The organism is Enterococcus sp. 125944 (genome assembly GCF_051909435.1).
Taxonomy (GTDB): Bacteria; Bacillota; Bacilli; order Lactobacillales; family Enterococcaceae; genus Enterococcus_D; species Enterococcus_D gallinarum.
The window spans coordinates 1-57671 of the sequence record NZ_JBQASY010000012.1; the positions used below are offsets into that span (position 1 = coordinate 1).

Below are 57671 nucleotides of genomic sequence, written 5' to 3' on the forward strand. Positions count from 1 at the left end.
ATGCCACGATCATATAAGATTTCTTGAACTTCACGATAGCTAAGGTTATAACGAAGATAGTAGCCCACGGCTACAATAATCACATCCTGCTGAAATTGCTTTCCTTTAAAAGGATTCATCGTCATTCCTCCTGCTATCTTTTTCTATTATTCTACCTTATTTGATAGTAGATTTAAAACTTTGCAACAGAACCCTTACAATGGATAAAACAACAAGGTAAATCATGTTGATGGGTTACTTTGTTGTTTCTAAGAAAAGGAATAAATCAATAAAAAAGGCTCTATTTCCAGTAAAATATCTTGGAAATAGAGTCTTTTTATTGCTGCTTATTTTTGTTTGACTTATAATAAGTGGTTTTCTTGATTTGAGAAATTGTTTCCATTAGATCGATTATGACGCATAAAACGGTAAGAACAAGAAAGATGGGTAGCAACCAAAAGTCTCTAAAAGATCCTTTAGAGACTTTTCTATTTGGAGAAGATGGAAAAGAATTTTATTGGTTAGGATTATCCAAAGCCAACTATTTTTAATGAATAGCTCTTTTTATAATAAGTCTTTAAAAAACTTTTCGGATGATTGGGCAGAACAAAAAAAGATTTGGTGAAAAAATGCAGGATTCCTATACTGGAAGAAAAAAGAAATACAGTAAAGGAATTTGCCTATGTTTAACGAATTAGATTTCGAACGAGAATACCAGGAAAAAGCGATGGAACGGTTTCTAGAAAAGCTCCATGCGATTGAACGAAAAGTAGGGATGGAAGTTCAAGCACAAGGGTGGAAATATGTGAAAACAGCTCAACGGACAGTGATTTTCACCTTTGGTGAAATTACTTTTTCTCGAAAATGTTATCGACGGAATCATGAGTATCGATATCCAGTAGATGAAGTATTAGGGTTACCCAAATATACTCGTTTTTCGATGGAATTATTGTTGCAAGTGGCAGAACTAGCGACAAAAATGCCTTATCGTGAAGTCGTCAGAACGTTTCACCTTTTGAAAGGTATTTATATCACAAAGGATACGGTTAGCAAGGCTGTACAGCTTGCAGGACAGTATTATCAAGAACGAGAAGTCTATCGTTATTATGAGGAGAACCAAATGAATCAACGTCAAAAAGTGCCGGTCTTATACATTGAAGGGGATGGGATTCGGATTAAAACGAATCGTCAAGGGGAACAGACTGCTGAGTTGGCTCATTTTGTAATCCATCGAGGTTGTGAGGAAGAATATCGTAATCGAAAACAATTAATAGATAAACATGAGATTGTATCAATGAGTAATAAAAAAGCACGGGAAGAAGTTGTGGATTATATCTATAATCACTATGAATTAGGGGAGGAAACGGTGGTGATTACAAATTCTGATATGGGAAAGGGGTATACTCCGTATGTTTTCAAAGAACTTGTTGCTGGATTTTCTGGCAAGCATCTTCATTTTTGGGATCGCTATCATTTGAATGAACGAATTAAGGACTTTTTTAAGGGCTATCCTCCGACACTGCAAGAACGTTTCTTTCAGGCAATCGCTACACATAATAAGCAAGAAGCTCGTTTGGTGTTAGAGACGATTGAATCAATCGTCGAGACGGAGGAAGAAATGGTTCGATTTGAACAATTTAGCAAGAAATTTTTGCGTGATTTTGTGTATACCCAATCACCTAAAACCCATGGTTTTTCTAGTGATGGAATTGGGATTATGGAGTCGCAGCAATCAAAGATTGCCAATCGTATGAAGAAAAAAGGGATGTATTGGTCTGCATTAGGGGGTGAGACAATGGGAAGGATGATTGTAGATGTGAAGGAAGATCAGTTAAGAGAACTCTTTTTTGGTAAGTGGCGGGAAGAGTACGCCCAATTTGAATTACTAGATCGCCCAAGAGTACAATTAAAAAAGGGAAGAGAAGAAAAAGATTTAACTCATATTCGGGTGGATCAAATCCGAAAAATAATGAAATAAAAAGAATTTAGAAATTATATGCAAAAAAATCAAACAAAACTATTGCAATTTTCTAAAAAAGAGGTACACTCGTAATAACAATAGGTTATAAAACTATTTAATTTTATTTTTTGTGCAATAAAATGAAAACGAATTTCTTCAAAATCCTCTAAAAAACTTCTAAAATTCTTATCAGATAAGCACTCAACTAAAATTCAGACACATACAAGTAAGCGTGAAATCTTGCTGAAATTTTCATTCTGTGCTATACTTATTTAATGCCGAAAGATGAAGCACAGAATGATTACTGTAAATAAACATTGACGTTTTGAGATAAAATGATGGCTGAGACAGAAAGATTTGTTTTAGCCTTTTATAATGCCTTCGTGAAGCGGTTTTTCGGTAACAAGAGAAAGATAAGAGATGGGACTGCTCTTGTGTTTCTGAAGAAAGTACGCTTCGATTAAAGAAAACAGGCATCATGATGATGACCAAATTAGGAGGATCCATTTGAAATTTAAAGATCTAGAATTATCAAACGAATTATTGACTTCTGTTGAGCGTGCCGGCTTTGAAGAAGCAACACCAATCCAAGAAGCAACAATTCCCCTTGCGTTGCAAGGAAGAGATGTCATCGGTCAAGCACAGACCGGTACCGGAAAAACAGCAGCATTCGGCTTGCCAATGTTGGAAAAAATCGACCCAGCAAATCACCAACTACAAGGATTAGTGATTGCACCTACTCGGGAATTAGCGATCCAAACCCAAGAAGAACTATATCGTTTAGGAAAAGACAAAAAAATCCGGGTTCAAGCGGTTTACGGTGGTGCGGATATTGGTCGTCAAATCCGTCAACTAAAAGATCGTCCCCATATCGTTGTCGGTACACCAGGACGTATGTTAGACCATATCAACCGCCACACATTGAAACTTGGTACAGTGGAAACACTTGTTTTGGATGAAGCAGACGAAATGTTGAACATGGGCTTCTTGGAAGATATCGAGAAGATCATCAGCCAAGTACCTGAAGAACGTCAAACCTTACTATTTTCAGCAACAATGCCTCCTGCAATCAAGAGCATTGGCGTAAAATTCATGAAAAACCCTGAACATGTTCAAATCAAGGCGAAAGAAATGACGGCTGATTTGATCGATCAATATTATGTTCGTTCAAAAGACTATGAAAAATTCGATATTATGACTCGTTTGTTGGATGTACAAACACCTGAGTTGACGATCGTTTTTGGTCGGACAAAACGTCGTGTCGATGAATTGGCACGAGGACTAGAAGCTCGAGGCTACAAAGCGGAAGGGATCCATGGAGACTTGTCTCAACAAAAACGAATGAGCGTATTACGATCATTCAAGAGCGGTCATTTAGATATTTTGGTTGCTACAGACGTTGCAGCTCGAGGATTAGATATTTCTGGTGTGACTCACGTCTACAACTATGATATTCCTCAAGATCCAGAGAGTTATGTTCACCGTATCGGACGGACGGGCCGTGCAGGTAAAGGCGGAATCTCCGTAACTTTCGTTACACCAAACGAAATGAGTTATTTGCATGTTATTGAAAATCTAACTAAAAAACGGATGTCACCAATGCGTCCACCAACCGAAAAAGAAGCTTTTAAGGGGCAATTAGGTGCAGCAATTGAACAAGTAGAAGTGAAAATGGATGAAAACGGGTTGGATAAATACCTCCAAGCTGCAGATGATTTATTGGAACGCTACTCAGCACAAGACTTGGCTGCTTTGCTTCTTAAAACAATCGCGAAAGATCCATCTGATCTTGTCCCTGTGAAGATCACACCAGAAAGACCATTACCGCAAGGAAAGAAATCTTTCAATAAAAATGGTCGTCGCAGCAACAACAACAACAACCGCAACCGTAAAGACAACGGCGGCAACCGCAGCGGCAAAGCTCGAGGAAATTACAGCAAAGACGGCGCTCGCAAAAATAACCGTCGCAGCAATGACAAAAAACGCGGCTTCGTTATCCGCAACAATCAAGACTAGTCCTTAGAGGTCGCTTTCAGCACCTTTTTCGACACAAAATTATCTGAACTTTTTTCGATCAACCTGCCAATGTGTGCCACTGACCAAGAGGCCACTTGGCGTGATCGATCATTGTTCGGATATTTTTTTTGCCCTTTTTGAGAAAAGACGGTATAGTCAAGGAAAACTGGAGAACGAGCCTCTCAAAAATTTCTTAACCATCCATTAAACCCTTTAGTTTTGAGTGGTAATTCCCTTTTTTTTTGGTAGAATGAAACTAAAATAAATGCAGCTGATGTATTTAATAGATAGATATAAAATCGTAATGAACAGTCATGGAATAAAGGTTCTTGCTGAACAGAAAAGGATAGAAAATGATCAAAGGTATCGGGATCGATGCAGTAGAATTAGCCCGCATCAAAGAATTGATTGAAAACAAACCGCAATTTATTCAGCGTATTTTAACTGAGAAGGAATCTGAACTGTTTTTCAAGCTGCCAAAAAAAAGGCAGATTGAATTTCTTGGGGGACGGTATGCTTGTAAAGAAGCTTTTTCGAAAGCTTGGGGAACAGGAATTGGGAAATTGTCTTTTCAAGATATCGAAGTTCTGACCAACGAGGCTGGAGCGCCCGTTGTTACAAAGGCACCTCACCCTCTACATCAGACGTTTGTCAGTATCACTCATACCAATGAGACTGCCTTTGCGCAAATCTTGTTGGAGAATGAATAATGCCAGAGATAGCGATTCGTTAAGGGAATCACTAGAGAAAGAAGGAAAGTGGAATGGTCGTTTCAATCCATAGACCAACGAAAGCCATTATAAATTTAGAGGCAATCAAAGAAAATGTTGAAAATGAAGTGGCGCGTTTGCCAAAGGCAACGGATTTATTTGCTGTGGTCAAAGCAAATGGCTACGGACATGGGGCTATTGAGACAGCAACAGCAGCTCTAGAAGGGGGCGCTTCCGGTTTTTGTGTTGCGACAGTCGATGAAGGTATCGAGTTGCGGGAAGCTGGATTCAGTGAACCAATATTGGTGTTGGGGATCGTTTCTGTGGCAGATATCGGTTTACTGAGCTACTACAATCTTTCATTTCCAGTAAGCACGAACGAGTGGTTGCAAGAAGCGGCTGCTTTCTTGCAAAAAAATCCTGTCACCAATCCGCTGAAGGTCCATTTGAAAGTTGATACAGGAATGGGGCGAATTGGCTTTATTTCTAATGAAGAGTTACTCTCGGCTGTCAAATGGCTCCAAGAGCAGTCTTTGTTCACATGGGAAGGGATTTTCACCCATTTTGCGACAGCCGATCAAGCAGATGATACGTATTGGCAAGAACAAAATCAACGGTTTCAAACCGCATTGGCATGTCTGCCTGAATTGCCAAGGTATGTCCATGCCGGCAATAGTGCTACTGCTTTGTGGCATGCAGAAGCCGTAGGGAACATGGTTCGCTATGGCATTGCGATGTATGGATTGAATCCTTCAGGAACGACATTGCCAGAAACATATCCATTGAAACCAGCCTTGTCTCTTGTTTCTGAATTGGTCCAAGTGAAATTACTTGAAAAAGGAGCCGGAATTGGCTATGGTGAAACATATATCACGCCGCAAGCAGAATGGATCGGTACGGTACCGATTGGTTATGCGGACGGCTGGTTGCGAAAAATGCAAGGATTTTCTTTATTGGTAGCTGGTGAGTATTGTGAAATCGTTGGTCGTGTATGTATGGATCAGCTGATGATCCGTTTACCCCGGTCATTTCCTGCGGGAACAAAAGTCACATTGATCGGCGAAGATAACGGACAGTGCATCACTATGCAAAAAGTAGCGGAACAATTAGAGACGATTCATTATGAAGTGGCATGCACGCTTTCTGCAAGGGTGCCGCGAGAATATAAAAGTTAGGGTGGTCCTATGGTAAAAAGGGGAGACATTTATTTTGCCGATCTGTCACCGGTCGTTGGATCGGAGCAAGGAGGGATTCGGCCAGTATTAGTGATTCAAAATGATTTAGGCAATCATTTTAGTCCAACGGTGATCATTGCCGCGATCACGGCTAAAATGGCTAAGCCAAAACTGCCGACCCATATTGGGATCTCAGCGACTTGTACAGGGATCGGTAAAGATTCAGTGATCTTGATGGAGCAGATTCGGACAATCGACAAAAGTCGACTAAAGGAGAAGGTTTGTCATCTAGATGAATCAATCATGTGTGAAGTCGATGCGGCATTAATGATCAGTGTGGGAGTCGAGACGGCTTATTCCACGTCGTCGATTCATTCATGATGCTAGGATATTTGTTATTAGCGGCAACACTGATACTATTTTTATTTTATACTTATCAACACTTGCGGCGCTTTTTACGGGAAACTAAAAAGAAACAAGAAGACGTTGAAAAAGGGTATTATTTATTGAGCCATACATATGAAGATCAGGAAAAAGCAAGTTACTATGGTGTCTTTCAGCAAGGAGAAAAGACATTGACATTGGAGATGCCATTGCAGCTTTACCTGCACACAAGCCCACCGCAACGTGGCGAATTAGTCGCGAAAGATGGCAAAGTCATTGAATTCAATACGTGAATACAAAAAAACTTTCCATCACTATATGTGATACGTGAGGAAAGTTTTTTGCATTAGCAGGGAAAATTTTAGCAGAAACGATAAATTAGGAAAAAGAGCCCAGTGTCTAGAACAAGATCGTTCAGTCTTTTATCTTTTTTTATATTCTGAGATCAGAGTGTTGCATTCGTAGTTCTGCTTTCAACAAGCCTCGGAGATGAGTTGCTTTATACGCAAAATTCAGTTATAGTATGTAGCGACTATTTTGAAAAGAGGAAGCAATGTGAAACCTTCAATTTATGGATTAACCAAAGAGTCCTTATCTTTGTGGATGACTGAGCAAGAAGAAAAGAAATTCCGCACGAATCAAGTGTGGGAATGGTTATATGAGAAACGAGTAGCGACATTTGAAGAAATGACCAATTTGCCTAAATCATTGGTAACTAAGTTAAATGAATCGTTTGTGATCAATCCTTTGAAACAAATCGTCTTACAAGAAGCCAGCGACGGCACAGTCAAATATTTGTTCCAGTTACCCGATAATCATATGATTGAGACCGTCTTAATGCGTCAGGAATATGGTATGTCAGTCTGTGTGACGACACAAGTCGGCTGTAATATCGGCTGTACATTTTGTGCGAGCGGTCTGCTAAAAAAACAACGAGACCTAACTGCTGGAGAAATTGTCGCTCAGATCATGCTGGTGCAACATTATTTCGATGAATTGAATGCTGGAGAACGTGTCTCCCATGTGGTGGTGATGGGAATCGGCGAGCCTTTTGACAATTACGAGAATGTCATGCAGTTTCTGCAGATTATCAATGATCCGAAAGGGCTAGCGATTGGTGCGCGCCATATCACTGTTTCAACCAGTGGTTTAGCTCATAAAATCAAAGAGTTTGCTGAAAATGGCTTACAAGTGAACCTTGCGATTTCACTCCATGCTCCAAATAATGAAGTACGAACTTCGATGATGCGGATCAACCGCAGTTTCCCGATTGAAAAACTAATGGAAGCTATTGACTACTATTTGGAAAAAACCAATCGGCGAATCACGTTTGAATACATCATGCTGGATCATGTCAATGATCGACCAGAGCATGCGCGGCAATTGGTCGAATTGCTCAAGAATAAACGCAAGCTTTCTTATGTGAACTTGATTCCTTACAACCCTGTCAGTGAACATGATCAGTATGCTCGCAGTAAGAAAGAAGATGTTTTAGCATTTTATGACATCTTGAAGAAAAATGGTATCAATTGTGTGATTCGTAAAGAACATGGGACGGATATCGATGCAGCTTGCGGTCAGTTGCGCAGCAAACAGATGAAAAAGCAAGTCACTGCCTAGAAACAAATCAAGTCTGACCATGAAGGCGGGAAAGTCGCTCATTGAACAGACTTTTATCAAAAAACGGTACAGAAGACCGTTTTTTCAAAATCAGAAAAGTAGGTGAACGGCACTCTTTGTTGACAGACCGCTGAAAAAGGCCAGATCTAAGACAAAGACGGGTGCGGTTCCTGCTTTTGCTGATTTTTTTATTTCAGAAAAGAACTGTTTTGGATAACAACAAAGGAAAGCGATTTCTCTGGATTTTTTCAAAATTCCGATACTCATGGCTTGAAAAATCGTCTATACTATAAGAATTGATAGAAATAAAAATAACACACATGATGAAAGGATGATTCCATGGAATGGATCAAATTGATTGGTATTTTGGTAATTCTTGTCGGCTTTTTGCTGAAACTCGACACGATCGCCGTTGTTCTGATCGCAGGATTAGCAACCGCATTAGTTTCGGGGATAGATTTTACTGATTTCTTATCAATGTTAGGAAAGGCATTTGTAGACAATCGTCTCGTGACCTTATTCCTACTCACACTACCAATGGTAGGAATCTCAGAACGCTTTGGATTGAAACAACAGGCCGTTGTTTTGATTGAAAAAATCAAAGGATTGACCCCAGGCAAGTTTTTAAGTTTGTATTTGTTTATTCGAGAACTAGCAGGTTTCTTCTCGATTCGGATCCAAGGACACACGCAATTTATTCGTCCAATCGTAAACCCAATGGCGCAAGCCGCAGCGGAGAACAAGTATGGCGAACTAGAAGAAGCAGATCAGGAAAAAATCAAAGCTCGGGCGGCAGCTAATGAGAACTACGGGAACTTTTTTGCCCAAAATACGTTTGTGGCGGCTTCGGGTGTTTTATTGATCACTGGAACGTTAAAATCATTGGGTTATGACGTAGCCGCCAGTGCAATTGCACAGGCTTCAATCCCTATCGCGCTGATCGTTTTAGTCATTGCTACCCTTTCAAATCTGGCTTTCGATCGCAAATTGTCTAAAAAATATGGCGAAAAGGAGGAAAAGTAAATGGAAGCAATCATCAATAATATTTTAGAATTCTTTTATATTTTGATCGGTCTCTTGTCAATCATGACTGCTGTTCGAGTTTTCAAAGATGCGACCCATCCAACACGACTGGGTACAGCAACATTTTGGCTTTTACTTGGTATCGTTTTTGCTTTCGGAAACTTTATTCCTTACATCATTGATGGGATCATCATTATTTGTATGGGCGTATTGACGTTCTTCAAGCAAGTTCGAATTGGTAAAATCGTGGATGTCGATGAACAAAAAGCAGAACAAGCCGCCGAAAAAATCGGCAGTAAGATTTTTATCCCTTGTATCTCGCTAGCAGTCATCGCAGTTGCGATTTCCTACACACCTTTAGGCGGACAAGTTGGGATCGGGATCGCTTCTGTTTTGGCGTTGATTTTAGCAATGGTATTGACCTCTGCTAAACCAAAAACAGTGCTGGATGATTCCGATCGTATGTTCCAACAAGTCGGTACTGCTGGTATCTTGCCACAATTACTAGCGGCTCTAGGCGTGATTTTTAATGCGGCTGGTGTTGGAGAAGTGATCTCCCATGGTATTTCAGGTGTAGTACCCGAAGGCAATCGTTTGATTGGTGTGATTGCCTATTGTTTAGGCATGGTTTTATTTACAATGATCATGGGAAATGGCTTTGCGGCATTTACTGTCATTACTGCCGGAATCGGTGTCCCATTCGTAATCGCTCAAGGGGGAGATCCCGTTGTAGCAGGAGCACTGGCGATGACTGCCGGTTTTTGCGGAACATTGTTGACACCGATGGCAGCCAATTTCAATGCATTACCCGTCGCATTACTCGAGATGAAAAATTCGAATGCAGTAATCAAAACCCAAGCACCGATTGCCGTGCTGCTAATTGTGATCCATATCGGATTGATGTACTTTTGGGCATTTTAGTGGTAAAAAGGAATAGAAAGGATGATCAATATGAAATGTTTAGTCACAGGATTTGATCCATTTGGCGGAGAAGCAATCAACCCAGCGTTGGAAGCTGTTAAATTATTACCAGAAGAAATCAACGGAGCAAAGATAGTTAAATTAGAGATTCCTACTGTTTTCGGCAAATCAGCTGAAGTTGTACAAGCTAAAATTGAAGAGATCCAACCTGATGTTGTTTTGAATATTGGACAAGCAGGCGGACGTTTTGCTATTTCACCTGAGCGAGTGGCGATCAATGTCGATGATGCACGTATTCCAGACAACGAAGGCAATCAACCAGTAGATGAAGCCATCCAGCCTCAAGGTCAACCTGCTTATTTCAGTCAGTTGCCGATCAAAGCAATGGTAGCTGCGATGAAAGAAGCCGGGATTCCTGCTGTTGTTTCAAATACTGCCGGTACATTTGTCTGCAACCACATCATGTATCAAGTACAATACATGATCGATACAAAATACCCAACGCTTAAAGGGGGCTTCATTCATGTCCCATTCATTCCGGAGCAAGTTGTTGACAAGCCTGGTCAACCGGCTATGAGCTTACAAGATATTGCGAAAGGATTGGAAGCGGCAATCGGTGCGATTGTCGATTATCAAGGAAAAGAAGACATCAAAGCAATCGGGGGCGCCATTCATTAAGCGGCACGAACAGATTGTCAATTAAAACGAATTGATTTAACGATAGATAGATCAGACAACTAGGAATATAACTTGTAAGAGGATAGGTTGCTTGCGAGAATAGGCCGATGTTGTCTGATCTTATTTATTTCAAGTAACGAGCAAGTATGAAGCGCGGAAAGTCATTTATTCGTCTTTTTATCGATTTATTGATAGAATTCATCTAGTGGAACACGCGAAATGCGAAGGGGGCAAATCATGATCATTACTGAATTTGATAGAGAGAATTATATTTTACGTGATCAGCTGATCGACTTAGCCGTTCTAATTTATCCGTCTACCTATCAAAAAGAGCAGCGGACAGCAGAAGAATTACTGCAGCCGAACAAAGTTGTCATTGCAGCTATTGAAGGAGAGCAATTGGTCGGCTTTGTGAGTGCCTTCCAAAAAAGCGACACTATCTGGCAGCAAGAGATCAGCTTAGTTGATCCCCGTCATCCAGATGAACAAATAGGTGAGCGTTTGACTGCCTTTTTGCGAGACGAAGTTGTTGCTGCTGGCGGAGAATCGCTAGTTTCTTAAGTCTTCTAGTTGAACATTGCTTGTCAAAACGGACACAGACAGTTATAGTGGCTAAGATGTTTCTTAAAACTAGTCAAGAGTTGGAACATAAGTTAAAACAAATGATATCCGAATGATCAAAAATGAAGGTCGCAAGAATCATCAAGATTAGCGACAAGACACGGCTGTAAAGTGAGTGTCTTTCATTGATTGTTCGGATATATGCTTGTTTTTTGTAACTTATGACACAACTCTTTTTGTTTTTTTTAATAGAAAAAATGGTCTTTAAAATAAAAATGAGAAGAAGATGAAAGTAGCATATTTATTAGTTTTCTAGGAATATTTAGTAGAAATTCTTCAAAGTTATTGTCTTTTATCGTGTTTTTTAATGCTAAAAATTGCAAAAAAAGATTGCTTTTTTAATAATTATTAATTAAAATCTAATCTAACTTCAGAAAAGAGCGATTATTCTGAAAATTAAATCAATTAAGGAGTAGTTCAGGATGAAAAATAAATGGACATATGGATTGGTTGCTGTGTGCGGCTTAGTTTTAGCAGGCTGTACCACAGGTGGTTCAAATAATTCAAGCAGCGGATCAGCTGCCAGCAGCGAAAGCAATGCGGAACAGGTATTCAATGTTGTGGTTCAACAAGAAATGCCAAGTGCCGATTTGTCCCTTGCGACAGATACAATCAGTTTCAGTGCGCTAAATAATGTATATGAGGGGTTGTACCGCTTAGACGCTGACAGCAAACCGCAGCCAGCTGGAGCAGCAGAAGAAGCAGAAGTCAGTGAAGATGGATTGACTTATAAGATCAAATTGCGTGATGACGCAAAATGGTCAAATGGCGAACCTGTAACAGCAGCTGATTATGTCTATGGTTGGCAACGAACAGTCAAGCCTGAGACGGCTTCAGAGTATGCCTACTTGTACGCACCAGTAAAAAATGCGGAAGCTATCACAGCCGGAGAGAAAGATCCGTCTGAATTAGGAATCAAAGCAGTTGGCGATCATGAGTTAGAGATCACATTAGAAAAGGCCACTCCTTACTTTGACTACTTGCTGGCATTCCCATCTTTCTTCCCACAAAGTCAAGCGGTTGTTGAAGAACACGGGGATCAATATGCGGCAACGAGCGACAATGCCGTTTATAATGGACCTTTTGTTCTTACCGGATTTGATGGACCAGGAACCGATACCGAATGGGCATACGAAAAGAATGATCAGTATTGGGATAAAGATACAGTGAAATTAGAAACCATCAATGTGAGTGTTGTTAAAGAATCAGCGACTGCATTGAACTTGTTCCAAGATGGTCAAGCTGATGATGTCATTCTTACAGGGGAACTTGCACAGCAAATGGCCAATGATGAAGCGTTTGTCTCTCAACCAGAAGCAACGACCTATTATTTTGAAGTCAATCAACGCGATGAAAAATCACCATTCCGCAATGAAAATTTACGTAAAGCAATTTCGTATGCCATTGATCGTGACGCTTTAGTGACATCGATTTTAGGGGACGGCTCAATTGCTTCGACAGGTCTAGTACCAGAAGGCATGACCTTTAGCCCATCCGACAATACTGATTTTACTAAATCAGCAGGCAGTGTTTTAGAATATGATGAGGCCAAAGCCAAAGAGCATTGGGAAAAAGCTAAAGAAGAATTGGGAATCGATTCTCTTGAATTTGATATCTTAGCCTCTGATACAGATTCTACGAAGAAAATCATTGAATATGTACAAGATACATTGCAAAAAACATTGGATGGTTTGACAGTAACGTTAAGCCCCGTACCATTCTCTGTTCGTTTGGATCGTTCCAACGCTGGAGACTTTGATATGTTGATGGGTGGTTGGGGAGCTGACTATGCAGATGCTAGCAGTTTTACAGACTTATTCACGACTGGCAACTCATATAACCGTGGTCAATGGAGCAATGAAGAGTATGATGCCTTGATTAAATCGGCAAGTACGACTAACGTCAATGACCCAGAAAAGCGTTGGGAAGATTTAGTCAATGCGGAAAAACTAATCATGAGTGAACAAGGAGTAATCCCAGTTTACCAAAAAGCAGAAGCTCATTTACGTGCACCAAATGTAAAAGGTGTCGTTGCTCATGCAGCAGGCGCACAATACGATTACAAGTGGACATCGATTGAATAACCACTTGAATGCCTAGCGGCTGGGACAGTAACTGGATACAAGATGACGATTATCGATGAATAGCTGGAATAACAGGCATAACAAAAATGGAGAAGCTGCTGCTTCTCCAAAATGCCAAGTGCTTCACTATTTGTCACGTATGGAAATCTTCTCTTGAATACAGTCTCAGCCGGCTTTTTTTTCTAAAGCAGAAAGGCAGTCGACAAAAGACACGAAACGATAGGTTACTAAATTAAAGAGTATTGATTAATAAAAAGAGCAAAGAAAGTAGCAGTAAAAAAATTCCTGGCCATAGCCAAAAGCCGTAGCTTTGTTTACCAACATCGGAGAGTTTAAGGTAATCGGTTTTATTCTTGGAAAAAGCTTTTTTCATTGAATATTGGAAATGATCAAAAAAGCCAGAGGCAAAGACCCAAAGAAAACCGCCGATGATCAAGAAGAATAAAGCCCAAAGAAATAGTGCATCCGAGATAGTTGACAGGGTCAATTCCTTTTTGAAAAACAACCAGCTAATGGAAATAAGGGTACATATGAGGGCGATCAGCCCACTACTTTTTTTTATCCGCATAAGTTGACTCCTTTTTAATGATTCGTACTACTTAATTTACATAATTATTGATAAGAAGTCAAAATACCTAGGGGGAAGACGCGTGAACGGTTTTTTGAAATATTTATTGAAACGGATATTCTATATGGTATTGACCTTATGGTTGATTGCCACGATCACATTTTTCTTAATGCAATTTTTACCAGGAACACCTTATACCAATGCAGAAAAACTGAGTCCCGAACAGATTGCCTTATTGAATGAACAAGCAGGTTTAGATAAACCGATGATTACTCAATATGGGCTGTATTTGACGAATTTAGTTAAAGGCGACTTTGGGATTTCATTCCAATTCAAAAATCAACCGGTAGCGAATCTATTATCTGGTCGGATTGGTCCTTCTTTACAATTGGGGCTGCAGGCAATTATTTTTGGGACTTTTTTCGGTATCATTTTAGGGACGATCTCCGCTATGAAACAAAATACATGGATTGATACGACGTCAACGCTAGTAGCGATCTTGGGACGTTCGATTCCGAACTTTGTCTTTGCCGTTTTGCTGCAATACATTTTTGCCATCAAATTAGGTGTCTTGCCAATTGCCAAATGGGAAACTTTTGCAAGCACGATTTTGCCAACGATCGCATTAGCCATGTCGCCATTGGCAGACTCTGCCCGCTTTATTCGAACCGAGATGGTCGAGGTGCTCCACAGTGATTACGTTGAGTTGGCTCGTGCCAAAGGGCTGAGCCGCTGGGAGATCGCCTTCAAGCATGGTTTGCGGAACAGTTTGATCCCGCTGCTTACCTTGTTAGGACCTTTAGCCGTTGGATTGATGACGGGTTCATTGGTTGTTGAGAATATTTTTGCGATTCCGGGGATTGGCGAACAATTCGTAAAATCAATCATGACAAATGATTATCCAACAATCATGGCAGTCACGATTTTGTACTCTGCCATGTTAGTATTTGTGATTTTAGTGGTAGATATTTTGTATGGTATCGTTGATCCGCGTATCCGTGTGTCAGAAGGGAGCCGTGGCTAATGGAAGAGAAAACAATCAATCAAGTAGCTGCCATTGATGCAGCCAAATTTCAGCCGTTACAAAAAAATACCAAAGAAGAACGAGAAGCAATTGCTGCGCCATCGCTGACCTTTTTCCAAGATTCATGGCGCCGTTTGAAGAAAAACAAAGCAGCTGTATTTTCGATCGTACTATTGCTGATCATTATTGCAATCTCGATTATTACGATCTTTGTTTCTCCCCATGACCCTACTGCGCAAAACGTGAAGTTCACGAATCTGCCTCCCAAAATTCCCGGACTCAATCTCCCAGGATTAAATGGGTATGCAATGGTTGGTGGTGAATTGGTTGATAAATATGCTGCTGCCAATGTTCCAGAAGGCACTTACTATCTACTAGGAACCGACGGACTAGGACGGGATCTGTTGAGCCGTTTATTTGTCGGAACGAGAATCTCGCTATTGATTGCCTTTATTGCCGCTTTGCTAGATATCATCTTTGGCGTGACCTATGGATTGATTTCCGGTTTATTAGGGGGACGAGTGGATAATATCATGCAACGTTTCTTAGAGATCCTTTCTGGGATTCCGAATCTAGTGGTGATGATTTTGATGCTGGTCGTCTTCAAACCAGGAATCTTTTCGATCGTAGCTGCGATGGCTATCACCAACTGGATTCCAATGGCTCGGATCGTTCGCGCGCAAACAATGAAATTAAAAGATCAAGAGTTTGTGCTAGCTGCTACGACATTAGGTGAGAGCCGTATGAAGATTGCGATGAAGCATATCTTGCCGAATATTTCGAGTGTGATTATTGTCCAAATGATGTTCAGTATCCCATCAGCGATTTTCTTCGAGGCTTTTCTAAGCTTTATCGGTTTGGGCTTAAAGCCGCCTTCAGCATCGCTAGGGATGTTACTGAGCGACGGGTACAAGACCTTTTTATTCTTGCCTTACCAAATGTGGGTGCCGGCGGTTACGTTGTCGGTCATTATGATCGGATTCAACTTACTTGCTGACGGACTCCGTGATGCCTTTGATCCGAAAATGAAAGAGTGATTGCTATGGAAAAAGTGTTAGAAGTGAAAAATTTAGAGATCTCCTTTGATACCTTTGCAGGGAAAGTCCAAGCGATCCGCGATGTCAGTTTCGAACTATACAAAGGCGAAACACTAGCGATCGTTGGCGAATCCGGTAGTGGGAAATCAGTAACTACCCGCAGTATCATGGGATTATTAGCTAGTAACGCCAATATAGATAATGGAGAGATCCTATTCAATGGAACGGATATTCTCAAGAAATCTGAGAAAGAACTACAAAAGATTCGCGGAAAAGAAATTGCGATGATCTTCCAAGATCCCATGACTTCTCTGGACCCGACGATGCCCATCGGCAAACAAGTGGCCGAATCTTTGATGAAACATAACAAACTTAGTAAAAAAGAAGGACTCCGACAAGCCTTGGATCTTTTGAATCTGGTAGGGATTCCGAATGCTGAGAAGCGTTTGAAAAATTATCCGCATCAATTTTCAGGGGGACAACGGCAACGGATCGTCATTGCCATCGCATTAATCTGTTATCCACAGATCCTGATTGCTGATGAGCCGACTACGGCACTGGATGTAACGATTCAAGCCCAAATCCTTGAGTTGTTGAAAGATATCCAACAAAAAATCAATTCATCGATCATTTTTATTACCCATGATTTAGGAGTAGTAGCAAACGTGGCAGATCGGGTAGCCGTCATGTATGGCGGCAAAATCGTAGAGGTGGGAACAGCAGAAGAAATATTCTATAATCCACAGCATCCTTACACTTGGGGGCTGTTAGGTTCCATGCCTACCTTGGAGGGGACGGGGGATCGTCTTTATGCGATTCCTGGCTCACCACCAGATTTGTTGGATCCGCCGACTGGGGATGCTTTTTATCCTAGAAATGAGTTTGCTTTGCAGATCGATGCCGAACAGCAACCACCATTCTTTGATGTTTCACCGACCCATAAAGCAGCTACGTGGCTTTTAGCTCCGCAAGCTCCTAAGGTTACCCCTCCGGATGAAATCTTGATTCGTTGGAAAAAATTCCAAGAAAAAACTAGACAGGCATCTGTATAAAGGAGGAGAACCCATTGGAGAAAGTGTTGCTTGAAGTAAAGAACTTAAAACAATATTTTAATGTCGGCCGCAAAGACGAAGTCAAGGCTGTAGATGATATCTCCTTTCAGATCTATGAAGGAGAAACCTTTGGACTAGTAGGAGAATCCGGTAGTGGGAAGTCAACGACTGGTCGAACGGTCATTCGACTGAATCATCCCACGGCAGGAGAAATCTTGTTTGATGGACAAGATGTCATGAAAATCAAAGGCAAAAAAGATTTAGCTGATTTCCGTCGAGAAGTACAAATGGTTTTCCAAGATCCGTATGCATCATTGAATCCTCGAATGAAAGTTCGCGATATCATTGCTGAAGGGATCGATATCAACGGATTGGCAAAAAACGAAAAGGAACGCAACCAGCGCGTAGATGATTTGTTGAAAACTGTTGGTTTAAACCCAAGTCATGGAACTCGCTATCCCCACGAATTTTCCGGAGGACAGCGGCAACGGATTGGGATTGCCCGAGCACTAGCGGTAGATCCCAAGTTCATCATCTGTGATGAACCGATTTCGGCTCTGGATGTTTCGATTCAGGCCCAAATCGTCAATTTGCTGCAAGATTTACAGCAAGAACATAAGCTGACTTATCTATTCATTGCCCATGACCTATCAATGGTCAAACATATCAGCGATCGCATCGGTGTGATGCATAATGGTAAACTTTTGGAAGTAGGTTCTAGTGATGAAATCTATCATTATGGGGTCCATCCGTACACAGAGAGTCTCTTGTCGGCGATTCCACTGCCAGACCCAGATCATGAACGAGAACGGAAGCGCATCAAATACGTCAGCGAACCAACAGATGACAAGCCTCGTGCCATGGAAGAAATCGCAGAGGGGCATTTTATTTATGCTACGAAGGAAGAAGCGGCACAGTATCAGAAAAAATTGGCACAAAAAAAGGGGTAGACCTGTTTAGGAGGAGATGAAACTGAGTGTTTTAAAAGCATACAAATTTCGGATCTATCCTACAGAGGAACAAAAGCAGTTCTTTATCCAAACGTTTGGTTGCGTACGCTTCACCTATAATCAATTGCTAAAAGCAAAGATGGAAGAACTTACTACAAATGCAGAAAAAGAAAAACTAACACCTGCAAAATTAAAAAAAGAGTATCCTTTTTTAAAAGAGACCGACAGTTTGGCACTGGCCAACGCCCAGCGCAATTTGGAACGGGCTTTTCGCAACTATTTTCAAAAGCGAGCAGGCTTTCCTAAACTGAAGACGAAAAAGAATATTTGGCAATCGTATACGACAAACAATCAACAACATACGATCTACTTGGTCGATGATCAGTTGAAATTGCCTAAATTGAAATCATTCGTTGCAGTCAAGCGTCATCGGCCAATCAATGGTCAGATTAAATCGGCGACGATTTCTGCAAGAAACAATACTGAATTTTATATTTCGATTCTTTGCATCGAAGAAATTCAGCCCTTGCCGAAGAACCAACGAAAGATTGCCTTGGTTTATCATCCAGAAGTGTTGGTAGAGGCCAATGCACAGTTACCCTTTATCAGTACCAATGCCATCAAATCTCAACAAAGGCTGGCCCGTGCAGAACGAAAACTAAATGTGAAAGCAAAAGCTGTCAAACGAAAAAAAATGGTGCTTAGTCATGCTCGTAATTATCAAAAACAAAAAGGAAAAGTTTCTCAGCTATATCGAGCGCATCGTGATCAAAAAAAAGAATACATCGATCAAGTAACCTTTCATCTGGTCAAACAATACGATACGATTTTTTTGGAACGGCTGATCGATGAGACTTGTAGATCTACAGGGAATTTTTCAGTCAGCGACTGGCATCAGTTTATTCGTAAAATCACGTACAAAGCAGAGTGGTACGGCAAAGAAGTCCGATTTATTTCTTTGTCGGCCAAAGAGTGTCAAAAAATGACGCAAATGTTGCGTGTAATCGAAAGTGAAACGAACTGGGAGGAGCGCCAGGGATCGCCTAGGGGATAGAAAAAATCTTTGGATTTTTGTTTCTAGGAATTCTGCTCACTAATTATGATTAACCAGCGAAGAGGCTGTGACGTCAGGCAAAACAAAAAATACCCAAACGATACACAAACCCACAGACGCTGGCTTTATGCTCAGCTGAAAGTGATTCGTCTATCGTTTCGGTTCTTGTTTGCTTGTGTTGCAGCCTCTTTGCACGGCCTACATTTTGTCGCCAAGCACATCAGCATTCAATTCATAGATTTTCGAAGGTCGTCCAATACCGACGGGCTTTTCACCGATTTCCGTGAAATATTGAAGCATGGCTTTTTTGAAATTTGAATGGTCAATCAATTTAAAATCGATCCCCAAAAATTTAGCGAAGACTTTACGTGCTTCAGTGATCGTGAAGCTTTCGCCGAGAACCAGCAGTACTTGTGGTTCGTGTTCCATTTTGTTTGCCACTCGTTCAAATGCTTTCAAAATAATCGCGCTATGGTCAAAAGCCAATGTATCCTTACCGACAGATTGTCCCGAGACTAGGTCCAAGATAATCTCAACATCGCCACTAGATAAAAAGATTTGGTTCGCCTTTCTCTCTAATGAAAACCAGCGGACTTGATTGGCATCATCCCCAGCGCTCAAAGGTTCTTCGCCGATAAAAGCGAGATAACTGACCGTAATGACCCAGCCCCGCGGGTCTCGCCCTGGTGTGCTGAAGGTATGGAGTTGTTCGATGTTTTGCTTTGAGATGGTTACGCCGATCTCTTCTTGCGTCTCGCGAATGACACTTTGACCAGTTGACTCATTCGGATTGACGAAACCACCCGGTAAAGCCCAAGAATTTCGAAAGGGATGCCCTTTTCGCTGAATCAGTGCAATCTTCAGTTCTTCTTCTTCTTTGTTGTAACACATCAAGACCATATCGACTGTCACAGAAGGCTTCTCATATTTTGGCTGGTCCTGACTGCGATACCAAGTTAAAAATTCTGCTTCAGAAGCTTCTTTTTCATAATACTCTTTTTCTGCTGTTTTTGAGGTGAATTCTTTCATTCCTGTCTCCTACTCCTGATATGATGAAATAATAATGATGATGGATTAGTTAAAAAAATAGGGAAAAATCAAATTGATAAAAAAGAGTGCTAAATAGAAGAATGCCGCTTTTTGTGTGTGCTTCATGGCTAAATATCCCCACACAGCGATCCATAGCAGGAACCCATAACGAAGCAATGATGTGATGACCACAAAGAAGCTAGCTAGATTTTGCCCATTGAAATAGCCGTAAAAATACAAATAAAAACTAGAAAAAATCAAATGGATGATCGTTAAAACAGCTAAGATCATGAAGCGCTGTTGTTGTTTTTTCAAGCGAAAAACCCTCTCTTTCAAACGTTCATTCCTATTATAGCAAAAAAACAGCTCATAAACCAAAAGGAGCTGATAGTAAAATTATCTCATCAATTTGGGCAAAAGAAAAAAGGAAAAACTCACAGAAAATTATGGTATACTACCTTAGTATACACTTTACAGGTGAAAAGGAGGACATACGCCCATGGCTGAAAAAGAAACATTTTATATTACGACGCCAATCTATTATCCAAGCGGCAAATTGCATATCGGAAATTCTTATACAACGATAGCTTGCGACGCAGTAGCACGTTATAAACGTCTAATGGGCTTTGATGTGTTTTATTTGACTGGTGTTGATGAACACGGGCAAAAAATCGAAAAAAAAGCGGAAGAACTAGGTGTTGATCCACAAGAATATGTAGATAAAATGGCTGCCGATGTCAAAAAATTGTGGAAAACATTGGACATCAGCTACGATAAATTTATCCGGACAACGGACGACTATCACAAAAAGGCAGTCCAAAAAATCTTTCAACAATTATTGGACCAAGGAGATATTTATCTTGGCGAGTATGAAGGCTGGTACTCTGTCTCTGATGAAGAATACTTCACAGAAACGCAATTGGCAGAAGTTTATCGTGATGAAGAAGGACATGTGATCGGTGGGAAAGCACCAAGCGGCCACGAAGTAGAATTAGTAAAAGAGTCTTCGTACTTCTTCCGCATGAGCAAGTATGCAGATCGTCTGGTGCAATATTATGATGAGCACCCAGAATTTATCCAACCTGAATCCCGTAAGAATGAAATGATCAATAATTTCATCAAGCCAGGTTTAGAAGATTTAGCTGTCTCCAGAACAACTTTCAAGTGGGGGATTCCAGTAACGGCGAGTCCTGAACATGTGGTCTATGTTTGGATCGATGCTTTATCAAACTATATTACAGCACTAGGCTATGGTTCCGATGACGATTCATTGTTCCAAAAATACTGGCCGGCAGATGTTCATATGGTTGGGAAAGAAATCGTTCGTTTCCATACGATCTATTGGCCAATCATGCTGATGGCATTAGATTTGCCATTGCCTAAAAAAATCTTCGGTCATGGTTGGCTGATGATGAAAGACGGCAAAATGTCGAAATCTAAAGGCAATGTCGTTTATCCAGAGATGCTTGTTGAGCGCTATAGCTTGGATGCTTTGCGCTACTACTTGCTGCGGGCAGTGCCTTTTGGCAGTGACGGCGTTTTTACACCAGAAGACTTTGTTTCTCGGGTAAACTATGATCTAGCCAATGACCTGGGTAATCTATTAAACCGCACTATCGCTATGATCAATAAGTATTGTGAAGGAATCGTTCCTAAATATGCCTCAAAAGTAACTCCTTACGATAGTGAGTTGTCGACAACCGCAGCCAACGTCGTAGGTCGCTACCATGAAGCAATGGACAAGATGGAATTCAGTACTGCATTGTCGGAAGTATGGACGTTGATCTCTCGTGCCAACAAATACATCGATGAAACACAACCGTGGGTATTGGCCAAAGATCCTGAGAAAAAAGCAGAATTAGACAGTGTGATGGTCCATCTTGCAGAAAGCTTGCGAATCGTAGCAATCTTGCTGCAACCGATCATGACCGAAACACCGGCAAATATTTTCCATCAGTTAGGCTTAACTTCAGAAGCCATGGACTTGAAAGACTTGCGGTTCGGTGAATTTCCTAGTGATACCAAAGTAGTGGCTAAAGGAACGCCAATCTTCCCTCGTTTGGAATTAGAGACGGAAGTCGCTTACATCCAGAAGAAAATGGCGGAAGGAACGCAAAGCACTGCTGAAACAGTCAAATGGAACCCAGAAGAAACGGTTCTTGCTTCTGAAAAAACAGAGATCAAATACGATGATTTCGACAAGATCGAATTGAAAGTAGCTGAAGTGATCGACTGTCAAAAAGTCAAAGGAGCAGATAAACTGCTTCAATTTCGCTTAGCTGCGGGTGATGATCAAGATCGACAAATCTTGTCAGGAATCGCTGAGTTTTATCCAGAGCCGCAAGATTTGATTGGTAAGAAAGTCGTAATCGTAGCGAATCTGAAACCACGTAAGATGCGGGGGCAAATCAGTCAAGGGATGATCCTTTCCGCGGAAGATACCGAAGGACGATTAAAAATTGTTGAAGCTCCAAAGGGAATGCCTAACGGATCAATCATTGCCTAAGCGAGACAGTATTTAATCATTTCTGTTCTTTTTTCAGAAAATGAAATTGCAACTGAATGAAACATTTTGTATAATGGTCTTTATTGAGATGATCATGAGGGAGTAACTGGCAGCTTATCGTTGCGGCAACATCACCATCCTGAAAGAAATTTCTGGTGTTGCCTTAAATAGTGAGACTCGTGTATGTGTTTTAGTGCATACATGAGTCTATTTTTTTTCATTTCATGTACAATAAAGAAGGAAGAAGAATAAAGGAGGAAAAACATGTCTGAAGAGAATAAAAAAGAGCAACTCTCGCAAGCTTTTTATGCACAAGAAGCTGAGGCTGTTCTGAAAGAGCTGCAAACCGATGCCAACGGTTTGACAAATGACGAAGCCAAAAGTCGTCTGTCACAATATGGCGCCAATGAATTAGAAGAAGGTAAGAAAAAATCGATGGCTCAAAAATTCTTTGAACAATTCAAAGATTTGATGATCATCGTCTTGTTAGCCGCTGCGATCATTTCTGCTGTCGTGTCACATGAAATCGTCGATTCAATCATTATTTTAGCCGTTGTTATTATCAATGCGATCATGGGCGTGGTTCAAGAAGCGAAGGCCGAACAAGCCATCGAAGCGTTGCGGGAAATGTCGACGCCCAATGCCAATGTGTTACGAAATGGGCATACGGTGACGATCAAAAGCGATGAACTGGTTCCCGGAGATATCGTTCTTTTAGAAGCCGGCGATGTGGTACCAGCTGATTTACGCTTATTAGAAGCTAGTTCTCTGAAAATCGAAGAAGCGGCATTAACTGGTGAATCGGTACCCGTAGAAAAAGAATTGACTGTGATCGATGCAACAGATGTTGGGATCGGTGATCGTGTCAATATGGCTTACTCCAACAGTAATGTGACTTATGGACGGGGAAAAGGGGTCGTTGTCAATACAGGGATGGCGACAGAAGTCGGTAAGATCGCTGGTATGTTAGCAAGAGCCGAAGAAACGGAAACGCCGTTGAAACGTAACTTGAATGAACTTGGTAAATTCTTGACGATCGCCATCATCGTGATCGCCGTAATTATGTTCTTTGTTGGTACGATCTTCAATAATACTTCTTGGGTCGACATGTTGCTGACATCAATCTCTCTTGCGGTTGCTGCGATTCCAGAAGGATTGCCAGCGATCGTAACGATCATCTTAGCACTAGGCACGCAAGTCATGGCCAAACGAAACGCTGTTATTCGTAAATTACCGGCAGTAGAAACATTGGGTGCGACAGACATCATCGCATCAGATAAAACAGGTACATTGACACTAAACCAAATGACAGTTGAAAAACTTTATGTCAATGACAAGCAACATGCTGCTTCTGAAGACATTCCATTGGATACAATGGCTCTGAAAGTCATGAACTTCGCGAATGATACTAAGTTCGGTGAGGAAGGCAACTTGATTGGTGATCCTACTGAAACAGCACTTGTTCAATTCGGGATGGATCAAGGCTTCAACGTGAAAGATCAAGTGAGTGCAGAACCTCGTGTAGCGGATCTGCCATTTGATTCGGATCGTAAATTGATGAGTACGATCCATGAACAAGAAGATGGTCGTTACTTAGTTGCAGTGAAAGGCGCGCCAGATGTCTTATTGGGACGTGCGTCAAAAGTCTTGTTGAACGGACAAGAAGTACCAATGACTGAAGAAGAAAAACAAAAAATCTTGTTCAACAATACAGATATGGCCAAACAAGCGCTTCGTGTCTTGGGAATGGCATACAAGTATGTAGATGCAGTACCAGAAAACTTGGAATCAGAAATCGTAGAAAATGATCTAGTCTTTGCTGGTCTTGTAGGGATGATCGACCCTGAACGGGCTGAAGCAGCCGATGCTGTGCGAGTAGCTAAAGAAGCTGGTATTCGTCCAATCATGATCACAGGAGACCACCGAGACACAGCAGAAGCAATCGCTGGACGTCTAGGAATCATCAAGCCTGGTGATGACGCAGCTGTATTGACGGGTGCTGAATTGAACAAAATGAGTGATGAAGAGTTTGCACAAAAAGTGACTCATTACTCGGTTTATGCACGGGTTTCACCTGAACATAAAGTTCGGATCGTGAAAGCATGGCAACATGAAGGCAAAGTCGTCGCTATGACAGGTGATGGTGTCAATGATGCGCCAGCACTGAAACAAGCTGATATCGGTGTTGGTATGGGAATCACTGGGACTGAAGTATCTAAGGGTGCTTCGGATATGGTTCTGGCTGATGACAACTTCGCAACGATCGTTGTTGCTGTTGAAGAAGGACGCAAAGTTTTCTCAAACATCCAAAAAGCAATCCAATATTTGTTAGCGGCTAACTTAGGTGAAGTTTTGACATTGTTCTTAGCTACCTTATGGGGCTGGGATACACTGTTGCCGATCCATCTGTTGTGGATCAACCTTGTAACAGATACTTTCCCTGCAATCGCATTGGGAATGGAGCCAGCTGAAAAAGATTTGATGAAGCATGCCCCTCGTGGCCGGAATTCGAACTTCTTCTCTGGTGGAGTCATGAGCAGTATCATCTATCAAGGGATCTTGGAAGCTGCAACGGTATTGTTCGTCTATTGGTCAGCAATTCAATGGCCGGTACACGATACCTATGATGCAATCCATGCGGATGCATTGACAATGGCGTTTGCTACACTAGGATTGATGCAACTGTTCCATGCCTTTAACGTTAAGTCTGTTTACCAATCATTATTCAAAGTGGGACCTTTCCGTAACAAAACCTTTAACTGGGCAATCTTGCTTTCCTTTGCATTGATGATGGTCATCATTGTTGTTCCTGGATTAAATGACATCTTCCGAGTGGCTCATTTAGATCTCTATCAATGGGGAATCGTTCTAGGTGCATCCTTCGCGATCATCCCGATCGTTGAGATCGTTAAAGCTGTCCAACGTGCAATGGGCAAAAAATAAGCAGTCTCTAAATTTATTCCGCAGGCAGAGTATTCTGACTGCGGTTTTTGTTCACACCAATCGTCGTAAATGAATAATAGGGGCGAATGAACAATCTGCTTTTGCCGACCTTTTCATTTTTGGCAATAAACGGTAAAATAAAAGATAGCTAAGAAGAAAGTAGGGGAATGAATCGTGCGACCGAATTTAGGTTTTTATGTACAAACAATCAATGATCTAGTGAAAGAGACAGAGAAAATCGGGGAAACCATGAATCCGAATTATGAAGAGATTCGTCAGGCTCTCGATAAAAAAAAGGAATCTGAACTATCACCAGAGCGTCTGGAAACAATCGAAGCGTCCTTTAAAAAAGGAACGGACAAATATCGTTTGATGCTGGAACAGATCTCTAAATTACGCCCGCCTGCAACGGTCATGGGGATTCACAAAAAATTTGAACGAGCATATACGAAGTATGTTGCTGGCTGTGAAGAAATGATTCTAAGTATTGCTGATGGGGTCGATCGGGAAGCTTTCGATGCGTCAGAGAAAAAACAAGACGAAGCCACTGATGAAATCTCTTTTGCAATTCAGCGGATGACAGCTCTCTTGTTAAAAAAATGATAAAGTTCGTTTCTTAAACGAGAGTTATTTAATTTAAATGTTATGTTATTCTTATGTAAAATGATGATGGTGGATGTATAATGAATTAACAACCAACAACCTTTTTATTTTTCATTTTACTCCTTTTGCCATCAGGACTAACCAACTTGATGGTTTTTTTATTTTTATAAATGTTTTTTTACTCAAAATAATAAAATGACTGCAAAAGACATTGTGAATAAATTTACCTAACAGTTTGTTAGTATCGTTTCACTGCTAATCTAAAAACAAGTATCGCCAATTGCGGTTTTTCGCGGTAGATGCTATACTGAAAACAACTTATAAACGAAATGAGGGATCCTCCATTGAAAAACTAACCAATTTGTTGGAAGCTGCATAGAATCATGTTCTCTAGGGAGCAGTGTGCAGATTTTCAGGATTGGTGTGTTTTTCTGGAGGGTCTTTTTGTGTACTTTTCTGGAACCTGACCTGAAAATAGGCGCGGTTTTTGTCTAGAGATAGACAGGAGGTACAAAAATGTCAAATATAAAAATAGAACAATTAAGTTTTGGCTTCGATACTCAGAATCATCTGCTGTTCGATCAAGCTGATTTGGTGATCGATACCCAGTGGAAATTAGGTTTGATCGGTCGAAATGGTCGGGGGAAAACTACTTTACTCAAATTACTGCAAGACCAATTGCCTTATAGCGGGACTATCACCCATCAGCAAGCATTCGTTTACTTTCCTCAACCAGTGGCAGATCCGCAACAACTAACCTATGATACATTACAAGATCTGTGTGAATTTGAGCAATGGCAGATCGAGCGAGAGTTAAATTTGCTTCAGTTGGATCCAGATGTCCTCTGGCGTCCATTTGAGACATTGTCTGGTGGGGAACAAACCAAAGTTTTACTTGCACTACTGTTCATCGATGAGGAACACTTTCCGTTGATCGATGAACCCACCAATCATTTAGACATTACAGCTCGTGCTCATGTAGCTGCTTATCTAAAACGGAAAAAAGGCTTTATCGTCGTCAGCCATGATCGACACTTTGTTGACGAAGTGGTGGATCACATTTTATCGATTGAAAAAAGCCGACTAGTGATTTATCAGGGGAACTTTTCTGTTTACGAAGAACAAAAGCAACGGCAAGATCAGTTTGAACAGGAGCAAAATGTTAAACTGAAAAAAGAGATCGGCCGTTTAAAGCAAACGGCTGCCGAAAAAGCAGAATGGTCACGAGGACGGGAACGAGATAAACTGGGATCACCAACAAAAAAAGGCAGTGGAGCAGTCTATGACACAGGGGCGATTGGTGCTCGGGCAGCCAGAACGATGAAACGATCCAAAGCAATCGTCAAGCGGATGGAAGATCAAGCACAAGTCAAAGAACAGTTGTTGAAAGACATCGAATATATCGATCCCCTTTCTATGAATGTTAAAGCCACGCATCACAAAGTTTTGCTGCGAGTGGAAAATTTGCAATTGACGTATGAGCAACCGTTGTTTGATCCGTTGAATTTTACCATCGAAGCTGGTGACCGGATTGGTATTTTGGGTGCAAATGGTTCTGGCAAATCGAGTTTGGTGGCTGGCCTATTAGGTCATTTTACTGGAACTGTCACCGGCTCTGTTTGGATGCCGCAACACTTGTCCATCAGTCGTGTTCGCCAAAATTACGAGGATAATCGAGGCACCTTGACTGAGTTTGCTGAATTCCACCGATTGGATTATCAAGAATTGTTGAATAATCTGAAGAAATTGGGCGTGGAGCGAAATGTCTTTCAGACCCGAATCGAAGATATGAGTATGGGGCAGCGTAAGCGTGTGGAATTGGCAAAATCGTTGGCAACCCCTGCTGAGCTGTTTATCTGGGATGAACCCTTGAATTATCTGGATGTCTTTAATCAGAATCAGTTAGCTGAAGTGATCCAACTTGTCCAACCGACGATGTTGATCATTGAACATGATCGCCATTTTCTGGATCAAGTGACTACACAACAATTTTTGCTTGGACATACAGATCTAGCGCGTCCATAAATCGAACCGGGATAGGATTTTTTTAAATCTTATCCCGATTTTGTTATTTTAAAGTGGTAGGTTTTTGAGAAAGATACCCTATTTTGATCGTTAGTCTGTTTTTTTGATTTGAGTGGTCTAGATAAAAAATAATAAATGGGGTGCCTGTTTTTTCTTTTTTTATTTATTTTAGCTGGATTTTTTATTTATTTTGCAAGAAAAAAAGCCTTACTGTGCAATATTCTGTCGTTCAACAATCTCATTTTTTTCTCATCGTTCTGCTAGTTAATTAAAATTTCTATCATAATTACCAAAGGGTTTTACAAAAGATTTACAATAACAGTACCGAATAAAAATATTCATTTGTTATCATAAAAATCGAATTTCTTTGAGCGTTTGACAACAGCCTGTAAGAATTCAGCTGTTTTTGTGTTCCTATCTTGCTGGTCGAACAAAAGCGGCAAAGAGAAAAATAATGGAGGTTCTTTTTTTGATAGAAGTAGTTGGGTTGAAGAAGGTCTTTGACAACAAGTTTGAAGCTTTGAAAGCGGTGGATTTTACGATCGAGAAGGGCGATCTTGTTTGTTTACTTGGGCCTAGTGGCTGTGGGAAGTCAACGATTTTGAATTTGATCGCTGGATTGTTGAGTCCGACAGATGGGGATATCCGCTTTAACGGAAATTCCGTGGTGAAAACGGAGCCAAAGGATCGCAATATCGGCTTTGTCTTTCAAAATTATGCCTTGTATCCTCATATGACCGTTTTAGAAAATGTCATGTTTCCACTGACTGTTGGTGATAAAAAAATCAAGAAAAACGAAGCGCAGCAAATTGCTGAAAAATATATGCAGCTGACCAATATTGAAGAATTGAAGGATAAAAAACCTGGTACATTGTCTGGTGGGCAGCAACAGCGGGTTGCCATCACTCGTGCGTTAGTCCAAAATCCTGAAGTACTATTGCTGGATGAACCATTGAGTAATTTAGATGCGCGTTTGCGTTTAAAGATTCGCGAGGAGATTCGTCGCCTAGTCAAAGAAGTTGGGATCACGACGATTTTTGTGACTCATGACCAAGAAGAAGCGTTGTCTATCAGTGACAAAATCATTTTGATGAATGAAGGCGTGATCCAGCAAAATGATGATCCGCAAAATCTTTATTTAGAACCCAATAATTTATTCGTTGCAAAGTTTATCGGAAACCCAATTATCAATATCTTGCCAGTAGAAGTGACAGATGGTGTCATGCATCATCCAGAATTCACGATCCCTACAGAGCGCTTCGTGGATATCCGCTTCAAGAAACCGTTGACAGATGGTCATTATACTTTAGGGATCCGTCCAGAAGATGTGTTAACGACGACCCAAACACCATTATTCAATACCGAGATAAAAAGTGTTGAACTAATTGGTCGTGAACGGATCTTGAACTTTGATCTGGCTGACATCCACGTTAAATCGATCGTTAGCATCGAAGAAATCATTGAAGAAGGAGCACACTTAGCTTTTGACTTCAATTACAAAAAAGCGTTCATCTTTGATGAAAAAGGGGAGCGAGTTTATTGATGTTCAAGAAAAATTATAATCCCGAAAATCAACCCAAAGCTTGGCTGTTCTTATTGCCCTCACTAGTCATTATTTTGCTCTTTAGTGTGTATCCATTATTTCGTTCATTGTTTATGAGTTTTCAAAAAGGATCATTGATCAATCAGCGATATGCCGGATTAGAAAACTACCAAAAAGTGCTGACGGATCCAGTGTTTTTCAAGGCGCTAAAGAATACAGCTTGGTTTGCATTCGCCGTGGTTCCTATTGCATTAGTGATTTCACTAGCGATCGCTTGGATCATCTTTGAAAAGGTGAAACATAAGAGCTTTTTTGAGACGATCTTCTTTATGCCGTATGTCACCAGTACCATCGCCATTGGGATCGTGTTTCGCTATTTCTTTAATGGGTCTTATGGGATCATCAACTACTTGCTGGGCTTAGTGGGGATTCCCGCCGTCAATTGGCTGGATAATGTCAATATGAGTATGCCGACACTGATCATTTTTGGGATTTGGAGCAGTTTGGCCTTCAATATTATTATTCTCTTAGCAGGGATGCGTAACATTGACAAAGAACATTATAAGATCGCAAAAATGTTTGGCGCCAATAACTGGGAGATTTTTCGCAAGATTACTTTTCCGCAGTTGATTCCGACATTTGCCTTCTTGTTGACCGTTAATATCATCAGTGCCTTTAAAGTCTATACACAAGTCTATGCCTTGTTTGGTGGTCAACCCGGTATCGCCAAAAGCGCAACCACAGCTGTCTATTATATTTATGACAAATTCCATATTGCGGGCCGTCCTGGGATCGCAATGGCTGCGACTGTGATTCTCTTTGTTATTATTTTGGCGGTGACCTTTATCCAAAATAAAATTTTAAAGAAAGTAGGGGAATAAGATGAAAAAAGTCGTAACCCTCATCTCTCTGATTTTTTTGGCGCTCTTAGCGATCATCACGATTTTTCCGTTTATTTATATGATTCTCGCGGGACTGATGACTTATAGTGAGGCCACCAGTATTCCGCCTACGATTTTGCCGGAGTCCTTTCAATGGAGCAACTATGCCGAAGTCTTTACCAAAGCACCATTTCTCCGTTACTTTCTGAATACAGTCTTTGTTTCAGCAGTCACGACTATCGCCACATTGATTACTGCTATTCTGGCAGCTTTTGCATTGACTAGTTTGGAATTCAAATTCAAAGGGCTTGTGATTGCTCTAATGATTTCCTTATTGATGGTTCCTTATGAATCAATCATCTTTACCAACTACAACACGATTGCTCAAATGGGGTTGTTGAATACTTACAGTGCGTTGATTATTCCCTTTCTGACGAGTATCTTTTATATTTATTACCTGAATGGCTATTTGAAAAGCATTTCGAATACCTTTTATAAAGCAGCAAAAATCGATGGTGCAAGCGATATGGCTTACATACGGCGGATATTGATCCCAATGTCTAAACCGGCACTAGTGACTGTTGGCATCTTGACCTTTATCTCGAGCTGGAATTCTTTCTTGTGGCCATTGTTAGTCACGAATGAAAAAAAATATCGGTTGTTGAACAATGGGCTAGCGGCCTTCACATCAGAAAGCGGTAGCGATGTTCATTTGCAGATGGCAGCTGCGACATTGACTGTCATTCCGATTTTGATCATTTATTTGATTTTTAGAAAAGAGATTATTAAAGGAGTGGCAAAAGATGGCATCAAAGGCTAAAACAACAGTTACATTTCACAGTGGTATTCTCACGATCGGCGGCACCGTCATCGAAGTGGCATACAAAGATGCCCATATTTTCTTCGATTTTGGTTCGGAGTATCACCCAGAGCAGCCATTACCCGACGAAGCATTACAGACCTTAGTGGATCATCGCTGGGTCCCGCAATTGCGCAATGTCTATGATCCTCGTCTGTCTTATACGTATCATGGATCAGAACAAAAGGACTATCAAGAAACAGCTGTTTTTCTATCTCATGCCCATCTTGATCATTCAAAGATGGTCAATTATTTGGACCCTGCAATCCCTTTGTATACCTTGAAAGAAACCAAAGCGATCCTAAAAGCATTGAATCGCACCGGTGATTTTTTGATTCCTACTCCTCATGAAGCCCCTGCCTTTGTGCGGGAAATGATTGGCTTGGAACCCCACGATGTGATCAAAGTTGGTGAGATCGAAGTAGAGATCGTTCCTGTGGACCACGACGCCTATGGTGCCGCGGCATTGCTGATTCGAACACCGGATCACTTTATTGCCTATACGGGCGATTTGCGGTTGCATGGCTATCATCCAGAGCGGACAAAAGAATTTTGTCAGTTAGCCAAACACACGGATCTATTGATGATGGAAGGAGTCAGTATCAGTTTTCCTGAAAGAGAAAGCGATCCAGATACTATCGAAGTAGCCAGTGAGAAAGAATTGGTAGCGGCTTTTGTCGAGTTGGTCGAAAAAAATCCACAACGGCAAATCACTTTCAACGGCTATCCTGCCAATGTAGAGCGTTTTTTAGCTTTGGTGGATGCTTGTCCTCGAACGATCGTCCTTGAAGCACACCAAGCAGCATTACTGAAAGAAATCTTTGACAGAGAAGTTCCCTATTACACGGTTGAAGGCGGAGCTTCCTTAGCAGAGTTAGATCCTGCGCTAGAAATTGATTATCGTTCTTTATGTGTCGACACTGGCCAGTATGTCTGGCAAGCAGTTGACCATTTTGAAAATTTACAACCAGGCAGTCTGTATATCCATAGCGATGCACAACCTTTGGGGGCTTTTGATCCTGCCTATGAAGAGTTTCTCGCTTTGTTAGCAAAGCTGGAAATTGAGTTTGTACGGCTGCCGGTTTCGGGACACGCAGTTCCTGAGGATCTTGATCAGATTATTGCGTGGATCGAACCAAAAAGATTGGTTCCAATCCATACCTTGAAACCAGAGAAACTGGTGAATCCGTATGGCGAAAGAATATTGCCAGAACGTGGCGAGAAAATAGAACTATAAAAGGATAGAGGAGAGTAAAGAATGAAATCAAAAAAACTAGCATTTGCAGCAGTGGCTGCGGCAACTTTAGTGTTAGGGGCATGCGGCAACAATGGCTCAAATGACAGTGCAAAAGGCAGCGATGAGATCGTTACAGAGGTTCCGAAAGATACTACTGTCACATTCTGGCATGCAATGAATGGTGCACAAGAAGAAGCACTGACGAAACTGACAGATGAGTTTATGGAAGCAAACCCAAATGTGAAAGTAGAACTGCAAAATCAATCTCAGTACTCCGATCTGCAGGCGAAAATCAATTCGACACTACCTTCACCAAAAGATTTGCCAACCATCACACAAGCGTATCCAGGTTGGCTTTGGAATGCAGCTCAAGATGAAATGCTTGTTGATTTAGGCGAGTATATCGATAATGATACGATTGGTTGGGGTGACCAAGAAGAAATTCGCTCTTCATTATTAGAAGGTGCACAAATTGATGGTGTCCAATATGGTATTCCTTTCAACAAATCAACGGAAATGTTATTCTACAATGCAGATCTTTTAAAAGAATATGGTGTAGAAGTACCGACAACATTAGATGAGTTAAAAGAAGCTTCAAAAACAATTTACGAAAAATCAAATGGCAGCGTTGTTGGTGCTGGCTTTGATTCATTGAATAACTACTATGCTATTGGCATGAAAAACAAAGGTGTTGATTTTAACAAGGATTTACAGCTAGACAGCGATGAATCGAAAAAAGTCATCAATTATTATGCGGAAGGTGTGAAAGACGGCTACTTCCGTATTGCTGGATCCGATCAATATCTTTCAGGACCATTCGCAAACGAACAAGTTGCGATGTTCATCGGCTCGATTGCTGGAGAAGGATATGTCAAAAAAGACACCGAAGGCAAATTTGAATATGGTGTCTCTGCCCGCCCAGAAAAAATCAATCTACAACAAGGAACAGACTTATATATGTTCACAAGTGCATCTCCAGAGGAACGTACCGCTGCTTTTGAATACATGAAGTTTTTGACTTCTCCTGAGTCACAATTAGAATGGGCAGTTTCAACAGGATACATGCCAGTTGTTCAATCTGTTTTAGATAGTGATGAATACAAGAACAATCCAGATACGAAAGTTGCTTCTGAGTTAAGTGAAGCAACAAAAGAACTTTTCTCGATCCCAGTAATTGAAAATGCAGACTCAGCTTACAATGAAGTTCGTTCCATCATGGAGAATATTTTGTCGAATACTGACAAAGATACCGATAAATTGATTAAAGATTCCATTCCACAACTTGAGGATGTTTGGAATCAATAGTTCTGCTCGTAAAAGGGCCAGACAATGACCCTATCAACCCGAAAGAGACCGTCAGATATCCCTGCGGTCTCTTTTACATAAATGTTAGAGGAGTAATGAGAAAATGCAAATCACCTTTCTTGAAACCAGCGACATGCACGGCTATGTCTACCCAACTAATTTCGCCGACGACCACGATCTGGCTATTGGGGCAGCGAAAGTCGCAACGAAACTAAAGCAGTTAAAAGCCGAAGCTGATGGTCCTGTTGTAATGATCGAAAATGGCGATTTTATCCAAGGATCCCCACTGAGTTATTATATTGCCAAAAGCCAGCATCCGGTAGCAGAATTGACCAAAGTGATCAATCACATGGCATACGATGTCCATGTTTTAGGAAACCATGAATTTAATTATGGATTAACGTATCTTCAAGAGGCAATCGCTAGTTATCAGTCCCCTGTTTTAGCAGCGAACATCTTAAATGAAGAGGGACAGCCCTATTTCGGCAAAGCCTATACGATCCTTGAAAAAGATGGGATTAAGATTGCGGTGTTGGGATTGGTGACCCAGTATATTCCTCATTGGGAACAACCAGCTACCATCAAGGGGATGCGGTTCGAAAGCATTATCCAAACGGCAAAAAAATATGTGCCTGAGCTAAGAAAACAAGCAGATCTTGTCATCGTCAGCTATCATGGCGGTTTTGAGAAAGATTTGGTAACCGGTGAAGCCACCGAATTGTTGACCGGAGAGAATGAAGGCTATGAGTTACTGCAAGAGGTGCCGGGGATTGACGCTTTCTTTACTGGACACCAACATCGGGAAATCGCCGCCATTGTCAATGGGGTCCCTGTGGTCCAGCCAGGTTATCGGGGCAGCCAAATCGGCCGAATCCAATTAACAATAGAGAAAAAAGAGGGTCAAACAGTGATTACGGATCAACAAGCGACATTGCATTCAGTGGCAGAAGTTTCAGCCGATGAAGCAATTTTGGCAATGATCGAACCAATTGAGACGGAATTGGAAAGCTGGTTGGATCAGCCGCTAGGGAAAGTGAACGGGGATATGCGAATTACTGATCCGATGCAGGCACGGATCGTGGAACATCCATACGTGGAATTTATCAATCGCGTTCAGATGGCTGCCAGCGGAGCGGAAATATCTGGGACAGCGCTCTTCAATAATGAAGGAAAAGGCTTCGGTACAACGATCACGATGCGGGATGTCATCACGAATTATATTTATCCTAATACATTGGCTGTCGTAAAAGTGACCGGAGCAGAGTTGCGTCTTGCGTTGGAACAGACAGCGAATTACTTAGCCGTCGAAGCAGGGAAAATCGTCTTTAATCCAGCCTTTATCGAGCCGAAACCGCAATACTACAATTATGATATGTACGAAGGAATCGACTATACGATTGATATGAACCAGCCAGTTGGCAAACGAATCACACGCTTGTTGTTCCATAATGAGCCTATCACGCCGGAACAGGAGCTGGAAGTTGTCGTAAATCAATACCGAGCGGTAGGCGGTGGGAATTACGCGATGTTTACAGCCGACAAAATTGTACGGGAGATCCAAGTGGATATGACTGAATTGATTGCTGATTATTTGAAACAACACCCAGTACTAGAAGCTGAGACGAATCAGAATTTCAAAATCGTGTACTAAAAAGCCAAAAAGGGCTGTGACATAAGTCATGCAACAAACGAACGATTCCGAGGAGAATGAGACTGTGCTTGCGCTTCAGCAAGTTTCCATCACCAATGTACGATGGATGACACCCAGTTATCCTCGGATCGTCTTGTCTAGTTGCTACTTATGACACAGACCCTTTCTATGTTCTTGTAAAAGAAAATCAGATTAGTTTTCTACATTGCGGACATATTCATCGAAGTAGCGAATCAAATCGGCTTTTACCTGCTGATAGTCTTCTTCGCTATAGTTTTTTTCCTCTAATTTTGCTTGGAAAAAAGGAAGTTCTAACTCTTCTTTTAAGCGCTCAAGCACTTCTTCTTGGTTCATGAGATCACCTTTTCGTCTATTTGGTACCATCATAACAAATTGAATGCGGCTGTCAATGCTTCATACATTTCTTTCATTTTTTCCAAACGACTTTTAAGAGAAACAAAGTCATCGTCATCATGGAAAAGGACTTGTTTCAATTCAAAATAGTAAATCTCAAAAGCATCAAAGAAGCCAGTAACTTCGGATGTTTGCAATTCTTTAAAGGTATCACAACGAATATAGGCTTTTTCTGCAATGGCATAGGTTTCAGCCGTAGTCAATAAGACGAGGGCTTCATTGTAACGACGGCTAGTGACCAATTCATAAGTTGACTGGCACTTATTATAAATATTTGAAAAATCTTTCAGTAAAAGCTCGATGGGTGTTTTATCAAACATGGGGGAGTCCTCCTGATCGTTTTATTTTTCAAATAAGACACAAACACATTCAGGCGCGTAAACGTCTTTTTGAATAGTAGTGAGTTCACCAGTTTCGGCGTTGCGACGGTACAAAGTCAAGTTGTCGGAATTTTGATTGGCACAAACTAAGAATTTGTTGGTTGGGTCCAAGTCAAAGTCTCGCGGGAAGTCACCTTCTGTTGATCGACGTTGAATGAAATTCAAGCCAGCGCCATCTTCAGTTACTTCAAAGACAACGAGAGAGTTGTGTCCACGATTGGATGAATAAACGAAACGTCCATCTTTTGATACTCGGACAGCAGCCCCACTATTAAAGTCGGTGAAATCTTCTGGTAAAGTCGGTACTTTTTGGATTTCTTCAAAGCTGCCATCAGCTTCATTGTAGCGTAAAACAGTCAAAGAGCTGTCTAGTTCTCCTACCAGATAAGCATATTGGTGGTTAGGATGGAACACTAAATGACGAGGGCCTGTTCCGGCAGCTGCAACATAAACAGCCGCTTCTGTTAATTTTCCTTCAGCAGAAACGTCATACGTATACACACGGTCTGTTCCAAGATCACATACAGCTAAGCGTTGATCCGGCGTTAAGTCTGTGTAGTGTACATGAGGGTTGTCTTGATTTTCGTGAGGACCAACAGGTTCATCATGATAGATGTGATCAGTGGCTTCAATACTGCCGTCCGCCAATATTTTGTAGACGTTTACTTCACCTTTATGATAATTAGCACCATAAACAAGTTGACGAGGTTCATCTACTGCTACATAACACAATGGTGCGCCTTCTTCGGTCACAGTATTCAACAACTCAAATGCAGGCGTATAAGCACCACAACCGCCTGCGCCATCAACTTCGGTCACAGTATATACTCTTTCTTTTTTACTGCGGGCAAGATACGTTGGGCTCTTTTCTTCCGCACGCAAGGTCAAGTCGACCAATTGTTCTTTTTCTGTATCTAAAGTGATCGAATAGATCCCTTTACTTTCGCGACGCGTATAAGTGCCTAGGTAGATCGTTTGCAACATAAAAAAAGCCTCCTAATAGTTTGATTTCTTATTAATTCTACCATAGAATGCGGAAATGGGCGGATAGAAAAACTTCTTATGTTATAATAAAAAAAGAACATAAAGGGGAGGTTGTTGTATGAAACAAGGAACAATCAAAGCGATTGGGCCACAAGCGATCGATCAAAAAGAAAAAATGCTGATTTTTTTCGGCGACCAAGCAACAGAGATCTTAAGGGAGTATTCAGTGATCCAATCGATTCCAGATTCTCAAGATTTGGTCGTAGAAAACGGCGATACACTTATTTTTGGGGATCAGTCGTACACCGTGACACATGTCGGTCCTATCGCAAATCAAATTTTGCAAACGATCCAGCATGTGACATTTATCTTCGATGAAGTACCCGAAGAGCAACTGACCAGCGCTATCTATTTAGAACCTTTCAATTTGCCGACCCTTGAAGTTGGTATGAAAGTTATCTACAAGTAGGAGGCGGGGAAATGAAGGAAACAGAGAAGCGCCCTTTGTCCTGGTTTTGGAAGTGGTTTTTAAATAATCAAGCAGTCACGAGTCTATTAGTGGTTCTACTCGTCTTATTGATCTTGTTTATGTTTACGAAAGTATCCTATCTATTTGAGCCAATTTGGCAATTTCTGGCGATTGTTGGATTGCCAATCATTTTGGCGGGGATTTTGTATTACTTGATGAATCCTGCGGTTGATTATCTGGAACGAAAGGGAATCAAACGCATCTATAGTATTTTCGGTCTTTTTATTTTGGTCATCGGATTGATCGTCTGGGGCGTTGTGGTGATTGTGCCGAAGATCCAAGAACAGTCCATGAGTTTCGTTGAGAATTTGCCCGGATATTTGGATATCATTGAAAATAAAGTCAATGAGATTTTGTCCGATCCGATTTTCTCACAAGTTCAAGATCAATTGGAAGCATCTAATGAGAAGTTGATTGCATCAATGACCGACATCATTCAAAACTTATCACGGAGCACGATTCAAAATATCGGCAGCTTTTTTGGGGCCGTTGCAACGGTGGTATTGGCTGTCATAACGATGCCCTTTATTCTCTTTTATCTTTTAAAAGATGGACGACAGTTAGCACCTTATTTCGTGAAATTTTTGCCGACAAAAATGCGTAAACAATCATTGACGGTTTTAAAAGAGATGAATGATCAAGTTTCTTCTTATATTCGCGGGCAACTAACAGTCGCATTTGCAGTAGCCATCATGTTTATGGTCGGTTTTAGTTTGATCGGCCTAGATTATGCCATCACATTAGGGATCGCAGCTGGCTTTTTGAACTTGATTCCATACCTAGGCTCTTTTCTAGCGATGGTTCCGGCGGTCTTTTTGGGTATCGTCGGTGGTCCTGTCCTGTTGGTGAAAGTCCTGGTCGTCTTTGTGATCGAACAGACTATTGAAGGGCGATTGATCTCACCACTCGTTTTAGGAAACGAGTTGTCGATCCATCCCGTGACGATTTTATTAGTATTGCTGACTTCGGGTAAACTCTTCGGACTTGTCGGCGTGATTCTGGGGATCCCGGTATATGCTGCGGCAAAAGTGATCATTACCCATATTTTTGAATGGTATACGACCGTATCGAGTTTGTATGAAGAAGAAACGGAAAGCGATGTTCAGCAAGAATAGTTCGAAGAAAATTTTTTGACGAAAGATCTTTGTGAAAATCACACTGACTCACACATTTTTCTAGTTTTTTATCGGAGTATAAAAAAGCTGAATTTAGAAGGCTGGAGCGAATTGCTTCAGCCTTTTTGTTATGTGCGATTTTTGACACATAGTTGCAAGAAAAACATATAGCTTCTGTTTCTAGAGAATGCTTATACTGAAAGCACATACAAGCAAAGGAGCGTTGGAATGAAGATTCTTGCAGTAGATATCGGAGGGACAATGATCAAGACGGGGTTGTTGAATAGTCACGGAGAAAGAATACAATTAGGAAGCTTTCCGATGAATAAAGACTATTCAACTGTGATCGACCGATTGATTTCACATATTGATAATGACTATCCAAAAGACTTTTCCGGAATTGCTATTAGTACGACAGGATTAGTAGATCCAGTGACACAACAGATTGGGATGGATTCACCGCTTTATGAGGGATTTGGTAATCGCATGGTTTCTTTTTTAACGGACTATTATCAAAAACCCGTCATCGCGGAGAATGATGGCAATTGCGCGCTTTTAGCAGAAAAATGGCTGGGAAGAGGAAGAGGCGCTAGCAGTTTTGCTGTCATTGTTTTAGGTACCTCTGTGGGAGGCGGATTGATGGTCGATAACCAGTTGATTCGTGGCAAACACTTTTTAGCTGGCGAGTTTGGTTATATGCTGTTTCCTGAAGTCGAAAAGAAAGATTGGGAAATTTGGAGTATTGCCGGTGCAACAAGAACATTGGTAGAACAAGTTGCAGCCGAAAAAAAAGCCCCCTCGATTGATGGGTATAAAGTTGTTGCTTACTACCAGCAAAACGATCCGGCAGTGACGATTTGGGTGGATCGCTTTATTGAAAAGCTAGCCGTGGCCTGCTACAACCTACAATACATTCTTGATCCAGAAATTGTTTTGATTGGAGGCGGAATCAGTGAAAGCGACTTTTTACTGCCGCTATTAGAAAAGAAGATTCAGCAGATTGCAGCGCAGATTCCTAGTACAGTTCGATTGCCAAATGTTGCCTGTTGCCAGTTTGGGAATGAGTCCAATTTAATTGGTGCTTGCTACAATTGGTTACTGCAAACTTTTGAAATGAAAACTAGCTAAAACAGTTGCAATTCTAAGATAAAAATGTAATAAAAAAATAGTCTCTATTTTTTTATTATGTAAGCGTTTAAATTGCAGCGAATGAAACAAGGGTCAGGTGATAAAAGTGAAAAAGTTTTACGATCAAAACGGGCAAAACACGTTCAGAGGAATCGCGCGCTCAATCAGTTCCTACTTGCTGGTATTCCTGATCCCCTTTTTAACGGTCTCGTGGATTTGGTATGCGACTTCTGTCAAAAGTATCAATGAACAGGTTGCATTAACGGCAAAGAATCAGTTGATTCAATTGAAATACTCCTTAGAGAACAACTTCCTTCAATTGAACTACCTGACCCAGAAAATGACGGATGACCATCAACTCTCATTAAATTTTTTGACCCATCCCTATTATTCAAAGGAAGGCAAAGCAAGCCTGCAAACCTACAAGATCACGAATGAGTTTGTCGAAGAAGTTTATTTATACTATAAAGAAGAACCGGAGAACTTTTTTTCTTCGATTGGCAAATTATCCGTCGAAGGTTTCTTAGAAAAAGTAATCCCAGATAATGATATGCAGCAAGGACAGCTGATCGATCAGCTAGAGAAAGCTTATCCAACGTTGCTGACTATCGAAGGGGCATCATTGGCACGGCATCATTCCCGATTCTTCTACATTGTGCCGTTACAAAATGATGAACTGACTGTCTATGGAGCAGCTATTTATGAGATCAAAGAAGCTAGCTTAGCAAAAATGCTGGACTTGACCAATAGTGATGGTGCGAGTACGAATTATTTGATCAATGATGAGTTTCAGATTTTAGCTAGCACAAATCATAACGATTTGACAGTTTTTTTGAATGATCCCCAAGAAATGGCTCAGATCACCACTCAGGACACCTTTCAGTTTAATCAGCAAAAGTACCTCGTTCAATCAATTCCCAATGAGGAACTGCATATCTCAGTGGTATCGGTGACCAATCCATCACAAGCATTATCGCTGGTCAATCGCGTTCAAGAACATTTCATTCTTATTTTTATGTGTATTCTATTCGTGGGGATCATTGCTGTTACATTAATGGGGATCAGAAATTATCGACCGATCCGCAAAATCGAACATTTGGTTCGAGAATTCCATAAAGATATGGAGATGTCGGTCAATTCGATGAATGATGTTCATAATACATTGGCTGCTGTTTTAGAAGAACAGCAGGAACTGCATAAAGAAATCCAGATGCAGACGCCGCATGCTCGAGAACAAGTTCTTAGAAAGCTGATGAGCGGTCGTCTGCGTTCGGAACAAGAAGTTGCAAGGCTGATCGAAGCCGTTCATATTCATTTTCCTGCGGACAATTATTTTGTCATCACGATCGATACCAAAACCGTGGCTTCAAAATATAAAGCCGGCGAGAGCTGTTTTCTGATTGACTATATTGAAGAAATCAGCAGCCAAGGGTACACAGCCTACGCCACCGAGATCCTTTCCACTGAAGTGATCGCATTGACTGTGGGATTTGATCACAGATACCAACAGGAAGAGATCGTTCAAGAAGTCGCGGCAAAAATAGCAGCTGCGATTGGACTGCTTCCAGCAATTGGGGTGGGAACCATCGTTAATGAATTGACGGCTATCAATGAATCTTATATTGAAGGATTAGCTGCATTGGATTATCATGTCAGTAACAACCAGCAAATCATTTATTACCTTGAAATTTCCGCAGAAGAACAACGCTCGGCGATCCAGTATCCCGACAGTCAAAAATTAAAACTGATCCAAGCATTGAATCAAGGAAATAGCGATATCGCAATTGAAACGGTGCATTGGTTAATCAAAGACGGGTTAAGTAAACAACGATCTCAGCCGGTCCAAAAGATGTATGGCTATTATTTATTGAATACGGTTGCACAAACTGGAGGCGAATTAGTGGGAGAGGAGATTTTGCTATTTGCAGCCGAACATGCAGATTTTACTAATCTGATGCAGCTAGGAACGGTGTTGCAACAATTGGTCCAGCATATTTGCGAAAAAGTGAGGGATCGACCACAAAATCAAGAATCGGAGTTGAATGAAACGATTTTTGCTTATATCAAAGCAAATTTTCAGTCTTCTCAGCTGTCATTGGAATCTATTGCGGAAGAATTTAAAGTATCTGTCTCTTATATTAGTCGATTTGTGAAAAAAGAAAGTGGCAAAACATTTTCTAAGTATATCCAAGAACTGCGGTTAGAAAAAATCAAACAAGAATTAGTCGAAACCGATCTACCGATCAAAGAAATCATTCGGGACAACGGTTATTATGATGTCTCGAACTATACGCGTAAGTTTCGAACGATCGTTGGTGTAACACCAGGACAATATCGCAAAATCAACCAAAAACGCTGAAAATGCGAAAAATGAAGGGAAATGTGACAATGAAAGAAATGACTCAAAAAGCGAGAGAACTTTATACTTCTATTGGTGTCTCATTAGAAGAGGAACCAAAAATTAAGATCGAACCTGCACTAACGGCAGATTTTATTCTTGATGAGGAACAAAAAACGATCACTGCGAAAGATCCCCAGCAATTATTTTATGGTCTGACAACCTACTATTTGAATCAAGTGACGAAGAAACAACAAAAAAACAGCTACACCGCCCAAATCAAGGAGCGCTGCCTAATGATCGATATTGGCCGCAAATATTTTTCCTTAAAAGAACTAAAAGCACTCGTTCACAGTATGGCTTTTTTTCAGTTTACCCATTTGCAAGTCCATTTTTCAGAAAATGAAGGATTTCGAATCGAGTCTGAATGTTTTCCGGAGATTGTATCAACCGAATATTTAACAAAAACAGAGATCCGAGAACTAATCACATATGCCAAAGGTTACGGTATCGAGATCATTCCTGATTTTGACTCCCCTGGACATCTCAAGCAAGTCTTAGCCACCCATCCCGAATGGTGTTTACCTAACGCGACTGGTGGGGTCGATGCTAGGGCATTGAACATTCTTGACCAAGAAGCTGTTGCTTTCATCCGAGAGATCTACAAAGAATACGCAGAGCTATTTGTAGACAGCCATTATTTCCATATTGGTGCAGATGAATTTGTTGATTTTGACCGTCTAGAAGAGTTTCCGACTTTAGTTGAAGCTGCCAAAGAAGCATATGGACCAGAAGCAAGTGGGATTGAAGTATTCATTGCGTATGTGAATGATTTGGTGGACTATGTGACTGACTTAGGTTTTGTTGTTCGTGTATGGAATGATGGGTTTTATCGCTTGAATCGAAAGGAACAGCTTTCCTTAACGAAAAACTGTGAGATTTCCTATTGGACACGCTGGAATCAAAATATGGCACCAGTCGCTCTTTATTTTGACAAAGGCTATTCTGTGATCAATCACAATGACAATTTCTTTTATTATGTAGTAGGTGAAGCTGCAGGGTATACGTATCCGACCTATGAAAAAATAAGCGATGAGTTTACATTAACGACTTTTGCCAACGGACAGCAAGTGACCCAAGAACAACTAGCACAAACCCCAGCGATCGCATTAGCGATTTGGGCAGATATCCCAGATGCAAAAGAAGGTGCGGCAGTGATCACAGAAGCTTTTTGGCTGCAAGCTATCATTAGCCTAAAAGTTTATGAAGAAACAGATCCAGGGAAAGAAACCTTTAGCCAACTATTTCAGAAATGGCAGTCGTTGTTGACTAAAGAGCAGTAAAGCGAAACGTTCTCTAGGAAAACGTGACTTGTTTTAAAGTGGACGATAAGAAGAGATTCCTAAGAAGAATACATGGAGAGAATACCTAAAGCGAGTATTTAAAGCAAGTACTTAAATAGTAGACGGCAGTCTAGTGAATCTTCGTCGTGGGTTTGCGAGGAAGATTTACTGTCTGCCGTCTATTTGCTAGAGATATTGTCTAGCGCTTTACGGTATTCTTTGTTCTACTCTTTTCACTTCAATGTAATCTCAAGGACTGGAATGAGAACATTAGGTGGCACTACCGGCAGCGTGACGACTAGATCATTAGGAGCAATGACAGCTTCCGTAGAAGTGATGACTTCATTAGGATCAAAGCCACGATAAAAAATTTCAGAGCCATCATGCAAGAAGCGGATAAAGCGAACTTGATCAGCAATTTCCGGCAAATGAATATGTTTGAAGGGATAGCTATATACATGCAAATAGAGTTTCTTGCCATTTTGAGTATAACGACAATCTTTAGGTACCGGGTATTTACTAGGACCACAATCGATGATAGCTTCTTTATGCAGCCGTATCCATGCACCAATCGCCTGCATTCGTTTGACTGCCCGCGGGTCGATCTCTCCTCGGGGATTAGGACCAATGTTCAATAAAAAATTACCCCCTTTTGAAACCGTATCGATCAACATTTTCACCAACATATCACTTGATTTCCATTCCAACGCATCGCGATCATAGCCCCAAGTCCCGTACATTGTCTGACAGGCTTCCCAAAGAACAGGTAAACCGTCTTTTTCCAGTGGTTTTTCTGGTTGAAATTGTTCAGGGGTGGTAATTCCCCGACCAAGTTCCAAGCGATCATTGATCAGCATATCCGGTTGGAGTGTCCGACAGATTTTTTCCAGTCGCGAACTGTCCCAGTCTTCTGCTCCTTTTCCTTTAGACCAGCCCCAATCACGATGACTGTAAGGAAAGTCGAACCACATATAATCGATCCTGCCATACTGAGTCAATAGTTCGGTCACTTGACCAGCAATGAAATCTTGATAAATAAGCATATCCCGTTGAGAATTGGACTCTCGAGCGGCTAAGTCACTTCTTTGAGGATGCAATCCATCAATCGTAAAATGAGGGTGGTACCAGTCAATCAGCGAATGATAGAGTCCGATTTTGATTCCCACATCACGAAACGCAGGCAATAATTCTGCGAGTAAATCTCGCTTAAAGGGTGTATTGGTGACTTTATAATCGGTCCATTCACTATCCCATAGGGCGAACCCTTCATGATGTTTCGTAGTAAAGACTATATATTGAACACCGCAATCTTTAGCTGTTTGAGCTCAAACAGCAGCATCAAATAAATTGGGATTAAATTGGTCGAAATAAGTTTCTCGATAAGTTTCGGGGGCAATTTCTTCGGTGGTCATAAACCATTCGTGGCGTGCACCAATACTAAATAAGCCAAAATGAATGAACAACCCAAACCGATCATGAATAAACCAGCTAGGATCGGGGTAATGATCAGGCCAATTCTGAAATGTTTTCATAGAGATACTCCTTAATCAATGAATTCGGTGTTTGTCATAACCGTTTCTTTAATCTTCCACTGCCCATTCTCGAGCACAAAGGTATGATGGGCTTGGGTAATATGGTCGCGATAGTCATTCTGTCCTTGGTTCACTGTTTTTTGCTGTGCAGCTACCAGCATGGAGTCTGCTTCTTGTTTGACAACTTCAAAAGACAAGAGTTCATGAGTCAAATCATATTTCGCAAAAAAAGCGTGCATTTCCTTTGCCGTAGATTCTCTTGCAGAAGTAACAAGGGTCGCTGTGTAGCCCTCAACGTCTTTCTGGGTGGCTGCCTGCAGGTTTTGCTTTAGTACGGTCAGACACGCTTGTGCTGCAGAAGAATCTGTAACGGCTCCTGTAACTTGCAAACGCGCTACAGTGGTTTCTGCTGAACGAGAAGTTATCTGTTGATAAAAAAATAGACCGCAAATGAAAAGTAAACCAACGAAAAATAAGGGATAACTCTTTTTTTTCATGCAAATCCTCCTTGTTTTCTGCACTATTTTTTGTACTTTTTTTGTACTTATACATCAGATATCTTGCTGGCACTATAAATGCCATGGAAAAGATTTCTTCCCAAACTGCCGACACTTGAGGGATCATCTACTGGCAACAGTGGCATCTCTAGTTCTGGTAATCTAGTGATGTGACCATCCAAATAGTTCTGCAAACGCCATTGTGCCATCTCGGCACGTTTAGATAGAGCGCCGTAGCGAAGATCGATCACTTCAAACCCAAAGGGGCGGTTCCATTCAAACCACAGATCTCGATGAGATTGATGCAAGTGTTGTAATTCCTGCTGATAGTGCTGAATCATCTCAAGGGCTTTTTGAAGGTTCTCACGTTTTTTTTCATGATAGGCTTCTGAGATCCAGGGACTCAAAGAAGCTTTCAAAGCTAGTACCACCGCTAATTGGTGATAAAAGCGGAACATCCGTTGTGTGTCCTGTGTCCCCGTGACTGCGGCCAATCGTTGGGCCAGTTCCTCATAATGTTGGGTCAATGGCACCTCTCTGAATGTCTTTTCATAAAGGCCATAAAGAATATCTTGATAAAGCAATAATTTACTTGGATTTGATCCAGAAGGATTTTCGGCAGCAACACCGGGAGTTTGGTCAAAAAGATCCAGCAAAAGAAAATCTTCTGCTTGTGATCCATGAAATAGTTTCAAGTGATCTGTGACTATCTCCCGCGATGGCGTGGCATAAAACTGGGCCTCGCTAAATAATTGTAGACCTAACAAGCTGGCAATCATCGGGGTCTCTGCGCCGTCATCTCCCCATAAGGTAGCATAGACTTCAGTGATGCCATTTGCTTTGGCACTTCTTAATGCTTGCTCCATTGTAGCGATGGTTTTGCCATAATTGGGTGCCAGTCCATTCCATGTCCAAATACCGCCAGCAAATACTGTGGGTTGGTTTAGCTTTTTATGTTCAGCAAACAGTCGTTGATATGTTTGAAAATCATGATGATAATAATCCCAGTACACCATGTTGACTGCTGGAATTTGCTGAATGACTTCTGGAGGAATGACGACTGCTGGATCATAGTAATCGCCTGTTGGAGAACCAATCCGAAAGAACATGTCACTCCACATCATGGGTTCTAATTGTAGCTGTTCACAGAGAGTGATGACGTGTTTTAAATGTTTAATCATGATGGCAAAGCGATCTTCTAAACCATTGTGTTCGAGGTAACGGCCTTTTCCTAATTGGTGTGCTTCATCCATACCAATATGGATTTTATTTGTTTTGAAGCAGCTGCGAATGGAACGAAGAGTGGCTTCAAGAAAAATGTAAGTTTTGGGCTCACCAACTAGCAGAATGTCTTCCGTGTCACGTATCTCTTTGGCAAAATGCCACTTTAATGGATTTGTCAAATGAGCGAGTGTTTGGATCGCAGGAACTAATGTAACGCCTAATTGGTCAGCGTAATGGTCCAATTCCCGTAAGTCAGATTGACTGTATCTCCCTCGCAAATGACCAAAATAAGGATATTCAGGAATTTCGTAAGTATCTTCCATATATAGCATGAGACTGTTGAGCCCCATTTTGCTGCTCAACAAAATGAAACGTTTCAACTGAGGTACTGTCAGTACTGCATTTCGAGATAAATCGATCATAGGACCGATTTGGTCAAATTGCGGAGTCTCTTCGTGGACAAAATCGGTATCTGCTTGCATCCATAGAAGGAGCCCTCGAAATAAATGGGCTTTTTCCTGATAGTAAATCGTGGCTTTTTCTGTATTGGAAATGATTTTCAATGATCCTTTTCGGCGGATCAATTCAAGCGGTTTGCCGGTTTCTGATAGTGACAAGCCAAGTTCAGGAGCAACGATTTGAAAAAAAGCGGCGACGTTTTCGTTGGTGACAATCTTTATCTCCATGATTCACTTCTCCTTTAGTAAAAAATCGTCAGTGTTCATTTGTTAGCAACTCTGTTTTTTGGATCGCTTGATAGGCGAACCAACTGATTGGCCAGAGAAGCAAAGGGATGAAGGCAATGAATAACAAAATCGGCAAAAAGGTAGCGGCGAATGTAACCAAAAACACACCTAAGATCATGGCAATCGTTTGTGGCACACTAACGATCATTAAAAGAAACGCATTCCTGAAATAGACCCAAAAAGGAAGATGGTAGCGGACAAAGACCGGCAGCAAATAAAAGCTGATGAGCAAACCGCTGATAAAGAGTACCGTCAATCCGAAATGGAGAAAGGCATTTTGCAAGAATGTACTGGAGATCCGCAGCTCGATCCATAGCAGCAGCAAGATCGCCATTTGCAGCAAACCTAGTTGATTACTACGCCAAAAATTTTTGGCTGTCTGTTGTTTGAACCAATTATAAAGTTCAGCAGGCAGTGGTTTTTTTGCAAATAATTCAAAGAAATAGCGAATAACAGTAGCCGTCGCTGGAAAGAAGCCAAAAATGATTCCCCCCCGTAAGACAAAAAAGAACCACAAAAAATGCAATCGAATCACCATCAGCAAATAGTCACCCAACCGGTAAGATAGATCAAATAACCCTCGTGATTGTTTCATGGACACCCCTCTTTTAACTAATTGATAAAAAGTAGAAAACTACTAGCCAAATAGTAGCAAGAAATGGACCTTTTAGAAAGCGTATTCAAAAAATTACATAGCCGAACCAGCTAATACATACACCTTCCTAAAGCTATCTTTTGAAAACATTCGATTGCGACGAGGAGCGCTAGCCCGCAGGAGCAAGTTTTCTAGATAAAGAGAAAAGTACGACGAGGAGCGCTAGCCCGCAGGAGCAAGTTTTCTAGATAAAGAGAAAAGTACGACGAGGAGCGCTAGCCCGCAGTTTTCTTACAAATGAGAAAGGTGAAATTGCTAGAGTGAACATGGCGTCTGATACCGTAAGCTAAAACTTCAATTGAAGTGGTGTGTTTTTTAAAAAGAGTGCTCTTTTGTTACAAAAAAATAAAGTTTGACATAGCTGCTGAAACTACATATTGATAGCGCTTTATTTTCTCGTTAGATTAGTGGCGAAAGGGGTTGGATAAATTGACAACAATTCGTGGGGACATTGAGTCTGCGAAAAACAGTAAGCAGGATGATCGTTGGTACCCTGAGTCAGAGATGCTGGCCAAGCGTTTGGAATGGTTCCAAGATTTAAAATTTGGGGTAATTTTCCATTATGGCTTATACGCACAAGCGGGTATCGTTGAATCATGGCAACTATCAGAAAAAGATGAATGGGCAAGGGAAAATAAAGCTTATCGAGAAGATATCAACACATTGCGTCTTGATTATTGGCAACTGATCAAAGCGTTTGCACCGATAGAATTAGATACTGATCAGTGGGCTGAAACGTGTAAAAAAGCTGGCTTCAAGTATTGTTTGTTCACAACGAAACACCATGACGGCTTTAATCTCTTCAATACGCTGGAGTCAGAATTCAAAATTGGCGGTAAATTGAGTCCTTTTAAACGAGATATCCTAAAAGAAGTTTTTGCCTCGTTCCAGCAAGCGGGTATTGCTACTGGGGCTTATTATTCTAAGGCGGACTGGTACTCACCGTTTTATTGGCTGGATGATGAAACGATCAAAGGGCGTCACGCAAGTTATGATCCATTAGAACAGCCAGAAATCTGGTCGCGGTATGTGGATTTTGTTCATCGACAAATTCATGAAATCACTGGCAACTATGGAAAAGTGGATTTGCTATGGCTAGATGCCGGCTGGTGTGGGCAGGGGAAAGAAGATTTACAGATGGATCGCTTAGCGGAGATTGCCCGGCGAAACCAGCCAGAATTGATCATTGTTGATCGCATGATGGGCGGTAGACATGAGAATTATGTGACGCCAGAACGCAAGATTCCTTCTTTAGAAGAAATCCCAACAAAAGTTTGGGAGAGTAATATACCTATAGGCAATGACTGGGGCTATGTTCCCCATGACACCTTTAAAAGCAGCCAAGAGTTAGTCGATACATTAATCGATGTCGTCAGTAAAGGCGGAAACTTAATTTTAGGAGTGGGTCCAACACCAGAAGGAACTTTCACGAAAGAAGAGACCCAGCGCCTGCTTGAAGTGGGTGATTGGTTGGAACAATATGGGGAAGGCATTTACGAGACCCGAGCTAGACCAGAAGCGTGGACGGAGAATTGGCATCTTACCTATAGCAAAGATCAAAAAACACATTATGCCTTTCGCAGTATCACAACAAATTTGCAGCCGCGAATTTTTCTGAAGGAGATCCATGCAGATGAAAAATCCGTGATCACAGATTTAGCAACCAATCAATCACTGACGATTCATGGAACGGGTGAAAACGCCTATATTGCTTCATCAGAAGTGCATCAGCCTGAACTTGGAGCAGTTGGCATTCGCATTTCTACACATTGAAGAAAAAATACACATTGCTTTGAAAGCGAATTCATTTCATATTTAGTATACAAACCAAAAACACAAGGAGGAGTATGAATGGAAACAACAACGATCAGAGAGCCTGTGTCAGCATCAAAAAGTAAAATCAAAGAAATGAAGACTAAATTAAAAAAGAGTCGACAGTTATATTTGTTTGTCCTGCCTGCTTTTTTGATTATTCTGATTTTTTCTTATGGGCCGATGTATGGTGTGATCATCGCCTTTAAAGACTATATGCCTTCTTTGGGAATATTCGAAAGTCCTTGGGTAGGGTTCAAACATTTTCAACGCTTTTTTGATTCTTATTACTTCTGGGATCTAATGAAAAATACATTAGGTATCAGTTTGTACTCTTTGATCGTCGGATTTCCGCTACCGATCATCCTTGCACTGGCTTTGAATGAAATCAAGGATGGTCCATTCAAAAAAATTACCCAGACAGTCACGTATGCCCCAAACTTTATCGCAGTAGTGGTAATGGTCGGAATGGTTATTGCATTTCTGTCTCCTTCCACTGGGATCATCAATCACTTTCTAGATTTTATCGGCGTGGGAAGAATCAATTTTATGACTGAACCGCGGTGGTTCAAAACAATCTATGTATTATCAGGCGTCTGGCAAGGCACAGGTTGGGGATCGGTTATTTACTTGGCAGCATTGTCTGGAGTGGATACTCAGCTGCATGAAGCTGCCACCATCGATGGTGCTTCTCGGCTCCAAAGAGTTTGGTATATCAATATTCCAACGATAATGCCGACCATGGTGATTTTACTGATCATGAGTTTTGGTAGTTTGATGTCGGTGGGATTCGAAAAAATCATTTTGATGCAAAACCCATTGAATATGGAATCATCGAATGTCATTGCAACCTTCGTTTATCAGCAAGGGCTTTTAGATGCACAATATAGTTTTGCAGCAGCTGTTGGGTTATTCAACTCGTTGATCAATTCCATTCTCTTGATTTTAGTCAACGGGATTGCGAAACGGCTGAGCGATTCGAGTCTCTTATAGAAAGGTGGTATAGGAATGAAAACAACTTCATTAGTGAAAGATACACGTGCAGATAAAATCTTTTTGGTTTTTGTTTATTTCTTTTTAGCCATAGCATTACTAATCGTTCTCTATCCATTGATCTATATCGTTAGTGCGTCGATTTCAAATCCTCATTTAGTCAACTCGGGGGAAATGTGGTTATTGCCAAAAGGGGTCACCTTTGAAGGCTATCGAACTCTCTTAGGCAATAGCAGCATCTGGCGCGGCTACTTAAATACGATCTATTACACTGTTTTAGGAACATCCATCAATTTGTTGGTGACACTGCCTTGTGCTTATGCACTCTCCAGAGATGATTTTTATGGCAGAAGAGCTTTTACCAATTTCATGCTAGTGACAATGTTTCTTTCTGGGGGCTTGATCCCTAGCTATTTACTGATCCGCAGCTTAGGGATGTTGAATACGGTTTGGGCTTTGGTTATCCCAGGAGCTGTCTCTGTCTATAATGTGGTCGTTACGCGGACCTTTTTTCAAACGACGATCCCAAGAGAGATGGAAGAAGCGGCAATCGTGGATGGCTGCTCGGATTTTCGCTTATTCATGCAGATCGTACTGCCTTTATCTACGCCAATCATTGCAGTTATGGCACTTTTTTACGGGGTAGGACACTGGAACAGTTTCTTCAGCGCATTGATCTATCTGTCAGATAAATCCATGTATCCATTACAAATGATTTTACGGGAAATTTTGATTTTACAAGATATGTCATCAAATACTGTCAGCAATGTGACTTCCGAAATGGCCAGTATGTTATACAGCAAGCAACAGTTAGCAGAGGTCATCAAATACGGTGTCATGATCGTTTCATCATTACCGGTCATTATTGTCTATCCATTTTTGCAGAAATATTTTGTCAAAGGCATGATGGTAGGATCAATTAAAGGATAAAACATAGAGGAGGAAGAAGATGGGAATGAAAAAAATTTTAGGAGTAACAGGGGTGTTTTTGTGCAGTGCGCTTTTACTCAGTGGGTGCGGGAACACAAAAAAGGAAACAACCGGAGAAAATGAAGGGGTAGCCATCAATCATGACAGCCAATTTCCGATCATTAAAGAAGGCGAAGAACTGACGCTGAACATTATGGCGCCAGGAGTAGGTATGGCAGAATGGGAAGATATGCCGACGCTGCAGGATTATCAAGAAAAAACAGGAATCAAACTGACTTATACGACACCCCCTTCTGCTGACTTTAGTACCAAGTTGAACTTAGCATTTGCTTCAGGGGATCTGCCGGATATCGTTTATGGCGCAGGATCGAATTCGCTCACTTCTTCAATGGAGATCGATTATGGTTCCCAAGGAATTCTGCTGCCGTTAGAAGAATATATCACGCCGGAAATTATGCCTAATCTTTATGCATTGACCCAAGAAGATCCGTCCATCTTAAAATCGATCACCACACCAGATGGCCATATTTATTCATTGCCGATGATTTCGAGAAATGCGACATCTATTTGGTGGCAAGGTCCGATGTGGTACAACGGAACGTGGCTAGATAAGTTGAATGTCAAGGAACTGCCAAAGACAACGGATGAATTGTATGATTTGCTGACACGATTCAAGAACGAAGATCCCAATGGTAATGGCAAAGCCGATGAGATTCCTTTGACCGATGTCGATATGAATTCAACAAGGGTATGGCTGATGGCAGCTTTTGGGTTACGGACACGAGGCGTTCAAGTAGATGATGATGTGGTTTCTTATACACCAATCTCGGAAAACTATAAAGCATTCCTTGAGTATATGAACAAATTGTATAGTGAAGGTTTGTTGGATGCGGAAGTTTATGGCCAATCCGACGAACAGAAAAAAGCAAAAGGACAAAATGATCAGTTGGGCTTGTTCGCCGATTACTTCAGCTTCTTTACGACAGGCCGCAGCGAGATTGAAGCGATGAACGATGCCATGTTCCAACCATTGACTTCAAAATGGTCGCCAGAAGCAGTGATTCCAGGAAGTCCACGAATTTCTCGGGGCACCTTTGCCATCACAAATGTCAATCCATCGCCGGAAGCTTCGATGCGCTGGGTGGATTACTTCTATTCTGAAGAAGGTACGAAATATATCGAACAAGGACCTGAAGGCGTTCTTTGGGAGTACAAAGAAAATGCTGACGGCCAAAAAGTACGAGTTTATGCAGAAGGCATTGATACAGAAAATACAGAAGATGAACGTGGCAAGATCACACCAGCATACGGGTTGACAACACCGAACATTGTTATCGATACGACAGGTGAATATCAAATCTTGAAATCCGCGGATGAACAACCTGATACTCGTTTCAGTGACTGGGTGGCCAAAGAAACAGCAGATAAGATGGATGACATTGCGGAAGTGCCATTTCCATTACTTTATCTGACTGTAGAAGAAAATGATAAAGTGGCTGCTACGGCTACTGACTTGACAACGTATGTCGAACAAATGGAAGCCAAATTCATTACGGGTGTCGAGCCAATCAGTAATTGGGATAAATATGTTTCGACTATCGAGTCCATGGGGATCGATGACTACATTTCCGTTTACCAAACAGCATATGATCGTTGGAAAGAGAACTAGAGTCACGGCAATAGGAGAAGCGGGCTTGGACAATTTCTTGTCTACCCGCTTTTTTCCTCCTCAGAAACCGAGTAAAGGAGAGAATACAGCGTGCAGTTATTTGAATTTGAACGTATCCGTAAGATTTTATTTCAATTAAAGAATTACCGGATTCGCTATCAGGTGCCTGTTAATGACTTGCAGTTAAAGCAAGAAAACTGGGCACCCTATGTGCAAGGAACTTTTTTTGGAGAAAAGAATTGTTATTACACAATGAAAGGAACTTTTGAACTACCGGAAGACTGGAAAGAGATGTCGGTTGCTTTGCAAGTCTATTCTTCGCTCTCTGAATGGGACAATACGACAAATCCGCAAATGAAAGTGTTCTTGAATGGGAATTACATTCAGGCAATTGATGTCAACCATCGAGAAGTGCGGTTGGATCCCTCGGAGCTAACAGGAACAATAGCCTTACAGATCGATATTTTTTCGGGACGAGAAGAGAAGAAGTTTCCGCTTTACGTGAATCTATTGGCGATCGATCCTATCGTTGAGCAAGTCTGGTTTGATTTCTCGACGATTTTTGACAGTTGGCGTGCCATTAGGAAATTTGGCGGAGAAGAACAAATCTATCAAAGCTGTCTGTCACAAGCTGCCAATGCATTAGATTTTCGAGCCCCCTATACGCCGCGATTCTATGAAGGCCTCACAAACGCGCAAGAATGTCTGCAAGCGTGTTACAGCCAAGAGATTCGTCAAAAAGTGACCGCAGTCGGGCATACCCACATCGATCTGGCATGGCTTTGGACGGCACAGCAAGCGGTTGAAAAAGGAGAACGCAGTTTTCAGACCGTATTAAAATTGATGGATGAATACCCTGAATATACGTTTCTCCAAAGCCAACCCCAGTTATATCAAGCGATCAAAGAACAATATCCTGAGTTATATCAGGCAATCAAAGAGAAGATTAAATCTGGACGCTGGGAAGTAGAAGGTGCTATGTGGGTAGAAGCAGATTGCAACTTGACCTCCGGTGAATCATTGGTAAGGCAGATTTTATACGGCAAACGCTTTATCAAAGAAGAGTTTGATCATGAGAGTCAGATTTTGTGGCTGCCGGATGTTTTTGGCTATTCCGCTGCATTGCCACAGATCTTGCAAAAGACCAATACACCTTATTTCATGACAACTAAATTGTCTTGGAATCAATTCAATCAGATTCCTTATGATTCGTTTTACTGGCAAGGGATCGATGGCAGCAGAGTTTTGACTCACTTTATTACAACGATCAGTGAAGGCTACAGTCCAAGACCCTACTACACCACTTACAATGGGCTTTTAGACCCTTATACAGTCAAAGGCAGCTTTGAACGGTACCAACAAAAAGATCAGCATGATGAGATCTTGATTGCATACGGCTATGGAGACGGCGGCGGCGGACCTACTAGAGAGATGCTGGAGACAAAACAGCGGTTATCAAAACCACTCCCTCAGATGCCAGTGATCACTGGCGATCATGCGGGCAAATTTTTTGACCGATTAGCTGCAGCTTTTGCTCATTCAGAAGCCCCGGTCTGGTTTGGCGAACTCTATTTTGAGTACCATCGTGGGACACTGACCTCCATCGGTAAAAATAAGAAAGCCAACCGCAAAGGCGAATTTTTATTGCAAACTATTGAGAAGCTTTACAGTGCCTATCGAAGCGAAGCGTATCCGCAAGAGCTCCTCGAAAGGCTCTGGAAAAAATTGTTGTTCAATCAATTTCACGATATTTTGCCAGGAAGTTCGATTGGCGAAGTGTACCAGCAGACAGAAGAAGAGTATGCTGCTCTTTTTGAAGAAGGCGAGCAATTGATCCAGTCCCTCGTGGCAGGAGGAACCGCCAGTGATGCAAATCATCAGGTGGTCTATAATCCATTAGGCTTTACTCGTGATGCCGTAATCAAAGTTGATATTCCGGCGATTCAAGAAGATTATCTGACACAGCGAACCGAAGATGGTTGTTTGCTGGTCAAAGTTCCACAAGTCCCTAGCTTAGGTCTGCGTCCCCTAACGTTGAGGGAGACTATCTCAGAACCAGTAGAACAAGAGTGTGTTCCGTTGACTCGTCAACTGGAAACGACCGACTTTGTCGTAACATTTAACGCGGCATATGAAATGACTGCTCTTTTTGACAAAAGACACCAGCGAGAGGTCTTGCCAGCAGGAGAAGTGATGAATCAATTGATTGCTTATGAAGACTTACCGATGGATTATGATGCGTGGGATATAGACATCTACTACGATCGTAAAGCTTATCCAGTAGAGGATGTGACTGACGCATCAATCGTCGAGCAAGGCGAGATTCGTGACACGATCCGTATCAAACGGACGTTTGAGCAATCAACGATCATTCAGCTGATCCATTTCTATCATGGAACCGGCAGGATCGACTTTGAGACAACGGTCGATTGGCATCAGCATCATCTTTTATTGAAGGCGCAGTTGCCAATTGCCGTCAATACGCTAGATGCCACTTTCGATATCCAATTTGGGAATGTCAAACGTGCCATCCACAAAAATACCACTTGGGATTTGGCACGTTTTGAGAGTTGTGGGCAAAAATGGGTCGACTTGTCTGAAGATGGTTATGGCGTCAGTGTGTTGACGGATTGTAAATACGGATTCAGCACAGCTTACCAAAAAATTGGTCTCTCTCTTATCAAGTCGGCGACTGATCCCTATCCAGAAGCAGATCAAGGACTTCATTCGTTTACCTATTCTCTCTATGTTCATGAAGGTGACTGGAAAAAAGGACAAACGATGGAAGAAGCGTTGGCACTCAATGTACCAGCATATGTATTGGCAGATTTTGATCAGCAGCAAGAGCAATCTTTTTTACAAGTGGATCACAATAATGTGCTGATCGATTCGGTCAAAAAGGCTGAAGCAGATGAAGCCATCGTGGTACGTTTGTATGAATACCACAATCGCAAAACGACATGCCGCTTGACCGCAGCTAAAAAAATCAAACGAGCAGTGCTAACGAATTTATTGGAAGAGGAACAGCAGGAGTTAGTGGTCACGGGCGTGTGCCACCAAGTGGTGATTCCTTTCAACCCTTATGAAATTCAAACGGTCAAGGTCTATTTTGACTAATCGGCATTTTTGATGATAGGAGTTTAAAATGATCGAAGAAATTGTAAAGAAGATGTCCCTAAAAGAAAAAATCGGCCAGTTGAATCAGCGATTGTATGGCTGGCAAGTTTATCAGAAAAAGGAAGGAAAACTTTATTTGACAGACTACTTCAAGTCGGAAGTTGCTCGCTTTGGCTCGATTGGCTGGATCTACGGCGTTTTCCGAGCAGATCCTTGGTCGGGCAAGGACGCAACAACGGGTCTCTCGGTGGAAGAATCACGGGAAGTCAGCCGGATGATTCAGGACTATTTAAAAGAACATACTCGTCTTGGAATCCCAGCTTTTTTGACAGAAGAATGTCCTCATGGTCATCAAGGATTAGCAGCAACAACACTGCCGGTCAATTTCAGTACAGGGGCTAGTTGGAATCCTGATCTTTATCAGAGCGTGCAGACGTTCGTGGCACAAGAGTTACGAGCTAAAGGGGCGCAAGTTGGGCTGATCTCTACCTTGGATATCGTACGAGATCCTAGGTGGGGACGAACCGAGGAATGTTTCAGTGAAGATCCCTACTTAGCCAGTTGTTTTACGCAAGCTGCGGTCAAGGGAATGCAAGGGGAAATACTTGGTCATGAACCGACAACCCATGTACTGGCCGTGTTAAAACATTTTGCAGCTCAAGGTTCAAGTATGGGCGGGCACAATGCAGGACCAGTCAATATTGGGGAGCAAGAATTGCGAGAGATTCATTTACCCGCTATGCTGGCGGGAATTCAGGCAGGGGCACTAGGGTGCATGGCTGCTTATAATGATTGGGATGGTGTCCCTTGTCACGCGAACCCTCGCT

The 57671-nt window shown here is 41.4% G+C and carries 47 protein-coding genes and 2 pseudogenes (1 of these 49 running past the window's edge); 38 read left to right on the top strand and 11 right to left on the bottom strand.

The window, feature by feature from the left end; all coding sequences use genetic code 11:
- Window positions 1–119: pseudogene (locus tag ACTFWY_RS11095) on the bottom strand (IS6 family transposase); the annotation flags it as partial.
- Window positions 120–661: 542 nt separating this feature from the next.
- On the opposite strand from ACTFWY_RS11095, the gene ACTFWY_RS11100 reads away from it, so the two are divergent.
- The 12 genes from ACTFWY_RS11100 to ACTFWY_RS11155 all read left to right on the top strand — a co-directional run bounded on the left by ACTFWY_RS11100 (window position 662) and on the right by ACTFWY_RS11155 (window position 13171).
- A complete protein-coding gene (locus ACTFWY_RS11100) occupies window positions 662–1957 on the top strand; it encodes an ISLre2 family transposase (RefSeq protein ID WP_154731701.1) in 1296 nt (431 codons plus the stop codon).
- Between the two features lie 489 nt (window positions 1958–2446).
- On the top strand, window positions 2447–3955 hold the full coding sequence (gene cshA, locus ACTFWY_RS11105) for a degradosome RNA helicase CshA (protein ID WP_138371472.1): 1509 nt from the start codon (window positions 2447–2449) through the stop codon (window positions 3953–3955).
- A 353-nt stretch (window positions 3956–4308) separates the two neighbouring features.
- Complete coding sequence (gene acpS, locus ACTFWY_RS11110; RefSeq protein ID WP_003128562.1) at window positions 4309–4665, top strand: holo-ACP synthase; 357 nt, start codon at window positions 4309–4311, stop codon at window positions 4663–4665.
- Window positions 4666–4718: 53 nt separating this feature from the next.
- Entirely contained in the window at window positions 4719–5840 is a 1122-nt protein-coding gene (gene alr, locus ACTFWY_RS11115; RefSeq protein ID WP_311828205.1) for an alanine racemase, read from the top strand.
- 9 nt (window positions 5841–5849) lie between these two features.
- Window positions 5850–6221: a type II toxin-antitoxin system PemK/MazF family toxin gene (locus ACTFWY_RS11120; protein WP_003128565.1), complete on the top strand. Its 372-nt coding sequence runs from the start codon at window positions 5850–5852 to the stop codon at window positions 6219–6221.
- Entirely contained in the window at window positions 6218–6517 is a 300-nt protein-coding gene (locus ACTFWY_RS11125; RefSeq protein ID WP_081131396.1) for a hypothetical protein, read from the top strand. The genes ACTFWY_RS11120 and ACTFWY_RS11125 overlap by 4 nt, the downstream gene beginning before the upstream one ends.
- A 262-nt stretch (window positions 6518–6779) precedes the next feature.
- On the top strand, window positions 6780–7844 hold the full coding sequence (rlmN, locus tag ACTFWY_RS11130; protein ID WP_005472777.1) for a 23S rRNA (adenine(2503)-C(2))-methyltransferase RlmN: 1065 nt from the start codon (window positions 6780–6782) through the stop codon (window positions 7842–7844).
- A gap of 339 nt (window positions 7845–8183) precedes the next feature.
- Entirely contained in the window at window positions 8184–8867 is a 684-nt protein-coding gene (locus ACTFWY_RS11135) for a DUF969 domain-containing protein (RefSeq protein ID WP_103300327.1), read from the top strand.
- A complete protein-coding gene (locus ACTFWY_RS11140) occupies window positions 8868–9788 on the top strand; it encodes a DUF979 domain-containing protein (protein ID WP_257602576.1) in 921 nt (306 codons plus the stop codon).
- Between the two features lie 30 nt (window positions 9789–9818).
- Entirely contained in the window at window positions 9819–10466 is a 648-nt protein-coding gene (pcp, locus tag ACTFWY_RS11145; protein ID WP_081131449.1) for a pyroglutamyl-peptidase I, read from the top strand.
- Between the two features lie 237 nt (window positions 10467–10703).
- On the top strand, window positions 10704–11027 hold the full coding sequence (locus tag ACTFWY_RS11150; protein ID WP_021149088.1) for a hypothetical protein: 324 nt from the start codon (window positions 10704–10706) through the stop codon (window positions 11025–11027).
- 482 nt (window positions 11028–11509) lie between these two features.
- Window positions 11510–13171 carry a peptide ABC transporter substrate-binding protein gene (locus ACTFWY_RS11155; protein ID WP_103300328.1) on the top strand — a complete coding sequence of 554 codons (1662 nt, stop codon included), beginning with the start codon at window positions 11510–11512 and terminating at the stop codon, window positions 13169–13171.
- A 232-nt stretch (window positions 13172–13403) separates the two neighbouring features.
- On the opposite strand, the gene ACTFWY_RS11160 is transcribed toward ACTFWY_RS11155, so the two are convergent.
- The gene (locus tag ACTFWY_RS11160) at window positions 13404–13739 is read right to left on the bottom strand and encodes a DUF3899 domain-containing protein (RefSeq protein ID WP_003128577.1); all 336 of its coding nucleotides are present in this window, start codon (window positions 13737–13739) and stop codon (window positions 13404–13406) included.
- Window positions 13740–13821: 82 nt separating this feature from the next.
- On the opposite strand from ACTFWY_RS11160, the gene opp3b reads away from it, so the two are divergent.
- The 5 genes from opp3b to ACTFWY_RS11185 are packed head-to-tail and all read left to right on the top strand — an operon-like array spanning window position 13822 to window position 18856.
- A complete protein-coding gene (opp3b, locus tag ACTFWY_RS11165) occupies window positions 13822–14763 on the top strand; it encodes an oligopeptide ABC transporter permease (RefSeq protein WP_003128578.1) in 942 nt (313 codons plus the stop codon).
- Window positions 14763–15800, top strand: a complete 1038-nt coding sequence (gene opp3C, locus ACTFWY_RS11170; protein WP_003128579.1) for an oligopeptide ABC transporter permease — start codon at window positions 14763–14765, stop codon at window positions 15798–15800. Before opp3b ends, opp3C begins: the two co-directional genes overlap by 1 nt.
- The gene (locus tag ACTFWY_RS11175) at window positions 15800–16852 is read left to right on the top strand and encodes an ABC transporter ATP-binding protein (RefSeq protein WP_029487296.1); all 1053 of its coding nucleotides are present in this window, start codon (window positions 15800–15802) and stop codon (window positions 16850–16852) included. Before opp3C ends, ACTFWY_RS11175 begins: the two co-directional genes overlap by 1 nt.
- Window positions 16853–16866: 14 nt before the next feature.
- Window positions 16867–17802, top strand: a complete 936-nt coding sequence (locus ACTFWY_RS11180) for an ABC transporter ATP-binding protein (RefSeq protein ID WP_003128581.1) — start codon at window positions 16867–16869, stop codon at window positions 17800–17802.
- 16 nt (window positions 17803–17818) lie between these two features.
- Window positions 17819–18856 carry an RNA-guided endonuclease TnpB family protein gene (locus ACTFWY_RS11185; protein WP_003128583.1) on the top strand — a complete coding sequence of 346 codons (1038 nt, stop codon included), beginning with the start codon at window positions 17819–17821 and terminating at the stop codon, window positions 18854–18856.
- 198 nt (window positions 18857–19054) lie between these two features.
- On the opposite strand, the gene ACTFWY_RS11190 is transcribed toward ACTFWY_RS11185, so the two are convergent.
- Together ACTFWY_RS11190 and ACTFWY_RS11195 are read right to left on the bottom strand one after the other, a co-directional pair.
- Entirely contained in the window at window positions 19055–19885 is an 831-nt protein-coding gene (locus ACTFWY_RS11190) for an NUDIX domain-containing protein (RefSeq protein ID WP_060813097.1), read from the bottom strand.
- Window positions 19886–19930: 45 nt separating this feature from the next.
- Window positions 19931–20200, bottom strand: a complete 270-nt coding sequence (locus tag ACTFWY_RS11195; protein WP_005472766.1) for a hypothetical protein — start codon at window positions 20198–20200, stop codon at window positions 19931–19933.
- A gap of 184 nt (window positions 20201–20384) precedes the next feature.
- Between ACTFWY_RS11195 and metG the strand changes: the two genes are divergently transcribed.
- The 10 genes from metG to ACTFWY_RS11245 all read left to right on the top strand — a co-directional run bounded on the left by metG (window position 20385) and on the right by ACTFWY_RS11245 (window position 35438).
- The gene (gene metG, locus ACTFWY_RS11200) at window positions 20385–22391 is read left to right on the top strand and encodes a methionine--tRNA ligase (RefSeq protein WP_003128586.1); all 2007 of its coding nucleotides are present in this window, start codon (window positions 20385–20387) and stop codon (window positions 22389–22391) included.
- 264 nt (window positions 22392–22655) lie between these two features.
- On the top strand, window positions 22656–25334 hold the full coding sequence (locus ACTFWY_RS11205; RefSeq protein ID WP_124018852.1) for a cation-translocating P-type ATPase: 2679 nt from the start codon (window positions 22656–22658) through the stop codon (window positions 25332–25334).
- Window positions 25335–25508: 174 nt separating this feature from the next.
- Window positions 25509–25937, top strand: a complete 429-nt coding sequence (locus ACTFWY_RS11210; RefSeq protein WP_003128588.1) for a hypothetical protein — start codon at window positions 25509–25511, stop codon at window positions 25935–25937.
- A 516-nt stretch (window positions 25938–26453) separates the two neighbouring features.
- Window positions 26454–27962: a ribosomal protection-like ABC-F family protein gene (gene abc-f, locus ACTFWY_RS11215; RefSeq protein ID WP_041119805.1), complete on the top strand. Its 1509-nt coding sequence runs from the start codon at window positions 26454–26456 to the stop codon at window positions 27960–27962.
- A gap of 469 nt (window positions 27963–28431) precedes the next feature.
- Window positions 28432–29505, top strand: coding sequence for an ABC transporter ATP-binding protein (locus ACTFWY_RS11220; protein ID WP_029487292.1), 1074 nt, complete (start codon window positions 28432–28434; stop codon window positions 29503–29505).
- Complete coding sequence (locus ACTFWY_RS11225) at window positions 29505–30386, top strand: carbohydrate ABC transporter permease (RefSeq protein ID WP_029487291.1); 882 nt, start codon at window positions 29505–29507, stop codon at window positions 30384–30386. The genes ACTFWY_RS11220 and ACTFWY_RS11225 overlap by 1 nt, the downstream gene beginning before the upstream one ends.
- Window position 30387: 1 nt before the next feature.
- Entirely contained in the window at window positions 30388–31206 is an 819-nt protein-coding gene (locus tag ACTFWY_RS11230; RefSeq protein WP_041119808.1) for a carbohydrate ABC transporter permease, read from the top strand.
- Entirely contained in the window at window positions 31190–32482 is a 1293-nt protein-coding gene (locus tag ACTFWY_RS11235) for an MBL fold metallo-hydrolase (protein ID WP_003128593.1), read from the top strand. The genes ACTFWY_RS11230 and ACTFWY_RS11235 overlap by 17 nt, the downstream gene beginning before the upstream one ends.
- 21 nt (window positions 32483–32503) lie before the next feature.
- The gene (locus ACTFWY_RS11240) at window positions 32504–33787 is read left to right on the top strand and encodes an ABC transporter substrate-binding protein (protein ID WP_003128595.1); all 1284 of its coding nucleotides are present in this window, start codon (window positions 32504–32506) and stop codon (window positions 33785–33787) included.
- A 103-nt stretch (window positions 33788–33890) separates the two neighbouring features.
- Entirely contained in the window at window positions 33891–35438 is a 1548-nt protein-coding gene (locus ACTFWY_RS11245) for a bifunctional metallophosphatase/5'-nucleotidase (protein WP_003128596.1), read from the top strand.
- A 192-nt stretch (window positions 35439–35630) separates the two neighbouring features.
- Here the strand turns inward: ACTFWY_RS11245 and ACTFWY_RS11250 are convergent, their stop codons facing one another.
- The 3 genes from ACTFWY_RS11250 to ACTFWY_RS11260 are packed head-to-tail and all read right to left on the bottom strand — an operon-like array spanning window position 35631 to window position 37216.
- Entirely contained in the window at window positions 35631–35792 is a 162-nt protein-coding gene (locus ACTFWY_RS11250) for a hypothetical protein (protein WP_021149110.1), read from the bottom strand.
- Window positions 35793–35821: 29 nt separating this feature from the next.
- Window positions 35822–36172 carry a hypothetical protein gene (locus ACTFWY_RS11255; protein WP_003128598.1) on the bottom strand — a complete coding sequence of 117 codons (351 nt, stop codon included), beginning with the start codon at window positions 36170–36172 and terminating at the stop codon, window positions 35822–35824.
- A gap of 21 nt (window positions 36173–36193) precedes the next feature.
- Window positions 36194–37216 (bottom strand): lactonase family protein, encoded by a 1023-nt coding sequence (locus ACTFWY_RS11260; protein ID WP_003128599.1) that lies wholly within the window; start codon window positions 37214–37216, stop codon window positions 36194–36196.
- Window positions 37217–37334: 118 nt separating this feature from the next.
- Between ACTFWY_RS11260 and ACTFWY_RS11265 the strand changes: the two genes are divergently transcribed.
- The 5 genes from ACTFWY_RS11265 (at window position 37335) to ACTFWY_RS11285 (ending at window position 43669) form a co-directional block, all read left to right on the top strand.
- Window positions 37335–37685, top strand: coding sequence for a PTS glucitol/sorbitol transporter subunit IIA (locus ACTFWY_RS11265; protein ID WP_003128600.1), 351 nt, complete (start codon window positions 37335–37337; stop codon window positions 37683–37685).
- A gap of 11 nt (window positions 37686–37696) precedes the next feature.
- Entirely contained in the window at window positions 37697–38860 is a 1164-nt protein-coding gene (locus ACTFWY_RS11270; protein ID WP_439926957.1) for an AI-2E family transporter, read from the top strand.
- 228 nt (window positions 38861–39088) lie between these two features.
- On the top strand, window positions 39089–39988 hold the full coding sequence (locus ACTFWY_RS11275) for an ROK family protein (protein WP_003128602.1): 900 nt from the start codon (window positions 39089–39091) through the stop codon (window positions 39986–39988).
- A gap of 100 nt (window positions 39989–40088) precedes the next feature.
- Complete coding sequence (locus tag ACTFWY_RS11280; RefSeq protein ID WP_124018858.1) at window positions 40089–42347, top strand: helix-turn-helix domain-containing protein; 2259 nt, start codon at window positions 40089–40091, stop codon at window positions 42345–42347.
- A 29-nt stretch (window positions 42348–42376) separates the two neighbouring features.
- Window positions 42377–43669 (top strand): family 20 glycosylhydrolase, encoded by a 1293-nt coding sequence (locus ACTFWY_RS11285; RefSeq protein WP_227760854.1) that lies wholly within the window; start codon window positions 42377–42379, stop codon window positions 43667–43669.
- Between the two features lie 233 nt (window positions 43670–43902).
- On the opposite strand, the pseudogene ACTFWY_RS11290 reads toward ACTFWY_RS11285, so the two are convergent.
- The 4 genes and pseudogenes from ACTFWY_RS11290 to ACTFWY_RS11305 all read right to left on the bottom strand — a co-directional run bounded on the left by ACTFWY_RS11290 (window position 43903) and on the right by ACTFWY_RS11305 (window position 48263).
- Window positions 43903–45201 (bottom strand): annotated as a pseudogene (locus ACTFWY_RS11290) (alpha-L-fucosidase).
- Window positions 45202–45212: 11 nt separating this feature from the next.
- The gene (locus tag ACTFWY_RS11295; protein WP_034705265.1) at window positions 45213–45698 is read right to left on the bottom strand and encodes a hypothetical protein; all 486 of its coding nucleotides are present in this window, start codon (window positions 45696–45698) and stop codon (window positions 45213–45215) included.
- A 47-nt stretch (window positions 45699–45745) separates the two neighbouring features.
- Complete coding sequence (locus tag ACTFWY_RS11300) at window positions 45746–47608, bottom strand: beta-N-acetylhexosaminidase (RefSeq protein WP_124018850.1); 1863 nt, start codon at window positions 47606–47608, stop codon at window positions 45746–45748.
- A 28-nt stretch (window positions 47609–47636) separates the two neighbouring features.
- Window positions 47637–48263 (bottom strand): YesL family protein, encoded by a 627-nt coding sequence (locus ACTFWY_RS11305; protein WP_041119810.1) that lies wholly within the window; start codon window positions 48261–48263, stop codon window positions 47637–47639.
- Window positions 48264–48752: 489 nt separating this feature from the next.
- Between ACTFWY_RS11305 and ACTFWY_RS11310 the strand changes: the two genes are divergently transcribed.
- From ACTFWY_RS11310 to ACTFWY_RS11335, 6 genes are all read left to right on the top strand, one after another.
- On the top strand, window positions 48753–50096 hold the full coding sequence (locus ACTFWY_RS11310) for an alpha-L-fucosidase (protein ID WP_005472737.1): 1344 nt from the start codon (window positions 48753–48755) through the stop codon (window positions 50094–50096).
- Between the two features lie 78 nt (window positions 50097–50174).
- The gene (locus tag ACTFWY_RS11315) at window positions 50175–51128 is read left to right on the top strand and encodes an ABC transporter permease (RefSeq protein ID WP_003128614.1); all 954 of its coding nucleotides are present in this window, start codon (window positions 50175–50177) and stop codon (window positions 51126–51128) included.
- Between the two features lie 15 nt (window positions 51129–51143).
- Window positions 51144–52058 carry a carbohydrate ABC transporter permease gene (locus ACTFWY_RS11320; protein WP_003128615.1) on the top strand — a complete coding sequence of 305 codons (915 nt, stop codon included), beginning with the start codon at window positions 51144–51146 and terminating at the stop codon, window positions 52056–52058.
- Between the two features lie 19 nt (window positions 52059–52077).
- Window positions 52078–53727: an extracellular solute-binding protein gene (locus ACTFWY_RS11325; RefSeq protein WP_021149119.1), complete on the top strand. Its 1650-nt coding sequence runs from the start codon at window positions 52078–52080 to the stop codon at window positions 53725–53727.
- A 90-nt stretch (window positions 53728–53817) separates the two neighbouring features.
- A complete protein-coding gene (locus tag ACTFWY_RS11330) occupies window positions 53818–56844 on the top strand; it encodes an alpha-mannosidase (RefSeq protein WP_003128619.1) in 3027 nt (1008 codons plus the stop codon).
- Window positions 56845–56872: 28 nt separating this feature from the next.
- Window positions 56873–57671: the 5' portion of a glycoside hydrolase family 3 protein gene (locus tag ACTFWY_RS11335; RefSeq protein ID WP_117474711.1), read on the top strand. Its footprint extends 1439 nt past the window's final position; the window shows 799 of its 2238 coding nt (coding positions 1–799); the start codon lies at window positions 56873–56875; the stop codon falls past the right edge of the window.

Coding starts and splice junctions, on each gene's coding strand:
- ACTFWY_RS11100 (WP_154731701.1), top strand. CDS start 662: ATGTTTAACGAATTAGATTTCGAACGAGAATACCAGGAAAAAGCGATG.
- opp3C (WP_003128579.1), top strand. CDS start 14,763: ATGGAAGAGAAAACAATCAATCAAGTAGCTGCCATTGATGCAGCCAAA.
- ACTFWY_RS11150 (WP_021149088.1), top strand. CDS start 10,704: ATGATCATTACTGAATTTGATAGAGAGAATTATATTTTACGTGATCAG.
- ACTFWY_RS11155 (WP_103300328.1), top strand. CDS start 11,510: ATGAAAAATAAATGGACATATGGATTGGTTGCTGTGTGCGGCTTAGTT.
- ACTFWY_RS11185 (WP_003128583.1), top strand. CDS start 17,819: ATGAAACTGAGTGTTTTAAAAGCATACAAATTTCGGATCTATCCTACA.
- ACTFWY_RS11135 (WP_103300327.1), top strand. CDS start 8,184: ATGGAATGGATCAAATTGATTGGTATTTTGGTAATTCTTGTCGGCTTT.
- ACTFWY_RS11285 (WP_227760854.1), top strand. CDS start 42,377: ATGAAAGAAATGACTCAAAAAGCGAGAGAACTTTATACTTCTATTGGT.
- metG (WP_003128586.1), top strand. CDS start 20,385: ATGGCTGAAAAAGAAACATTTTATATTACGACGCCAATCTATTATCCA.
- ACTFWY_RS11320 (WP_003128615.1), top strand. CDS start 51,144: ATGAAAACAACTTCATTAGTGAAAGATACACGTGCAGATAAAATCTTT.
- ACTFWY_RS11315 (WP_003128614.1), top strand. CDS start 50,175: ATGGAAACAACAACGATCAGAGAGCCTGTGTCAGCATCAAAAAGTAAA.
- ACTFWY_RS11230 (WP_041119808.1), top strand. CDS start 30,388: ATGAAAAAAGTCGTAACCCTCATCTCTCTGATTTTTTTGGCGCTCTTA.
- abc-f (WP_041119805.1), top strand. CDS start 26,454: ATGTCAAATATAAAAATAGAACAATTAAGTTTTGGCTTCGATACTCAG.
- ACTFWY_RS11190 (WP_060813097.1), bottom strand. CDS start 19,885: ATGAAAGAATTCACCTCAAAAACAGCAGAAAAAGAGTATTATGAAAAA.
- ACTFWY_RS11235 (WP_003128593.1), top strand. CDS start 31,190: ATGGCATCAAAGGCTAAAACAACAGTTACATTTCACAGTGGTATTCTC.
- alr (WP_311828205.1), top strand. CDS start 4,719: ATGGTCGTTTCAATCCATAGACCAACGAAAGCCATTATAAATTTAGAG.
- ACTFWY_RS11270 (WP_439926957.1), top strand. CDS start 37,697: ATGAAGGAAACAGAGAAGCGCCCTTTGTCCTGGTTTTGGAAGTGGTTT.
- acpS (WP_003128562.1), top strand. CDS start 4,309: ATGATCAAAGGTATCGGGATCGATGCAGTAGAATTAGCCCGCATCAAA.
- ACTFWY_RS11205 (WP_124018852.1), top strand. CDS start 22,656: ATGTCTGAAGAGAATAAAAAAGAGCAACTCTCGCAAGCTTTTTATGCA.
- ACTFWY_RS11120 (WP_003128565.1), top strand. CDS start 5,850: ATGGTAAAAAGGGGAGACATTTATTTTGCCGATCTGTCACCGGTCGTT.
- ACTFWY_RS11125 (WP_081131396.1), top strand. CDS start 6,218: ATGATGCTAGGATATTTGTTATTAGCGGCAACACTGATACTATTTTTA.
- ACTFWY_RS11275 (WP_003128602.1), top strand. CDS start 39,089: ATGAAGATTCTTGCAGTAGATATCGGAGGGACAATGATCAAGACGGGG.
- ACTFWY_RS11295 (WP_034705265.1), bottom strand. CDS start 45,698: ATGAAAAAAAAGAGTTATCCCTTATTTTTCGTTGGTTTACTTTTCATT.
- pcp (WP_081131449.1), top strand. CDS start 9,819: ATGAAATGTTTAGTCACAGGATTTGATCCATTTGGCGGAGAAGCAATC.
- ACTFWY_RS11140 (WP_257602576.1), top strand. CDS start 8,868: ATGGAAGCAATCATCAATAATATTTTAGAATTCTTTTATATTTTGATC.
- ACTFWY_RS11300 (WP_124018850.1), bottom strand. CDS start 47,608: ATGGAGATAAAGATTGTCACCAACGAAAACGTCGCCGCTTTTTTTCAA.
- ACTFWY_RS11260 (WP_003128599.1), bottom strand. CDS start 37,216: ATGTTGCAAACGATCTACCTAGGCACTTATACGCGTCGCGAAAGTAAA.
- ACTFWY_RS11255 (WP_003128598.1), bottom strand. CDS start 36,172: ATGTTTGATAAAACACCCATCGAGCTTTTACTGAAAGATTTTTCAAAT.
- ACTFWY_RS11240 (WP_003128595.1), top strand. CDS start 32,504: ATGAAATCAAAAAAACTAGCATTTGCAGCAGTGGCTGCGGCAACTTTA.
- ACTFWY_RS11250 (WP_021149110.1), bottom strand. CDS start 35,792: ATGAACCAAGAAGAAGTGCTTGAGCGCTTAAAAGAAGAGTTAGAACTT.
- ACTFWY_RS11225 (WP_029487291.1), top strand. CDS start 29,505: ATGTTCAAGAAAAATTATAATCCCGAAAATCAACCCAAAGCTTGGCTG.
- ACTFWY_RS11305 (WP_041119810.1), bottom strand. CDS start 48,263: ATGAAACAATCACGAGGGTTATTTGATCTATCTTACCGGTTGGGTGAC.
- ACTFWY_RS11245 (WP_003128596.1), top strand. CDS start 33,891: ATGCAAATCACCTTTCTTGAAACCAGCGACATGCACGGCTATGTCTAC.
- ACTFWY_RS11265 (WP_003128600.1), top strand. CDS start 37,335: ATGAAACAAGGAACAATCAAAGCGATTGGGCCACAAGCGATCGATCAA.
- ACTFWY_RS11325 (WP_021149119.1), top strand. CDS start 52,078: ATGGGAATGAAAAAAATTTTAGGAGTAACAGGGGTGTTTTTGTGCAGT.
- ACTFWY_RS11160 (WP_003128577.1), bottom strand. CDS start 13,739: ATGCGGATAAAAAAAAGTAGTGGGCTGATCGCCCTCATATGTACCCTT.